Source organism: Bradyrhizobium sp. LTSPM299, from assembly GCF_000938235.1.
Classification (GTDB): Bacteria; Pseudomonadota; Alphaproteobacteria; order Rhizobiales; family Xanthobacteraceae; genus Bradyrhizobium.
Window position 1 is genome coordinate 57672 of sequence record NZ_JYMU01000057.1, and the last position, 57671, is coordinate 115342.

General features: G+C 64.1%; 46 protein-coding genes and 1 pseudogene (2 of these 47 cut by a window edge). 27 read left to right on the plus strand and 20 right to left on the minus strand.

Going from position 1 to position 57671, the window contains the following annotated elements; translation table 11 throughout:
• Positions 1-488, minus strand: partial view of an MFS transporter gene (locus tag UP10_RS28805; protein WP_156180316.1) — the 5' portion only. Its footprint begins 1003 nt before the window's first position; the window shows 488 of its 1491 coding nt (coding positions 1-488); the start codon lies at positions 486-488; the stop codon falls past the left edge of the window.
• Positions 489-770: 282 nt separating this feature from the next.
• Positions 771-2804 (minus strand): methyl-accepting chemotaxis protein, encoded by a 2034-nt coding sequence (locus tag UP10_RS28810; protein ID WP_044590593.1) that lies wholly within the window; start codon positions 2802-2804, stop codon positions 771-773.
• A 370-nt stretch (positions 2805-3174) separates the two neighbouring features.
• On the opposite strand from UP10_RS28810, the pseudogene exaC reads away from it, so the two are divergent.
• From exaC to UP10_RS28830, 4 genes and pseudogenes are all read left to right on the plus strand, one after another.
• Positions 3175-4694, plus strand: a pseudogene (gene exaC, locus UP10_RS28815) (acetaldehyde dehydrogenase ExaC).
• Positions 4695-4794: 100 nt separating this feature from the next.
• On the plus strand, positions 4795-5166 hold the full coding sequence (locus UP10_RS28820; RefSeq protein WP_044590594.1) for a DUF779 domain-containing protein: 372 nt from the start codon (positions 4795-4797) through the stop codon (positions 5164-5166).
• A 254-nt stretch (positions 5167-5420) separates the two neighbouring features.
• The gene (locus UP10_RS28825) at positions 5421-6593 is read left to right on the plus strand and encodes an FIST N-terminal domain-containing protein (RefSeq protein ID WP_044590595.1); all 1173 of its coding nucleotides are present in this window, start codon (positions 5421-5423) and stop codon (positions 6591-6593) included.
• On the plus strand, positions 6590-7963 hold the full coding sequence (locus UP10_RS28830) for an ATP-binding response regulator (protein WP_044590596.1): 1374 nt from the start codon (positions 6590-6592) through the stop codon (positions 7961-7963). The genes UP10_RS28825 and UP10_RS28830 overlap by 4 nt, the downstream gene beginning before the upstream one ends.
• Here UP10_RS28830 and UP10_RS28835 read toward each other — a convergent pair.
• The 4 genes from UP10_RS28835 to UP10_RS28850 form a co-directional block, all read right to left on the minus strand.
• On the minus strand, positions 7958-8653 hold the full coding sequence (locus tag UP10_RS28835; protein WP_245321925.1) for a LuxR C-terminal-related transcriptional regulator: 696 nt from the start codon (positions 8651-8653) through the stop codon (positions 7958-7960). The two genes, UP10_RS28830 and UP10_RS28835, sit on opposite strands and share 6 nt — an antisense overlap.
• Positions 8654-8807: 154 nt before the next feature.
• Positions 8808-9488, minus strand: coding sequence for a response regulator (locus tag UP10_RS28840; RefSeq protein ID WP_044590597.1), 681 nt, complete (start codon positions 9486-9488; stop codon positions 8808-8810).
• Between the two features lie 36 nt (positions 9489-9524).
• On the minus strand, positions 9525-10709 hold the full coding sequence (locus tag UP10_RS28845; protein ID WP_050043840.1) for a c-type cytochrome: 1185 nt from the start codon (positions 10707-10709) through the stop codon (positions 9525-9527).
• Between the two features lie 23 nt (positions 10710-10732).
• Positions 10733-12394: a PQQ-dependent dehydrogenase, methanol/ethanol family gene (locus tag UP10_RS28850; protein WP_044590598.1), complete on the minus strand. Its 1662-nt coding sequence runs from the start codon at positions 12392-12394 to the stop codon at positions 10733-10735.
• A gap of 458 nt (positions 12395-12852) precedes the next feature.
• Here UP10_RS28850 and UP10_RS28855 point away from each other — a divergent pair, with 458 nt between their 5' ends.
• The 6 genes from UP10_RS28855 to UP10_RS28880 all read left to right on the plus strand — a co-directional run bounded on the left by UP10_RS28855 (position 12853) and on the right by UP10_RS28880 (position 20610).
• Positions 12853-13338 carry a (2Fe-2S)-binding protein gene (locus UP10_RS28855; RefSeq protein WP_044540810.1) on the plus strand — a complete coding sequence of 162 codons (486 nt, stop codon included), beginning with the start codon at positions 12853-12855 and terminating at the stop codon, positions 13336-13338.
• Positions 13339-13430: 92 nt separating this feature from the next.
• Complete coding sequence (locus tag UP10_RS28860; RefSeq protein ID WP_044590599.1) at positions 13431-15770, plus strand: xanthine dehydrogenase family protein molybdopterin-binding subunit; 2340 nt, start codon at positions 13431-13433, stop codon at positions 15768-15770.
• A 10-nt stretch (positions 15771-15780) separates the two neighbouring features.
• Positions 15781-16581: an FAD binding domain-containing protein gene (locus UP10_RS28865; RefSeq protein ID WP_044590642.1), complete on the plus strand. Its 801-nt coding sequence runs from the start codon at positions 15781-15783 to the stop codon at positions 16579-16581.
• A 224-nt stretch (positions 16582-16805) separates the two neighbouring features.
• A complete protein-coding gene (locus tag UP10_RS28870) occupies positions 16806-17915 on the plus strand; it encodes a CaiB/BaiF CoA transferase family protein (RefSeq protein WP_044590600.1) in 1110 nt (369 codons plus the stop codon).
• 155 nt (positions 17916-18070) lie between these two features.
• Positions 18071-19387: an MFS transporter gene (locus UP10_RS28875; protein WP_044590601.1), complete on the plus strand. Its 1317-nt coding sequence runs from the start codon at positions 18071-18073 to the stop codon at positions 19385-19387.
• A 23-nt stretch (positions 19388-19410) separates the two neighbouring features.
• Complete coding sequence (locus UP10_RS28880; RefSeq protein WP_044590602.1) at positions 19411-20610, plus strand: M20 aminoacylase family protein; 1200 nt, start codon at positions 19411-19413, stop codon at positions 20608-20610.
• A gap of 60 nt (positions 20611-20670) precedes the next feature.
• Here the strand turns inward: UP10_RS28880 and hppD are convergent, their stop codons facing one another.
• On the minus strand, positions 20671-21789 hold the full coding sequence (gene hppD / locus UP10_RS28885) for a 4-hydroxyphenylpyruvate dioxygenase (RefSeq protein WP_044590603.1): 1119 nt from the start codon (positions 21787-21789) through the stop codon (positions 20671-20673).
• Between the two features lie 123 nt (positions 21790-21912).
• Here hppD and UP10_RS28890 point away from each other — a divergent pair, with 123 nt between their 5' ends.
• Both UP10_RS28890 and UP10_RS28895 read left to right on the plus strand, forming a co-directional pair.
• The gene (locus UP10_RS28890) at positions 21913-22389 is read left to right on the plus strand and encodes an Lrp/AsnC family transcriptional regulator (protein ID WP_044590604.1); all 477 of its coding nucleotides are present in this window, start codon (positions 21913-21915) and stop codon (positions 22387-22389) included.
• Between the two features lie 86 nt (positions 22390-22475).
• Positions 22476-22787, plus strand: a complete 312-nt coding sequence (locus UP10_RS28895) for a DUF1272 domain-containing protein (protein ID WP_044590605.1) — start codon at positions 22476-22478, stop codon at positions 22785-22787.
• A 140-nt stretch (positions 22788-22927) separates the two neighbouring features.
• Here the strand turns inward: UP10_RS28895 and fahA are convergent, their stop codons facing one another.
• The 5 genes from fahA to UP10_RS28920 form a co-directional block, all read right to left on the minus strand.
• Entirely contained in the window at positions 22928-24199 is a 1272-nt protein-coding gene (fahA, locus tag UP10_RS28900) for a fumarylacetoacetase (RefSeq protein WP_044590606.1), read from the minus strand.
• Positions 24200-24407: 208 nt separating this feature from the next.
• Complete coding sequence (gene hmgA, locus UP10_RS28905) at positions 24408-25754, minus strand: homogentisate 1,2-dioxygenase (RefSeq protein WP_044590607.1); 1347 nt, start codon at positions 25752-25754, stop codon at positions 24408-24410.
• A 2-nt stretch (positions 25755-25756) separates the two neighbouring features.
• Entirely contained in the window at positions 25757-26713 is a 957-nt protein-coding gene (locus UP10_RS28910; RefSeq protein ID WP_044590608.1) for an MBL fold metallo-hydrolase, read from the minus strand.
• 17 nt (positions 26714-26730) lie between these two features.
• The gene (locus tag UP10_RS28915) at positions 26731-26961 is read right to left on the minus strand and encodes a DUF2783 domain-containing protein (protein WP_044590643.1); all 231 of its coding nucleotides are present in this window, start codon (positions 26959-26961) and stop codon (positions 26731-26733) included.
• A gap of 10 nt (positions 26962-26971) precedes the next feature.
• Entirely contained in the window at positions 26972-28600 is a 1629-nt protein-coding gene (locus tag UP10_RS28920) for an FAD-dependent oxidoreductase (protein ID WP_044590609.1), read from the minus strand.
• 156 nt (positions 28601-28756) lie between these two features.
• On the opposite strand from UP10_RS28920, the gene UP10_RS28925 reads away from it, so the two are divergent.
• A complete protein-coding gene (locus tag UP10_RS28925) occupies positions 28757-29317 on the plus strand; it encodes a MarR family winged helix-turn-helix transcriptional regulator (RefSeq protein WP_082077299.1) in 561 nt (186 codons plus the stop codon).
• A gap of 215 nt (positions 29318-29532) precedes the next feature.
• On the opposite strand, the gene UP10_RS28930 is transcribed toward UP10_RS28925, so the two are convergent.
• A complete protein-coding gene (locus UP10_RS28930) occupies positions 29533-30339 on the minus strand; it encodes an N-acyl homoserine lactonase family protein (RefSeq protein WP_044590610.1) in 807 nt (268 codons plus the stop codon).
• A 389-nt stretch (positions 30340-30728) separates the two neighbouring features.
• Between UP10_RS28930 and UP10_RS28935 the strand changes: the two genes are divergently transcribed.
• The 4 genes from UP10_RS28935 to UP10_RS28950 all read left to right on the plus strand — a co-directional run bounded on the left by UP10_RS28935 (position 30729) and on the right by UP10_RS28950 (position 37382).
• On the plus strand, positions 30729-32216 hold the full coding sequence (locus UP10_RS28935) for a caspase family protein (RefSeq protein WP_044590611.1): 1488 nt from the start codon (positions 30729-30731) through the stop codon (positions 32214-32216).
• Positions 32217-32362: 146 nt separating this feature from the next.
• A complete protein-coding gene (locus UP10_RS28940) occupies positions 32363-33016 on the plus strand; it encodes an OmpA family protein (protein WP_044590612.1) in 654 nt (217 codons plus the stop codon).
• A 276-nt stretch (positions 33017-33292) separates the two neighbouring features.
• On the plus strand, positions 33293-34210 hold the full coding sequence (locus UP10_RS28945; RefSeq protein ID WP_044590613.1) for an efflux RND transporter periplasmic adaptor subunit: 918 nt from the start codon (positions 33293-33295) through the stop codon (positions 34208-34210).
• Between the two features lie 13 nt (positions 34211-34223).
• Positions 34224-37382 carry an efflux RND transporter permease subunit gene (locus UP10_RS28950; protein ID WP_044590614.1) on the plus strand — a complete coding sequence of 1053 codons (3159 nt, stop codon included), beginning with the start codon at positions 34224-34226 and terminating at the stop codon, positions 37380-37382.
• A 314-nt stretch (positions 37383-37696) separates the two neighbouring features.
• Here the strand turns inward: UP10_RS28950 and UP10_RS28955 are convergent, their stop codons facing one another.
• From UP10_RS28955 to UP10_RS28975, 5 genes are read right to left on the minus strand one after another with little or no spacing between them, the layout of a single operon-like run.
• Positions 37697-38332 (minus strand): pyridoxamine 5'-phosphate oxidase family protein, encoded by a 636-nt coding sequence (locus tag UP10_RS28955; protein WP_044590615.1) that lies wholly within the window; start codon positions 38330-38332, stop codon positions 37697-37699.
• 53 nt (positions 38333-38385) lie between these two features.
• Positions 38386-40074: a dipeptide ABC transporter ATP-binding protein gene (locus UP10_RS28960; RefSeq protein ID WP_044590616.1), complete on the minus strand. Its 1689-nt coding sequence runs from the start codon at positions 40072-40074 to the stop codon at positions 38386-38388.
• Positions 40071-40904, minus strand: coding sequence for an ABC transporter permease (locus UP10_RS28965; protein WP_044540791.1), 834 nt, complete (start codon positions 40902-40904; stop codon positions 40071-40073). Before UP10_RS28965 ends, UP10_RS28960 begins: the two co-directional genes overlap by 4 nt.
• Positions 40904-41905: an ABC transporter permease gene (locus UP10_RS28970; RefSeq protein ID WP_044590617.1), complete on the minus strand. Its 1002-nt coding sequence runs from the start codon at positions 41903-41905 to the stop codon at positions 40904-40906. Before UP10_RS28970 ends, UP10_RS28965 begins: the two co-directional genes overlap by 1 nt.
• A complete protein-coding gene (locus UP10_RS28975; protein ID WP_044590618.1) occupies positions 41902-43479 on the minus strand; it encodes an ABC transporter substrate-binding protein in 1578 nt (525 codons plus the stop codon). Before UP10_RS28975 ends, UP10_RS28970 begins: the two co-directional genes overlap by 4 nt.
• Positions 43480-43678: 199 nt before the next feature.
• Between UP10_RS28975 and UP10_RS28980 the strand changes: the two genes are divergently transcribed.
• Positions 43679-44539: an AraC family transcriptional regulator gene (locus UP10_RS28980; RefSeq protein WP_044590619.1), complete on the plus strand. Its 861-nt coding sequence runs from the start codon at positions 43679-43681 to the stop codon at positions 44537-44539.
• Positions 44540-44796: 257 nt separating this feature from the next.
• Here UP10_RS28980 and UP10_RS28985 read toward each other — a convergent pair whose 3' ends face one another.
• Positions 44797-45471: a Crp/Fnr family transcriptional regulator gene (locus UP10_RS28985; protein ID WP_044540788.1), complete on the minus strand. Its 675-nt coding sequence runs from the start codon at positions 45469-45471 to the stop codon at positions 44797-44799.
• Between the two features lie 228 nt (positions 45472-45699).
• On the opposite strand from UP10_RS28985, the gene UP10_RS28990 reads away from it, so the two are divergent.
• From UP10_RS28990 to UP10_RS29015, 6 genes are all read left to right on the plus strand, one after another.
• On the plus strand, positions 45700-47769 hold the full coding sequence (locus tag UP10_RS28990; RefSeq protein WP_044590620.1) for an AsmA family protein: 2070 nt from the start codon (positions 45700-45702) through the stop codon (positions 47767-47769).
• 134 nt (positions 47770-47903) lie between these two features.
• Positions 47904-50336 (plus strand): adenylate/guanylate cyclase domain-containing protein, encoded by a 2433-nt coding sequence (locus UP10_RS28995; RefSeq protein WP_044590621.1) that lies wholly within the window; start codon positions 47904-47906, stop codon positions 50334-50336.
• 82 nt (positions 50337-50418) lie between these two features.
• Positions 50419-50781, plus strand: a complete 363-nt coding sequence (locus UP10_RS29000) for a hypothetical protein (protein WP_044590622.1) — start codon at positions 50419-50421, stop codon at positions 50779-50781.
• A 297-nt stretch (positions 50782-51078) separates the two neighbouring features.
• Positions 51079-51288 (plus strand): cold-shock protein, encoded by a 210-nt coding sequence (locus UP10_RS29005; RefSeq protein ID WP_044540783.1) that lies wholly within the window; start codon positions 51079-51081, stop codon positions 51286-51288.
• A gap of 174 nt (positions 51289-51462) precedes the next feature.
• A complete protein-coding gene (locus UP10_RS29010) occupies positions 51463-51717 on the plus strand; it encodes a hypothetical protein (protein WP_044590645.1) in 255 nt (84 codons plus the stop codon).
• Between the two features lie 510 nt (positions 51718-52227).
• Positions 52228-53097 (plus strand): efflux RND transporter periplasmic adaptor subunit, encoded by an 870-nt coding sequence (locus tag UP10_RS29015; protein WP_044590646.1) that lies wholly within the window; start codon positions 52228-52230, stop codon positions 53095-53097.
• Positions 53098-53261: 164 nt separating this feature from the next.
• On the opposite strand, the gene UP10_RS29020 is transcribed toward UP10_RS29015, so the two are convergent.
• Positions 53262-54101: a caspase family protein gene (locus UP10_RS29020; protein WP_044590623.1), complete on the minus strand. Its 840-nt coding sequence runs from the start codon at positions 54099-54101 to the stop codon at positions 53262-53264.
• Between the two features lie 378 nt (positions 54102-54479).
• Here UP10_RS29020 and UP10_RS29025 point away from each other — a divergent pair, with 378 nt between their 5' ends.
• The 3 genes from UP10_RS29025 to UP10_RS29035 form a co-directional block, all read left to right on the plus strand.
• On the plus strand, positions 54480-56207 hold the full coding sequence (locus UP10_RS29025; RefSeq protein WP_044590624.1) for a hypothetical protein: 1728 nt from the start codon (positions 54480-54482) through the stop codon (positions 56205-56207).
• 218 nt (positions 56208-56425) lie between these two features.
• The gene (locus UP10_RS29030; protein ID WP_044590625.1) at positions 56426-57151 is read left to right on the plus strand and encodes a thermonuclease family protein; all 726 of its coding nucleotides are present in this window, start codon (positions 56426-56428) and stop codon (positions 57149-57151) included.
• Positions 57152-57178: 27 nt separating this feature from the next.
• Positions 57179-57671, plus strand: the 5' portion of a protein-coding gene (locus UP10_RS29035) for an LssY C-terminal domain-containing protein (protein ID WP_044590626.1). 341 nt of this gene lie beyond the right edge of the window; only the first 493 of its 834 coding nucleotides appear in the window; the start codon lies at positions 57179-57181; the stop codon falls past the right edge of the window.

The following is a 57671-nucleotide window of genomic DNA, read 5'->3' on the forward strand; positions in this document are numbered from 1 at the left end:
TGGATGGTCGAATTGATCGCAGTGTACTCGCCGCCGATGCCGGCGCCGGTGAGGAAGCGAAACAACGCATAGCTTGCGACGCTCCACGACAGCGCCGTCGCGGCAGTGGCCGAGAGATACAGCGCCAGCGTGATGAAGAACAGTTTCTTGCGACCGATCCGGTCGGTGAGCCAGCCGAAGCCGAGCGCCCCGAGCACCGCACCGGCGAGGTAGGCGCTGCTGGCAAGACCGACATCGGCGTTGGAGAACTTCATCGCCGGACTGTCTTTCAGCGCGCCCGACAATGCGCCGGCGAGCGTCACCTCAAGCCCGTCGAGGATCCAGGTAATGCCGAGCGCCAGCACGACGCGGGTGTGAAAGCCGCTCCAGTGCAGATTGTCGAGCCGGAGCGGAATCGAGGTCTCGATGATGCGGCCGTCATCCCGCGCGGCCGGCACTCTCGCCTCGTCCGTCGTCAATGAGCTCGGCTGTGTCCGCTGCAGGTTCATCAGAATTGGCCAATGGGAAAAACCCCGGAACGGAGCGTTCCAAGGTTCTCACTCCCAAGATTGCGGCAAACAGGATGCCCGCCACGGCGAGTTAACGCCGGCGATGTGCGAGGGTTCCGCCGCAACACCAACCTCGTCGTCCTGGCGAAAAAGCCAGGACCCATACGCCGCGGCCATGGCAAAAGGCACGCGGCCAGCTGTGCCGTCAACAATCACGAGCGGTGGTTATGGATCCTGGCTTTCGCCAGGATGACGATGGTGAGATTACGCTGCGCGGTGAAACTACGCCGCGCGGATGTTCGCCATGAAGCGATCGAGTTCTTCGCGCAGCCGCGTGCTCTCGACCGACAGCGAACGGGCCGAATTCAGCACCTCTTCCGATGCCGCGCCGGTCTCGGTCGCACCGCGGTTGACCTCGGTGACGCTGGTGGCGGTTTCCTGCGTGCCCTGTGCGACGTTCTGCACGCTGCGGGCGATCTCCTGCGTCGCCGAGCTCTGCTGCTCGACCGAGCTCGCAATCGTCGTCGCAATGCTGGAAATCTGCCCGATGGTGCCGCCGATCGCCTTGATCGCAGCGACCGATTCCTGCGTCGCAGATTGCATGCCCGAGATATGGTTGGATATCTCGTCGGTGGCCTTCGCGGTCTGGCTCGCCAGCGACTTCACCTCGGCGGCGACCACTGCGAAGCCGCGACCGGCGTCGCCGGCGCGCGCCGCCTCGATGGTGGCGTTCAGCGCCAGGAGATTGGTCTGCTCGGCAATAGCCGTGATCAGCTTGACCACGTCGCCGATCTCCTGCGCGGCGCGCGACAGCTTGCCGATCCGCGCATCGGTCTGCTCGGCCTGGCGCACGGCAGAATCGGCGATCTGACTCGATTCCTTGGCGCGGCGGCCGATCTCGGCGACGGAAGCGGACAGCTCTTCGGTGGCGGAGGCGACCGACTGCATGTTGCTGGAGGCTTCCTCGGAAGCGCCAGCGACCTGGCTGGAGAGATTCTGCGTGGTCTCGGCGGTCCGGGTCAGCGTGCCCGCCGCCGATTCGAGCTGCACGGCGGAGGCCGAGACGTTGGAGACGATCGCGCCGACGGCAGATTCGAACTCGTCGGCGAAACGGATCAACTCACCGCGCCGCGCCGTGGCGCTGGCCTTGTTCTGTGCCTCCTGGGTCGCGGCATCGCGCTCGGCCTTGGCGACCGCCTGGACCTTGAACTCCTCCACTGCAGCCGCCATCTCGCCGAGTTCGTCGCGACGGCCGAGACCGGGCAGCACGACGTCGAAATTGCCCGCCGCGAGCTCGCGCATCGCGGCGCACATCGCCGCGATCGGCCGGGAGATGCCCTTGCCGAGCAGGAACGCCCAGACAAGTCCCAGCACGAGACCGCCGATGGCCAGCATCAGGATCAGCCGCTCGGTCTCGCCGATCGTGGCATGCGATTCGTTCTCGAGCCGCTTCTGGTCGGCGAGCAGGCCGGCCTTCATCGCAGCCGAGCCCTCGCTGATGGCAGCAACGGACGCCGTCATCTCGACGGTCAGGCGGTCGATCGACTTCGAATTCTCGATCAGCTTGGCGAGCGCTTCCCGGTACTCCTCCAGCAGCGCCGTGATATCCTTCACCCCCTGGGTGACGCGCTCGTCCTTCGAGGTGATCGCCTTCACCAGATTATCCGCAAATTTCAGCCGGGCGAGCGCACTGGCGGCGACGGTCTTGTCGCCGTTGACAATGAAAGTGCTGACGGCCGAGGTGATCGACTGGATCTGGTCGGTGACCTTCTTGGCGCCGAACTGGATCGTTTGCAGCTCCGAATCATCGGCATTGCTCGGGAGATCGTCGAGCTTGTAGCGCATCGCGGTCGCACTGCGGGTCAGCTTGTTTTGCGCGACCAGCGCGCTCTCGTCCTTGGCCCTGACGATGTCGGCGAAGATCTTGGTGAAGGTGCGGAACTCGCGCTCCAGCTTGGTGACCTGCTCGAGCCGCGCCGGGCTGGTGGTGCCCTTCGTCGAGGCCAGGATGGCGTCCTTGAGGCTGGCCTCGGCCGCGAGCGCTGCCTTGGCATCGTCCTCCTTGCCGGTCATCACATAATAGCGCGCCAGCGCACCGTAAGAGATCAGCTCGCGGTCGATGTTGCGGGCAAGGTCAGCCTCAGCGACACTCTGGCGATAGGACTCGACCCCGCCGGAGACCCGCTCGAAACCCCAGTAAGCGAAGCCCATGCTCGCCGCCGAAATGGCGAGCGTCACGGCAAAGCCCAGCATGATCTTGGCGCGGAACCGAAGGGTTGGGAGTTTGATCGAACGCGATCGCTTAAGCTCCGGCATGCAACCCCTCGTCTTCATTCTGAAAACCACGCGGTATCCGGCAGCGACGCCGCCCCGGACCCGGAACGGGACACTAAGGTAGAATCGATAAAGCTACGTAAATACACGGAACAACGGGGATATCAGTCGCCGGTGGCATCTCCGCGCGTCAACAGAAGACGTCCCGACGGCGGACACCGGGGAACCGGGCCAGGGCCGACCTCAATTCCGTGCCCTTCGGAAAAACGGCTCAGACCACGCCGACGCCGACCGACGATCCGCCTACTACCTTGGTCCCCGTTGTATTCGAGAGTATATATCGCAGTGTCCGGCACCGCCCGGACCAACGCCCGAACGTACAGATTCAGGCACCGGCATAACGGAGGAAGCGATGTATGAGGAAGCACTTGCGAAAGTGACAGGCACCAAGTTGATCCGCGACAAGTTCGACAACTTCATCGGCGGCAAGTGGGTTGCCCCGGTCAAGGGTCAGTATTTCGAGAATCCGAGCCCAGTGACGGGCAAGCGGCTGTGCCACGTGGCACGATCGACGGCGGAAGACATCGAGCTCGCGCTCGACGCCGCGCACAAGGCCAAGGACGCCTGGGGCAAGACTTCGGTCGCCGAACGGTCGAAGATCCTCAACAAGGTCGCCGACGTCATCGAGACCAATCTCGACCTGCTGGCGATGGTCGAGACCCTCGACAATGGCAAGCGATCCGTGAGACGACCCACGCCGACATGCCGCTCGCGGTCGATCATTTCCGCTATTTCGCCGGCGTCATCCGCGCGCAGGAAGGCTCGCTGTCGGAAATCGACCATGACACCGTCGCCTACCACTTCCACGAGCCGCTCGGCGTGGTTGGCCAGATCATTCCCTGGAACTTCCCGCTGCTGATGGCGGTCTGGAAGCTTGCGCCTGCGCTCGCCGCCGGCAATTGCGTCGTCATCAAGCCCGCCGAGCAGACCCCGGTCAGCATCCTGGTGCTGATGGAGTTGCTGGCGGACGTCCTCCCACCCGGCACTGTCAACGTCGTCAACGGCTTCGGCGTCGAGGCCGGCAAGCCGCTCGCGTCAAGCAAGCGCATCGCCAAGATCGCGTTCACCGGCGAGACCACGACGGGTCGGCTGATCATGCAGTACGCCTCCGAGAACATCATCCCGGTGACGCTCGAGCTCGGCGGCAAGTCGCCCAACATCTTCTTCGCCGACGTGATGGACGAGGACGACGCCTACTTCGACAAGTGCATGGAAGGTTTCGCGATGTTCGCGCTCAACCAGGGCGAGGTCTGCACCTGCCCGAGCCGCGCGCTGGTCGACGCCAAGATCTATGACCGCTTCATGGAGCGTGCGCTGAAGCGCGTCGAGAAGATCAAGCAGGGCCACCCGCTCGATCCCTCGACCATGCTCGGTGCCCAGGCTTCCAACGACCAGGTCGAGAAGATCCTGTCCTATTTCGACATCGGCCGGAAGGAAGGCGCCAAGGTCCTCGCCGGGGGCAAGCGGGCCAATCTCGGGGGCGAGCTCGCCGAGGGCTACTACATCGAACCGACGGTGTTCGAAGGTCACAACAATATGCGGATCTTCCAGGAGGAGATCTTCGGCCCGGTGGTGTCGGTGACCAAGTTCAACGGTGAACAGGAAGCGCTGGCGCTCGCCAACGACTCGCTCTACGGGCTCGGCGCCGGCCTATGGACCCGCAACGGCACCCGTGCCTATCGCTTTGGCCGCGCCATCCAGGCCGGCCGGGTCTGGACCAATTGCTACCACCTCTATCCCGCGCATGCGGCATTCGGTGGTTACAAGCAGTCCGGCATCGGTCGCGAGAACCATCTGAAGATGCTGTCGCACTATCAGCAGACCAAGAACATGCTGGTCAGCTATTCGCCGAACGCCCTCGGATTCTTCTAGGGGCGAAGACTATTCGGGCTCGCCCACGCCATCGGCCGTTGCGGGATTCAGCCTCCCGCAACGGCTTCGCCACGTGATCAACAGGAACGGGAGCAGAACCATGGTTGCCCGGGTCGAAGTCACTCCGAAAGCCGAAGAGATGATCGCGCAGCTGAAGTCGCTGCACGGTCCGCTGATGTTCCATCAATCCGGCGGCTGCTGCGACGGCAGCGCGCCGATGTGCTACCCGGCCAACGAATTCCGGACCGGCGCCCAGGACGTTCACCTAGGCCAGATCGCCGGCTGCGACTTCTATATCGGCGCCGCCCAGTTCGAATACTGGCGCCATACCCAGCTCCTGATCGACGTCGTGCCGGGCCGGGGAGCCGGTTTCTCGCTGGAAGCCCCGGAAGGCGTCCGATTCCTGACCCGCAGCCGGGTGTTCAGTGACGACGAGGTCGCGGAACTCGATGCGGCCGAGCGCGCGGCCTGATTTACCCGCATTCGCGATTGACGGGAAAGCCGGCCCCGATAACCTAGACCTGTTACAAGAAGTCCCGGCCGCTGCCCGCGGCCGGACAACACATCGGGAGGCGTCCCATGTCATTGCGTCGGATGGCGCTATCGGCGCTCGCGTCGAACACACCTGCCGGCAAATTGGCCGGCCAATGATGTCTCCCTGCACGACACTGTTATCAAGAGGCCAAAAGATGCCTCGAGAAGAACAATAGATCGGGGAGAACGACTTTGGCGGAGCAGCACAGCAGCGCCGGCGACAGCATCGTCGTGGCGAAGGCAAAGACCGACGGACCGCGAGAGGCCGCGGACGAAATTGCGCGCCAATTGGCACACGCCAGGCTCGCCATGGCCGTGGTGTTCGTCTCGCCGTTTTACGATCCCGAAATTTTTATCGCCGAACTGTCCCGCCGCATGCCCGATATCCCGATCTTCGGCTGCACGACGGCCGGCGAACTCTCGCCGGGCGGTTGGGACGAGGACAGCGTGGTCGCGATGGGGTTCAATGCGGCCGACTTCGTGATCGCGGCCCGCCCGCTGCTCGACCTCGCGACATTCCGGGTCGACCGCGGCCGCTCGATCTGCACCGAACTGCAGCAGGAATTCGCGCAACGGACCGAGCATTGCGAACCTGGCCAGGAGTCCTTCGGTTTGCTGCTCATCGACGGGATGTGCCAGCGTGAAGAAACCATCATGTCGGCGATCTACGCGTCGCTGGAGGATATCCCGATCGTCGGCGGCTCGGCCGGCGACGGCATGCGCTTCGAGAAATCGTGGGTCTTCCATGGCGGCAAGGCGCTCACCGACGCCGCCGTCCTGATCCTGATCAAGACCCGGCTGCCGTTTCGCCTGTTCAAATGCGATCATTTCGAGCCGACCTCGACCAAGATGGTGGTGACCGAGGCCGATATCGAGCATCGGATCGTCAAGGAGATCAACGCCGAGCCCGCGGCGCTGGAATATTCACGCGCCGTCGGCATCAGCGACAGCAAGCTCGACGCGTTTTCGTTTGCCGCGCATCCCGTGCTGGTGCGGGTCGGCGGTGCCTATTATGCGCGCTCGATCCAGCGCATGGATCCAGACGGCTCGCTCCGCTTCTTCTGCGCGGTCGACGAAGGCATGGTGCTAACGGTGGCGCGGGAGCGCGATCCGGTCGATGCCACCAGCGACTTGCTCAAGGAGATCACCGACGACCTCGGCGAGGTCTCGATCTTCATCGGCTTCGAATGCGTGCTGCGCCGGCTTGACGTCGAACAGCACCAATTGTCGCGGGAAATGTCGGAACTCTATCGCCGCAACAATGTGATTGGCTTTCAGACCTATGGCGAGCAGTATCGTTCGATGCACGTCAATCAGACGCTGACCGGCGTCGCCATCGGCAAACGGGCCGTCGTTCCACAATGACGGATACACGAACCAGCCGTATCGCGGCGCTCGAGCGCGAGGCCGAGAAGCTGCGCAAGATCAACGCGGCGCTGATGTCGCGCGTCGAGCGTTCGACCGACCAGCAGCTCAACGCATTCTCGCTGTTCGAGACGGCGATCGCGCTCGACCAGCAGGTTCGCGACCGTACCCAGCAACTCAAACAGGTGCTGCAATCGCTGGAAAAGACCAACGGGCGCCTGCTGCAGGCCAAGCAGCAGGCCGAGGCGGCAAGCTCGCTGAAATCGTCGGTGCTGGTCTCGGTGACGCACGATCTGCTGCAGCCGCTGAACGCGGCTCGGCTGACGCTGTCGGCGTTGGCGGAGATGGCGGCCGAGCCCAAGGCTATCGCCCTGACCGAGCAGATCGACCGCTCGCTGGCAACCCTCGAGGACATGCTGCGGACATTGCTCGATATCTCCAAGCTCGATGCGGGCGTGCTCAGGCCCGATTTCGGCCCGGTCGCAATCGCTTCGCTGTTCGAGCCGATGGAGCAGGAATTCAGCCCGACCGCGGCGAAGCGCAATCTCACGCTTCGCATCATGCCGTCGTCCGGCGTGGTCCGGTCTGATACGCTGATGCTGCGCCGGATCCTGCAGAACCTGCTCGCCAACGCGCTGCGCTACACGCAGCGCGGCAGCGTGCTGATGGGATGCCGCATCTGCGGCGACAATATCTGCATCGAGGTGCACGACACCGGTCCTGGAATTCCGGAAACCCAGCGCGAGGCGATCTTCGTTGAGTTCCAGCGCGGCGAGAGCAGCGCCGGCGACAAGGTCGGTATCGGGCTTGGCCTTTCGATCGTACGCAGGTTTGCCGGCGTTCTCGGCCACGACATCCGGCTGACCTCGCGTCCGGGCAAGGGCTCGGTCTTCTCGGTCACCGTTCCCCGCAGTGCCGAGCCCGTCGCGATGCAGGTTCGCGAGCAGGCCAGCGTCGACTATCGCTATGGCGGGATGGAGGGTGCCAAGATCCTCCTGATCGAGAATGACCTCTCGAGCGCCGAGGGCCTTGCCAGCCTGCTGGAAAAATGGGGCTGCGACGTCGCCGTGACGATCTCGAAGGCTGAAGCGCTCGAACGCATCCGCGCGCTGGACGGCATTCCCGACGCCATCATCGCCGACCTTCACCTCGACAATGGCGAGACCGGGATCGAGGCCGTCGACCTGATCTGCAACGAGATCAAGACCGATGTTCCGGCGATCATCGTCACCGCCGACTACTCGGCCAAGGCCGCCTCCGACGTTTCGGCGTTCGGCCACGAGTTGCTGAAGAAGCCGATCAAGCCCGCCGAGATGCGCTCGCTGCTGTCGTTCCTGCTGGCCGCGGAGCAGCCGGCCGCACGGCTATGAATGGCCGCCGCGCGATGGCGGAGCGTGGTCGTGCTTGCCGAAATCCAGCTTCGACAGCGTGATGATGGCTTCGGTCCGGCTTCGCACGTCGAGCTTGCGCAGGATTTCCGAGACGTGCACCTTCACGGTCGTGACCGAGATATTGAGCTGATAGGCGATATGCTTGTTCTGCAGGCCGTGACAGATCATGTCGAGCACCCGCAATTGCTGCGAGGTAAGTTGGCCGAGACGTTGGATCAGTTCCCGGATCTCGGCCTGGCCTTTCCGGGCGGCGGCAGTGTCGCGAAAACGCGTGGGCAGGCAAACGTCGCCTTCGAGGATCCCGCGCAACAGCCGCGCCAGCTCGGCTTTCGGCGTGGATTTCGGGATATAGCCGGAAATCCCGAGCGAGATCGCGCCGCCGATGATCCGGGAATCGTCATGCGCAGATACAATCACGAGAGCGCTGCGCGGTGCGGCGGCGCGAACCCGATATGCACCCAACAACCCCGTCGTTCCCGGCATCGACAGATCGAGCAGGATCAGATCGAGGCCGTCGCGTGCGGCAATGGCCTCCAGCGCATCGTCGATTGACGTCGCCTGCAACACCTCGGCATCGGGAAACTCGGCGCCGATCACGCCAATCAGGGCTGCGCGGAATAACGGGTGATCCTCGACGATCAGCAGCCGAGGTGCGCTCGCCTTGCTCACCGGCGGCTCGTCCGCCAAGGGCCCTGTCGTGGTCACCGCTGCGCGGTCCTCTCCCAAATCATTTGAGGCAGCCATCGTGGTTACGACGTTATCTCAAAGCCGAGGTGCAGCCTATAGGTGGGCATTCGATGCAGCCGCCTTGCAATGCAACAAACTAGGACGTCTTCTCCGACTTCACGCCGGGATAGGCGTCCGGCACCGAAAGCGGAATCTTGCCGAGCTCAATGATCGCCTTGTTGCGGCTGAACAGCTTCAGCTTGCGCAGGATCTCCGTGACATGCGCCTTGACGGTGGACTCGGCGAGTTTCAGTTCCGTCGCGATCTCGCGGTTCTGCAGCCCACGCGTGATCAAATGAAGGACACGCATCTGTTGCGGCGTGAGTTTCTGGATCCGCTCGCGCAGCGTCCGCACAGTCTCGGATTGCTCCAATGCGCCGGCGGCGACGAAATCCCGCGGCGCCGAGACCGAGCCGCTCAGCACGCGCGCAATCGCCTGCGAGAGCTCGCCGATCGAGGTCGATTTCGGCAGATAGCCGACCGCGCCCATTTCCAGCGCCTCACGGATCGTGTGCTTATCCTCTTCACTCGAGACGATCGCGATCGGCAGCCTTGGATAGCGATCCCTGATCTTCTGGAACCCCGAGAAGCCGACGACATCGGGCAGCAGCAGATCGAGCAGCGCCAGGTCGATGTTCGGCTCGCTGGCGAGGATGCCGAGTGCTCCCTTGATCGAGGTCGCCTCGTGGATGCGGGCATCGGGATGCGAGATTCGGATGGCGTTGCCGAGCGCCTCGCCGAACAAGGGGTGATCGTCGATGATCAGGAACCCCATCATGAGGACTCTCGCATGGATGTTGCACTCGCCCCGCCTCTAATTTGCGGTGTCCTGCACAGTCTGCAGATAGTCATATACGTTTTTGAGTTCATCGTCGCTGAAAACGTCCTTCCACGCCGGCATGCCCTTGGATGGCCGTCCGTCATGGACAGTTTTCCAGAAGGTCGATTCCATGTCGTCGGCATAGCGCTTTTTCAGGAGCCTGAGGTCGATCTTCCGCTCCGCCTGCACCGCATCCGGACCATGGCAATGCGCGCAGGTGCCGTTGAAGGTTTCCTGCCCGACCTTGATGTCTCCGGTCACGGCCGCGGTCTGAACCGGCTTGTCGGTCGCGACAGCCTGCCCCACTGTGACTGGCCCGCGCGCCTCGGCGAACGGCTTGGCGCGATCAACCTGTCCGAACTTCACCGGTGCACCGTTCGGCACGCCATATTTGGCAAACAGCGCGGCGATCTCCGGCTGCAGTGACGGCAGCACGGAGTCGACCTCATCGCGCAGCGCGCTTGATCCCTTGGCAAAGCCGATCGCGGTCTCCCAGAGCAGGCCGTCGCCTTCGGTCGACACCACCTGATATTTGTCGGCATAGACGCTCCTGTTGAGCCAGCCCGCCACCGGCGCCCAGATGAAGGCGGCGTCAACCTTGCCCTGCTCCAGCGCCGCCATGCCCTCGTCCGGGCTGAGCACGGTGACCTTCTGGATCTCGTCACGCATCGCGAGCAGATTTTGCGGCGTCGACTGATACTGCACCGCGACCCGCAATCCCTTGAGATCGTCGAGGCCGGCGAGCTTGCGGTCCTTGGCGCCGACCAGCGCGTAACCCTCATGGGCGATCGGCTTGGAGAAGATCACGGCAGGGCCCATGAAATCGTCGACCAGGGGCAGCCCGACCATGGCATCGCATTGCCGGCTGAGCAGCGTTTCCCGGACGGTCCGCTTGCCGAAATAGGATTTGTACCAGTTATAGCTCACGGTGCGACCGAGCCTCTGCGCTACCGCCTGGCCGATCTCCAGATAAAGGCCGGGTTTGGCAGGATCGTCGCTCGAGAACGGCAGATTGGTCGGATCGGCGCAGAGCCGCAGCGGTTTGGCCTCTTCGGCGCCGGCCGACAGGGCCGGCGCCATCAGGAACGTGGAGAGCAGCGCAATCCGGATTGCCCTTCCCAGCCGCGCGTGACGCGAACAGCCGCACAGTTTATTCCGGGTCATGCAAAGCACGGACATTGCTGTCTCCATCGTCTCGGTCATTATTGCAGGGCGAACACGAACAGCGAGCCGCCCTCGGGCGCCGCGGCGACCATCTTCTTGCCGATGTCACCGAGGAACGCCGGCAGCGCCGCCGTGCGTCCCACTACGATCGCGACATACTGCTTGCCGTCGACCGAGTAGGTCACCGGACCCGCACCGATGCCGCTGCCGAGGTTCTTGCTCCACAGCACCTTGCCGTCCTTGGCATCGATGGCACGGAAGTCACCGTGCAAATTGCCTGAAAACACCAGGTTGCCGCCCGTTGTCAGCGTGCCGCCGTTAAAGGGCAGGTCTTCCTTGATGCTCCACACCTTCTTGTTGGCAATGGGATCCCAGGCCACCAGTTCGCCGAGGAATCCGCCCGGCCCTTCCTTGGTCGGGAACTCGGCGCCGAGATAGAACACGCCGCGCTTGTAGTTCACGTCACTGACCGCCCAGTCCATGCAGACATTGTTGGTCGGGATGTAGACGAGACCGGTCTGCGGATTGAACGACATCGGCTGCCAGTTCTTGCCGCCGATCAGGTTCGGGCAGATATCCTTGGCGGGATGGCCCGGACCCGGACGCTTGTCGGCATCCTCTTCGGCCCGCATCGTGTCGATGTCCCACTTCTTGGCCCAGTTCGCGAAGACATACTTCTCGGCCGAGATCACGTTGCCGGTTTCGCGGTTGGCGACGAAGAAGAAGCCGTTGCGGTCCGCCTTCATCAGCACCGGCGTTTCCGTGCCCTTGATCTTGAGATCGGCGAGCAGCAATTCGTTGACACCGTCATAGTCCCAGGCATCGGCCGGCGTACCCTGGATGTGCCACTTGATCTTGCCGGTGTTGGGATCGATCGCGAGCGTCGAAGCGGTGTAGAGGTTGGTCAGCTTGCCGAAATTGCCGTCGCCGGTGGAGCGCACGCCAGTGTTCCAGGGGCCCGGATTGCTGGTGCCCCAATAGACCGTGTCGGACTTCGCGTCATAAGAGCCGACCAGCCAGGCGGCGCCGCCGCCATGCAGGCCGGTGTCGCCCTTCCAGGTCTCGCTGCCGGGGTCGCCGGGCGCCGGTACCGTGAAGCTCTGCCAGAGCAGCTTGCCGTTGCTGAGATCGAACGCCTGCAGCGAGCCGCGGACGCCGTACTCGCCGCCACCGAAGCCGGTGATGACCTTGTCGCGGACGATGAGCGGCGGCGAGGTGATGACCGAGCCCTGCTTGTAGTCGACCACCGTCGAGGTCCAGAGTTCCTTGCCGGTCTCGGCATCGAGCGCCGTCAGCTTGCCGTCGAGCCGGCCGACGAAGATCTTGCCGTCGGCATAGGACACGCCGCGGCTGTTGACGTCGCAGCAGGCATATTGAAGCACGTCATCGGGGATGTCGGGCTGATAGGTCCATTTCGGCGCGCCGGTGGCGGCATCGATCGCGTAGACGTATTTCGGACCCCACGAGGTCGAGACGTAGAGCGTCTTGCCGATCACGAGCGGCGAGGACTCGTTGGATCGCAACGAGGCCAGCGACTTCGAATAGACCAGCTGCAGCTTGCCGGCATTTTCGGAATTGATTTGCTTCAGGGGGCTGAAGCGCGTATTGCCATAGTCGTGGCCCGCGATCGCCCATCCATTGGGATCCGATGCGGCCTTGACGACCGAGTCATTGGCGTTCGACGCGCCAACGCCCGCCATCAATATGGTAGCCAGCGACACGCCGGCAAAGAAAGTCCCGCTTCTTAGCTTCATCTGCTTCCTCCAATAAGGTTTCGTTGCCGCGATGGATGCATCGCGGGCGTGGTTCGCTACCCAATTTTATGAACGCGCGATCTTTCGTCGCTGCAGCGGCGGCGAAGATGACAGCAACGTCTGTCGCTCGTTATAGGCGGAAGGTAGTAGCGGCCGCGGCGACGGATTGCGTTGCATCGCGGTCGCCGATTTGACGATCGCTGATGTCGCGAACGCACTCCCATCATGTCTGATTTGGGCGATCCGTTTGCGCTTGCAAATTGCCGATCCGGCAACTGCCTGCTAGGATCGGAACATAGGCCCGGCGCCTTCATGACAAGGCCGCAACTACGACTTTGATCGCGGTTACGTCCCAAATGAAGCGTGCTCTACTGGGCCGATAATGAGACCTTTGGGAGGAACGCGTGTCTACAGTCAAACTGACGGTAAACGGCAGGGCGGTCTCGGTCGACGTTGAGGACCGGACCCTCCTCGTGCATCTCTTGCGCGAAAACCTGAACCTGACCGGCACCCATGTCGGCTGTGATACCAGCCAGTGCGGCGCTTGCGTCGTCCATGTCGATGGACGGGCGGTCAAATCCTGCACCATGCTGGCCGGCCAGGCCGCAGGCTCCAACGTCACCACGATCGAAGGCCTCGCCAAGGGCGACGAACTGCACCCGATGCAGGCGGCGTTCCGCGACAATCACGGCCTGCAGTGCGGCTATTGCACCCCCGGCATGATCATGTCCGCGGTCGACATCGTGCATCGCCATGGTGGCAACCTCGACGAGGAAACCGTCCGCCACGAACTCGAAGGCAACATCTGCCGCTGCACCGGCTACCACAACATCGTCAAGTCGGTGCTGGATGCGGCCGGTCGCATGAAGGTTGCGCAAGCCGCCGAATAGCGGACGCGTACAAGCGAGACATCATCAGATTCATCACCGCCGGTTTCGATGGAAACGGCGGCACATCGAAATCTCCGTTGGGAGGAATAGACATGGGCGTTGAAGGCATTGGCGCAAGCGTCGTGCGCAAGGAAGACCGCCGCTTCATTACGGGTAAAGGTCGTTACGTTGACGACGTCAAAATGGTGGGCATGACCTATGCTCATTTCATCCGCAGTCCGCATGCGCATGCCAAGGTCAAGGGCATCGATTCGTCAGAGGCGATGAAGATGCCCGGCGTGATCGCGGTGCTGACCGGGCAGCAGATCGTCGATGACAAGGTCGGAAATCTGATCTGCGGCTGGGCCATCAGCTCGAAGGATGGTTCGCCGATGAAAATGGGCGCATGGCCGGCGATGGCGCCGGAGACCGTGCGCTTCGTCGGACAGGCGGTCGCAGTCGTGATTGCCGAGACCAAGAATTTGGCCAAGGACGCGGCCGAGGCCGTCGTCGTCACTTACGAAGAACTCCCCGCGGTGCCGGACATCAAGGCCGCGATCAAGCCCGGCGCCGCGCAGCTGCATCCCGAAGCCCCCGGCAACGTCGTGTATGACTGGCATATCGGCGACGAAGCCTCGGTCAAGGATGCGTTCAGCAAAGCCGCCAATGTGGTGACGCTCGAGCTCACCAATAACCGCCTGGTGCCGAATGCGATGGAGCCGCGCGCGGCGATCGCACATTACGAGGCGGCCGAAGAGCACTACACGCTCTACACCACGTCGCAGAACCCGCACGTCGCCCGCCTGGTGCTGTCGGCGTTCTACAACATCGCGCCGGAGAACAAGCTTCGGGTGATCGCGCCCGACGTCGGCGGCGGCTTCGGCTCCAAGATCTACGTCTACCCGGAAGAGATGGTGGCGCTGTGGGCGTCGAAGAAGGTCGATCGCCCGGTGAAATGGACCGGCGACCGCTCCGAGGCATTCCTCACCGACGCGCATGGCCGCGACCACGTCTCGAAGGCGGAGATGGCATTCGACAAGGACAACAAGATCCTTGGCCTGCGGGTGAAGACCCACGCCAATTTCGGCGCCTATATGTCGCTATTTTCTTCGGCGGTGCCGACCTATCTCTACGCGACGCTGCTGTCGGGCCAGTACATCATCCCGGCGATCTACGCCGAGGTGATGGGCGTCTACACCAACACCACGCCGGTCGATGCCTATCGCGGCGCCGGCCGTCCCGAGGCGAGCTATCTGATCGAACGCATGATGGAGACCGCGGCGCGGCAGTTGAAGGTCGATCCGGCCGAGCTGCGCAGGAAAAACTTCATCACCCAGTTCCCGTATCAGACGCCCGTGATCATGGCGTATGACGTCGGCGACTTTAACGCCTCGATCGATTCAGCGATGAAGGCGATCGACTATGCCGGCTTCCCCGCTCGCAAGGCCAAGGCGAAGGCCGACGGCAAGCTGCGCGGCATCGGTCTCTCCTGCTACATCGAGGCCTGCGGCATCGCGCCGTCGAAGGCGGTCGGCAGCTTAGGGGCCGGCGTCGGTTTGTGGGAGTCAGCGGAGATCCGCGTCAATCCGGTCGGCACCATCGAGGTACTCACCGGCTCGCACAGCCACGGCCAGGGCCACGAGACGACGTTCTGCCAGATCATCGCCGAACGTCTCGGCGTGCCGATCAGCCAGGTCTCGATCGTCCATGGTGACACCGACAAGGTGCAGTTCGGCATGGGCACCTATGGCTCGCGCTCGCTCGCGGTCGGCGGTACGGCGATTGTGAAGGCGATGGAGAAGGTCGAAGCCAAGGCCAAGAAGATCGCGGCGCATGCGCTCGAAGCCTCCGAGAGCGACATCGTGATCGAGAATGGCGAGTTCAAGGTCACCGGCACCGACAAGTCGATCGCGCTGCCGATGGTCGCGCTCGCGGCCTACACCGCGCACAATCTGCCCGACGGCATGGAGCCCGGCCTGAAGGAGACCGCGTTCTACGACCCGACCAACTTCACCTTCCCGGCCGGCGCCTATATCTGCGAGCTTGAGGTCGATCCCGGCACCGGCAAGACCACCTTCGTCAACTTCGTGGCGGCCGACGACTTTGGCCGGCTGATCAACCCGATGATCGTCGAAGGTCAGGTCCATGGCGGCTTGGCGCAAGGTATCGGCCAGGCGCTGCTGGAGGGCGCGGTCTATGACGAAAACGCTCAGCTCGTGACCGCGTCGTTCATGGATTACACCATGCCGCGGGCCGACGACCTGCCGTCGTTCAAGCTCTCCCACACCACGACGCTGTGCCCGGGCAACCCGCTCGGCGTCAAGGGTTGCGGCGAAGCTGGTGCGATCGGCGCTTCTGCTGCCGTGATCAACGCGATCACGGACGCCATCGGCAACAACAAGCTGGAAATGCCCGCGACGCCCGATCGCGTCTGGCATGCCATTCACGGTTGAGGAGGATACGATGTACGAGACAAACTATCACCGCGCATCCTCGGTCGACGATGCCGTGGCCCAGTTCGGCAAGGGCAAGGAAGCCAAGTTCCTGGCCGGCGGACAGACGCTGCTTCCTGTGATGAAGCAGCGCCTGGCCGCGCCTTCCGACGTGATCGACGTGGCCAAGATCAAGGACTTGGTCGGCATTGACGTGTCCGGCGATACCGTGACGATCAAGGGCGCGACCACGCATTACGACGTCGCGCAAAGCGACGCCGTGCAGAAGGCGATCCCCGCGCTCGCTCACCTGGCATCGATGATCGGCGATCCCGCCGTGCGTTATCGCGGCACGATCGGCGGCTCGCTCGCCAACAACGATCCGGCGGCGGACTATCCGGCGGCGGTGCTGGCGCTCGGCGCAACCATCAAGACCAACAAGCGCTCGCTCGCCGCGGAAGACTTCTTCAAGGGCCTGTTCACGACGGCGCTTGAGGATGGCGAGATCATCACCGCGGTTACGTTCCCGATTCCGGTCAAGGCCAGCTATGCCAAGATGCGGCATCCGGCCTCGCGCTTCGCGCTGACCGGCGTGTTCGTCGTCAAAACCAAGGCGGGCGACATTCGCGTCGCCGCAACCGGTGCATCGCAGAGCGGCGTCATACGGGTGCCTGCAATCGAGCAGGCGTTGAAGGCGAACTGGTCGGCCTCGGCACTCGACGGTGTCACGATCTCGGCGAGCGGCCTGCTCGCCGACATCCACGGCTCGTCGGACTACCGCGCGAACCTGGTCAAGGTGATGGGACAGCGGGCGGTAACCGCCGCCGGCTGACAGCGCCTAAACACAAGTTCAGAACGGCGCGCAGCGATGCGCGCCGTTCATTTTTGCGGACGCATTTGGACAAAAAGCCGCTTGCCACAACGCGCTTTCGGCGAGACAATTTAGCTAATCAGCTAATTAAAAATACCGTCAGGCGGACGGTCCGGGAGAACGCATGGATCGCCCCAGCCGCAAGACGTCAGCAGCTCTACTCCCACCAGGAATGGACCAACAACGTGCTCGATAAACCAGCCTCGCAAACCGCCGTCCGCGCCTCCGGCCCGCTCGTCGGCTTCCGCATCGTGGAATTCGCCGGCATCGGACCCGGCCCGTTCGCCTGCATGCTGCTCGCCGACATGGGCGCGGAAGTCGTGACTCTCGACCGCGTCGGCGCCGGCAAGAATTTGAAGGCGGTGGCGACGCGTGGCCGCAAGGTCATCGAGCTCGACCTGAAGAACAAGGCCGCGATCGCGGAGGTGCTCGACCTGCTGGCCAATGCCGACGCACTGATCGAAGGCTTTCGTCCCGGCGTCATGGAACGCCTCGGGCTCGGCCCGGATGTCGTTTCCGCGCGTAATCCAAAACTGGTTTATGGCCGGATGACCGGCTGGGGCCAGGACGGACCACTGGCGAACGCCGCCGGCCACGACATCAACTACATCTCGATCACCGGCGCACTGGCTGCGATCGGCACCAAGGAGAAGCCGGTGCCACCGCTCAATCTGGTCGGCGATTTCGGTGGCGGCGCGCTCTATCTCGTGGTTGGCGTGCTCGCCGCACTGCTGGAAGCGCAAAAGTCCGGCAAGGGCCAGGTGGTCGACACCGCGATGTGCGACGGCGCGGCGTCGCTGATGTCGATGTTCTTCGACATGAGCGCGCAGGGTCGCTGGAGCGAAGGCCGCGACCAGAATTTCCTCGACGGCGGCGCGCATTTCTACGGCGTCTATGAATGCTCGTGTGGCCACTTCATCTCGATCGGCTCGATCGAGCCGCAATTCTACGCGCTGCTGCGCAAGCACGCTGATCTCACCGATGCCGATTTCGACGCGCAGATGGATCGCAAGGCGTGGCCGGCGCTGAAGGAGAAGCTCACCAAGGTGTTCAAGAACAAGACCCGCGAGGACTGGTGCAAGATCATGGAAGGCAGCGACATCTGCTTCGCGCCGATCCTGACCATGGCGGAGGCGCCGAAGCATCCGCACATGGCCGCGCGCAAGGTGTTCGTCGAGCGCCACGGCGTGACCCAGCCCGCGCCCGCGCCGCGGTTCTCGCGCACGCCATCGGCAATCCGCGAACCCGAGTTGGCTGATATTGGCGACGTAACGAGCGCGTGGGAAACACGGTGAGCTCCACAGCGCCTGGCGGCTAGATCAGCAGGCGCCCGGCGACACCGGTCATCCCAAGCCGGCGCGAAGGCCATTGCATTGCGGCGCGTCTCTTGCTTGTTGTCGCCGATCAAATGACGCGGGGACGCCTTGTGAATAGTATACCAATAAACCGTATGCCAAACGATCGGCCGCCTCCTTCGCAGACCATGCGCGTCGGCGCGGCGATCCTGGGCAATGCGCTCGAGTTCTACGACTTCACGGTCTACGCGGCCTTTGCCACCTGGCTCGCCAAGGCGTTCTTTCCTGCTGCCAATCCGAGCACCAGTCTGCTGCTTGCGGTGGCAACCTTCGGCGTCGGATTCGTCGTCCGGCCGCTCGGCGGCATTCTGATCGGCGCCTATGCCGACCGTTTCGGCCGGCGGCCCGCAATGACCCTGACCATCTGGCTGATGGCGCTTGGCAGCGGCATGATTGGATTGTTGCCGACCTATGAGCAGATCGGCGTGCTCGCGCCCATTCTGCTGGTGTTCGCGCGACTGCTGCAGGGCTTCTCGGCCGGCGGCGAGATGGGGCCGGCGACCACCTATCTGCTGGAAAGCGCGCCGCCGCATCGCAAAGCCTTCTTCGGCAGCTGGCAGCTGGCCAGTCAGAACATGGGAAGCGTGATCTCGGCTTTGGTCGGGCTGTTGCTGGCGCTGCTGATCACGCCCGGCGCCACCGACAGCTGGGGCTGGCGGGTGCCGTTCCTGCTCGGCATCCTGATCGCGCCAGTCGGCTACTACATCCGCCGCAACCTCGACGAGACAATGGACGCCGAGGAAGCCCATGGCAGCATGGGCGGCGTGCTGTCCGACGTGCTGGCGAACCATTGGCAGAAGATCCTGCTCTGCATCCTGCTGATATCAGGCGCGACCATCACGCAGTACTTCTTCCTCTATACGGCCACCTACGCCATCAACACCCTGCACTACGACCAGAGCTGGTCGATGGCTGCGAGCCTCGCCATCGCGGTCAGCGGAATGATCTTCTCGCTGGTCGGCGGCGCGCTCGCGGACAAATATGGTGTGAAAGTGATCGCCGTGATCCCGCGCCTGATCGTCACGCTGCTGCTTTACCCGGCATTGCATCTCGTGATTTCATCCGGCTCGCCGCTGGTTCTCCTGATTGTGGCTGCCTCGTTGATGGCGATCCATGCCATGTCGTCCGGGGCCGGCATCATCCTCATTCCGATGATCTTCCCATCCGCGGTGCGGACCAGCGGGCTTTCGATCGCTTACGCGCTGGGCGTCACGATTTTCGGTGGCACCGCACAAATCGTGTTCACCTGGATCATCGCGGCCACCGGCGATAAGCTGTCATGGGTGTGGTACGTGATCATCATGAGCGTCCTCAGCGCGCTGGCGACGCTGGCGATCCGCGTGCCGGAGATGCGAAGCAGCGAACCTCAGGAAGCCAAGCCGGCGGCAGCGCTGGCCGGCGCGTCCAGCTAACGGCCGCAGCAGGAGACCCCGCAATGACCGAGCATTCCCTGGTAACCGCGCTTCGGGCGCATGAGGCGGAGATGATCGACATCCGCCATCAGATCCATCGCAACCCTGAAGTCGGGTTCGAGGAAACCCGGACCGCCGCCCTGGTCGCCGAAAAGCTGCGAGCATTCGGCATCGATGTGACCGAGGGGATCGCCAAGACCGGCGTGGTCGGGACCTTGAAGGGCCGGCTGCCCGGTCAGCGCGCCGTTGGCCTGCGCGCCGACCTCGACGCCCTGCATATCCAGGAGGTGCCGGGGCGCGACTATGGCTCGACCGTGCCGGGCAAGATGCACGCCTGCGGCCATGACGGCCATACCGCCATGCTGCTCGGCGCCGCGCGCTATCTGTCTGAGAATCCCGATTTTGGCGGCACGGTGAACTTCATCTTCCAGCCGGCGGAGGAAGGTCTCGGCGGCGGCAAGAAGATGGTCGAGGAAGGGCTGTTCGAGAAATTCCCGGTCGATGCCGTCTACGGCATGCACAATTTCCCCGGCGTGCCGGTCGGTCATTTCGGCACCCGCACCGGGCCATTCCTTGCAGCGAGCGACAGCTGGGAAGTGAGCTTCCTCGGCACCGGCGGCCATGGCGGCGCCGGCGCGCATCTGGCAACCGACGCTACGCTGCCGACCGCGCAGTTCATCATGGCCGTCCAGACCATCGTCAGCCGCAACGTGCCGGCGATCGAGACCGCCGTCGTCAGCGTCGGCTCGATCATGGGCGGCGATCCCGGCTCACCCAACATTATTCCCTCGAAGGTCACGATCACCGGCACTGCGCGTTCCTACAAGCCACGCATCCGGGACCTCATGGAAACGCGCCTGACGGCGCTGGCGCATGCCCAGGCCGCGGCGTTCGGCTGCACCGCCGAGGTGATCTACAATCGCCGCTATCCGCCCCTCATCACCCATGCCGAGCAGACCGACATCTCAGTCGCCGCCGCGTCCGAGCTGGTCGGCGCCGCGCAGGTGGACGGCAATGTTCCGGCCGTGACCGGCTCGGAGGATTTCTCCTTCATGCTGGAAGCAAAGCCGGGCGGCTTCATCATCATCGGCAACGGCGTCGCTTCCGACGGCTCATTCCACAACGTCCATACGCCCGGCTATGATTTCAACGACGACATCCTCGCGCTCGGCGCGGCCTATTGGGTGAAGCTGGTGCACACCGAACTGGCGGTGGGGGCGTAACCCCACCCGCTCTATTTTTTTATTTGAGCAAAACCGCTACACACTTTTCCGGATCATGCTCTACGCCGCATCATCGACCTTCAGCACGCCGCGGCGGATCTGGTCTTCCTCGATCGATTCGAACAGCGCCTTGAAATTGCCTTCGCCGAATCCGTCGTCGCCCTTGCGCTGGATGAACTCGAAGAAGATCGGCCCGATCGCATTCGCCGAAAATATCTGCAGCAGCACCTTGGTCTGGCCGCCCTCGACCACACCCTCGCCGTCGATCAAAATGCCGTCCCGCTGCAGCCGCGCTACGTCCTCGCCGTGCTTGGGCAACCGCGCATCGATCTTCTCGAAATAGGTGATGGGCGGCGACGGCATGAAAGGTAGTCCGGCCGCGCGTAGCGTCTCGACCGTCGCATAGACGTCGCGGGCGCCGCAGGCGATATGCTGGATGCCCTCGCCGCGATAGATGTTGAGATATTCCTCGATCTGCCCGGCATCGCCGGCGTCCTCGTTGATCGGAATCCGGATCTTGCCGTCCGGGCTGGTCAGCGCGCGCGAGAACAGGCCGGACGCGCGGCCCTCGATGTCGAAGAAGCGGATCTGACGGAAGTTGAACAGCTTTGAATAGAAGCCGGTCCAGACATCCATGCGGCCGCGATGGACGTTGTGGGTGAGGTGGTCGACGTAATAGAGCCCCGAGCCCGCGGGCCGCGGGTTCGCCGCACCGAGCCATTCGTACTCGGCGTCATAGGCCGAGCCCTTGGCGCCGTAGCGATCGACGAAATACAGCAGGCTGCCACCGATGCCCTTGATCGCGGGGACATCGAGCGACTTTTGCGCAGGCGAAACATCCGCTCGCTCGGCACCGAGCGAGATCGCGCGCTCGTACGCTTGTTTGGCATCGACCACGCGGAACGCCATCGACGGCGCGCACGGGCCATGCGCGGCAACGAAGTCGAAGCCGTGGGTGCCGGGCGCCTCGTTGACGAGATAATTAATGTCGCCTTGGCGGTAGACCGTAATCGCCTTTGTCTTGTGGCGGGCGACCGGGACAAAGCCCATCAGCTTGAACAGGGCGTGCAGCTCGGCCGGGTTGGGGTGGGCATATTCGACGAACTCGAACCCGTCGGTGCCCATCGGGTTGTCGGTCGTGATCTCTGCCGGCGGCGCATCGTGCGGAAACGGACCCATGACGGACTCTCCCTGATTTGGCTGGAGAGGAGTTTCCGGCATTTGCTGCGCAACGTGCGTGCAAAATGGCTCGACATTCGCTACAATGGCGCACGATTTGTGCATAGAACGGGCATTTAACGCATGATCGACGTCGACACCTTCGACCTCAAGATGCTGGCCGCGCTGCAGGACGACGGCCGGCTGACCAACCAGCAGCTGGCCGACCTCGTTGGGCTGTCAGCCTCGCAATGCTCGCGCCGCCGGATGCGGCTCGAGGAGGACAATGTCATCGCCGGCTACCACGCCGATCTCGCCGGCGAAGCGCTGGGCTTCGGCCTGATCGCCTTCATCCACATCACGCTGGCGACCCATTCGCCCGACAATGCGAAGCGGTTTCGCGAGCTGGTCAACCGCGTCGATGACATCCAGGAGGCCTACGCGCTGACCGGCGATGCCGATTACCTCCTCAAGGTGATGCTACGCGACCTGAAGAGCCTGTCCGACATCATCAACAACGTCCTGATGCCGCATCAGAGCGTCGCCCACGTGCGCTCGTCGATCGTGCTCGACCGGCTGAAGGAAAGTTCGAAGCTGCCGCTGAAGGTGCTGCAGGGTTAGGGTGGCGCAAATCGAGGGAAATACGCCATTCGCGTCCGCAAGGTGATTTGCGATCATCCCTTCAACATCCGGCAAGAGCGACGACCATGGCATTGCAGCTGCGACCGAACTGCGAATATTGCGACAAGGATCTGCCGCCAAGCGCTGTGGAGGCGCGGATCTGCTCGTATGAGTGCACGTTCTGCGCTGACTGCGCCGAGACCAAGCTCGGCAATGTCTGCCCGAACTGCGGCGGCGGTTTTGCGCCACGGCCGATCCGGCCCGCCAAGGAGTGGCGGCCCGGTGTGTGCGCGGTGAAGCAGCCGCCATCGGACAAGCGGGTGCATCTGAAATACAGCCTCGAGGACTGCGCAGCGCATTCGGCGCGGCTGCGGGATGTGCGGCCGGAAGAGCGGTGAGGCCGACCTGTCATTCCGGGATGGTCCGAAGGACCAGACCTCAGATGCGCAATTGCTCATCGGGGAATCTCGAGATTCTCAGGTGCGCAAGTGCGCACCATAGTTCGATGCTGCGCATCGCCCCGGAATGACGGCGTGTCTTACTCCGCCGCGACAATCGTCCCCTCGACATCGCCAAACCCGACCCTGTAGCCGTCGCCCTGGCACCAGCCTCGCATCACGAGGGAATCGCCGTCTTCGAGGAAGGTGCGCTTGACGCCGCTTGAGAGATCGACCGGCTCGATGCCGTTCCAGCTGATTTCCAACAGGCTACCGCGCTGGTGCTTTTCCGGACCGGAGATCGTGCCGCTGCCCAGGAGGTCGCCGACATTCATCGCGCACCCACTCGACGCATGATGCACGAGCTGCTGCACGGACGACCAGTACATGTATTTGAAATTGGTGCTGCTGATCGTCTTCGCCTCGTTCATCGCGCCGCCACGCAAGGCAACATCGAGCGCGAGATCATAGTTGTTCGGCCGCGCCTGCTTCAGATAGGCCAACGGCTCCGGCTCTTGCGCCGGGCCGTGCATCCGGAACGGCTCCAGCGCCTCGCGCGTCACCACCCACGGACTGATCGAGGTTCCGAACGCCTTGGCCTGGAACGGCCCGAGCGGCACATATTCCCATTGCTGGATATCGCGCGCGCTCCAGTCGTTGAGGATGACGAAGCCGAAGATCATCGCCTCGGCCTGCGCTTCGGTCAGCATCTCGCCCATCGCTGATGGCTGGCCAACCACGACACCCATCTCCAACTCGAAATCGAGTCGCTTGCACGGGCCGAAGCTCGGCACTTCAGCGGTTGGCGGCTTCAACTGTCCGCGCGGCCGCCGCACCTTCGTGCCACTTACCACGACAGTCGAAGCACGGCCGTTATAGCCGATCGGCATGTGCAGCCAGTTCGGCTGCAGCGCATTGTCCTTGCCGCGGAACATGACGCCGACATTGGTGGCGTGTTCTTTCGACGAATAGAAATCCGTGTAGCCGGCGACCGCGAACGGCATATGCAGCGTCGCATCCGCCATCGGCACCAACGCCCGCGCCCGCAATTCCCTGTTGTCGCGCAGCTCCGGATGATCGGAGCGCAGCAGCTCGCTGATCCGCGCCCGCGTCGACGACCATACCTTCGGCCCAAGCGCCATGAACGGATTGAGCGACGGCTGCGAGAACACGCCGAGCGGCTCGACATCGAGCCGCGAGTCCTGCTCGAGCTCCCAAAGGTCGAGCACATAGTCGCCGATCGCGACCCCGACGCGCGGAGGCAGACCATCCTTGGACGAGAACACGCCGTAGGGGAGGTTCTGGATCGGGAAGTCGGAGGTCGGCGCGACGTCGATGAAGGAGCGGAGTTTGGGGTCGTTGGGGTGGGGCATAGGATTTCCCGGTCTGCAATCAGGTGCAACGGCTGATGTTTTTCACCCTCCCCTGGAGGGGGAGGGTCGACGCGAATGAAATGAGCGGCGGGGTGGGGTGAAAGTCTCTCCGTTGAGACAGTGCCCGAGTGGAGAGATCACCCCACCCCGCTTCACATTCGCTTCGCTCACTGTGAAGCGACCCTCCCCCTCCAGGGGAGGGTAAGTGCTACGGCCGGTTCGGATCGAACTTCTTCTCCAGACCCTTCCAGCAGTCGGAATAATCATCCTGCAGCGTCGATGATGTCGCGGCATGCTCGGTCACCCGCTGCGGGTAGCGGGTCTCGAACATGAAGGCCATGGTGCCGGTCAGCTTCACCGGCTTCAGTTCGCTATTGCTGGCGTGCTCAAAGGCTTCGCGGTCGGGGCCATGCGGCAGCATGCAATTGTGCAGACTGATGCCGCCCGGCACAAAACCCTGCGGCTTGGCGTCGTAGACGCCGTAGATCAGGCCCATGAACTCCGACATGATGTTCATGTGGTACCACGGCGGGCGGAAGGTGTTGTCGGCGACCAACCAGCGCTCCGGGAAGATCACGAAGTCGATGTTGGCGGTGCCCGCGGTCTCCGACGGCGAGGTCAGCACCGTGAAGATCGACGGATCGGGATGGTCGAAGGCAATCGCGCCAACCGGCGAGAAGGTGCGCAGATCGTATTTGTACGGCGCGTAATTGCCGTGCCAGGCCACCACGTCGATCGGCGAGTGCGGCAGCGTGGTCTTGAACAGCGAGCCGCCCCATTTGACGTAGAGCTCAGTCGGCGTGTCCTTGTCCTCGTAACTCGCCACCGGCGTCAGGAAGTCGCGCGAATTGGCCAGGCAATTGGCGCCGATCGGGCCGCGCTCCGGCAGCGTGAAGGCGCCGCCATAGTTTTCGCAGAGATAGCCGCGTGCCGGTCCGGCCGGAATCTCGACGCGGAATTTGACGCCGCGCGGGATCACCACGATCTCGCCGGGTTCGGCATCGATCCGGCCGAACTCGGTGACGAAGCGGACGTTGCCCTGCTGCAGCACGAACATCATCTCGCCGTCGGCATTGTAGAAATGCTGATCCACCATCGACTTGGTGATGAGATAGATGTGCGCGGCCATGCCGGCTTGCGTGTTGGCATCTCCCGCCGTGGTCATGGTCTGCACGCCCTGCAGGAAAGTCATGTCCTCCTTCGGGATCGGCGCCGGGTCCCAGCGCAATTGCGCGATCGGCATGTCGTATTCGTGGCACGGCGCGGTGCGCCACAGCCCGGCATCGGCCTTGGCGAAGCGGCCGGAATGCCGCACCGACGGACGGATGCGGTACAGCCAGGAGCGCTCATTGGTGCCGCGCGGCGCGGTGAACGGCGAGCCGGACAATTGTTCGGCATAGAGCCCGTAGGCACAGCGCTGCGGCGAGTTGCGGCCCATCGGCAGCGCGCCCGATAACGCCTCGGTCTCAAAGCTGTTGCCGAAGCCGGACATGTAGCCCGGCGTCAGCTGCCCGGTGCTGCGAACGAGTTGATCAGGCGAGGTGTTGATATTCATGACTATCCTCCTCCTTGCAGGGCGGCCCACATCTCCTGGTCGCGCTTGTCGGTCCAGATCACGGGGTCATCAATCCCGGACGCCTCGTCATAGGCGCGCGAGACGTTGAACGGCAGGCAGTGCTCGTAGATCGCGAAATCAGAGAATTTCGGATCCATCACCTCGCGCGTCGCGGCCATCGATTCCTTCAGCGTGCGGCCCTTGGCGACCGACGTCTCGGCTGCGCCATAGAGCGAGGTAACGAAATCTCGCGTCATCGCGATCGCATCGCGCGTGGTGGCAAGGCCGGTCAGCGCATCGCCGCGGCCCGGCGCGATCGCCTTCGGATTGAAGGCGCGGATCTCGTTCAGCGTCATCGGCCATTCGCGCAAATGCGCGTCGCCGCAATAGCAGGCCGAGTGGTATTCGATGAGATCGCCGGAGAACATCACTTCGGCATCCGGCACCCAGGCGACGATATCGCCCGAGGTGTGGCCGGCACCGAGCTGCATCAGCCGCACCTCGCGCTTGCCGAGATAGATCGACATCTCGCCTTCGAAGGCGAGCGTCGGCCAGGTCAGGCCGGGAATGCTTTGGGCGTCCTGGAACAGGCGCGGGAAGCGGCCATATTCGGAATCCCAATCCTGCTGGCCGCGCTCCTCGATCAAGCGATAGGTTTCCTGCGAGGCGACGATGCCCTGCGCGTGATAGGCGGAGGCGCCGAGCACGCGCACTGCGTGATAGTGCGACAGCACGACATATTTGATCGGCTTGTCGGTGACCTTGCGCACCCGCTCGATCACCTTGTTGGCCATCGCAGGCGTCGCCTGCGCGTCGAACACCAGGCACCCGTCGTCGCCGACGATCACGGCGGTGTTGGGATCGCCCTCGGCGGTGAAGGCGTAGAGATCGGTTCCTATCTCAGAGAAGGTGATCTTTTTCTCCGCCATATCGGTGGTCGAAGCAAAACCTTTGGCCATCAGTTCAATCCTGTTCGTTATTGTTGCTGTTGTTGTTGCTGCTGCTGGCTCGCATCGAGCATGCGTCGCTTTGCCAGCACGATCGCCTCGTGCAGCACATCGATGTCGCCGATATGATTGGCGAGCACCAGGACCAACGCGGCGTCGAGATCGGCGCTTTGCGCCTCAGTCAAGCCGTGATGCGCCTCGACGATGGCGCGGAAGGCGTCATCGGGCTTTGCGAAATTCGAGCTGGTCGATAGCGCCATCGGCAACACCTCAATTCAGCCCGGATGCGCGCGACAGCGCCGCATCCAGCGCCGGCCGTTGCGCCTTGCGGAAGCGCGCCGCGACGTAGCCGTCGGGCCGCAGCAGATAGGCGGTGCCAGGTTCGGCGTCGTAGCGCTTGCCGGCAAGGCCCTGCGCATCGACCAGACCATCCTCGCCGCCGATACGGATCGCCCCCACGCCCTCGGGCACGTCGGCCGCGGCGCCATTGCCAAACTCCAGCAGCGTGAAGCGCGCTCCCTGCTTGATGAAGGCCTCGGTCAGATAAATGGAACTGCCATCCCGCTCCGCCACCGGCGCATCCAGCATCGAGGCACCCGGCCGCGGGCCGCCGCGCCAAATGTCGCGATCGTCCGTCGACAGCGGCGTGTCATAGACCGAAGGCACCGACAGCCGGCCGCCATTGACCATGCGCTTGCCGAACTCGGTATCCTTGGCGAGCGACAGCACCGCCTGGCGCAGCCGCGCCTCCTGAGGCGTCACCGGCGCCATGAAGTCGGTCGAACGCGTCGATTCGCGGATGTTCTCGTCCGCCGCTGCGCTGCGCTCGACATGATAGCTTTCCAGCAAGCCCGCCGGAGAGAGCCCGCGCAGGATGCGGTCGAGCTTCCAAGCCAGGTTCTCGGCATCCTCGAGCCCCGAATTGGCGCCGCGCGCGCCGAATGGCGACACCTGATGCGCGGAATCGCCGGCGAATATCACTCTTCCGTGGATAAACTTGGCCATCCGCCGGCATTGGAACTTGTAGAGCGAGATCCACTCGAACTCGAACTTGTCATGCCCGAGCATGCGTTCGATCCGCGGCCGCACATTCTCGGGCTGCTTCTCCACCGAGGGATCGGCATCCGGATCGAGCTGCAAATCGATCCGCCAGATGTCGTCCGGCTGCCGGTGCAGCAGCGCCGATCGGCCGGCGTGGAACGGCGGATCGAACCAGAACCAGCGCTCGGTCGGGAACGCCGCGGTCATCTTGACGTCGGCGATCAGGAATTGGTCCTCGAACACCTGGCCGGCAAAATCCGCACCGACCATCTGCCGCAGCGATGAGCGGGCGCCGTCGCAGGCGACGACGAAGCTCGCATGCACCTGGTAGGCGCCGTCAGGCGTTGCGATCGTCAGTGCCACGGAATCGTTGCGGCTCTCCGCCGCGATCACCTTGTTGCGCCAGCGCAGGTCGATCTCAGGCAGTCGCTCGACGCGATCGACCAGATAGGCCTCGGCGTAGAACTGCTGAAGGTTGATGAAGGCCGGCCGCTTGTGGCCTTCCTCGGGCAGCAAATTGAACTGATAGAGCTGCTGGTCGCCGTGGAAAATCCTGCCGACGCTCCACACCACGCCCTTGTCGACCATGCGGTCGCCGACGCCGAGACGATCCCAGAATTCCAGCGAGCGCTTCGAGAAGCAGATCGCGCGCGAGCCTTCGCCGATCCGGTCGGCATCGTCGAGCAGCACCACGCGCTGGCCGCGCTGGGCCAGGTCGATCGCCAGTGACAGGCCCACCGGCCCGGCGCCGACCACGACGACCGGATGCTCCGCCAGATTGGCGCCCGTCCGATCCTGATCGGGATGGCGGCGATAGCCGAACTGGGTTTTGGCCTGTGGCGATTTGGCTTGTGCCATTGCGCGACCCTGGATGTTCCCTTTTAGCCGCCGGCATTAGGCTTTGATCTTGTATGACAAGCTTGCGACCGGAGCGCGATCTTGCTAAATTAGTCTCACTTGCAACTATCTTAAACTCCCAGCCGGGCTCGCCGTCAACTCAAATTGGAGGAATTATTGGCCAGGACCTCTGCAAGCCAACCTCCGCCCCGGTCGCGCCCTGCCGACGAGGCCGATCTGCGCGACGAGGTCGGGCCGAGAAAAAAGCGGCTCGATCTCTTTCACTTCGTGCCGTTCCGTCTGAACCGGCTCGCCGCCGAGGTCTCTTCGGCGCTGTCGAGCGAATATGAAGCGCGCTACGGCCTCGACATTCCGGAGTGGCGCGTGCTCGCGACGCTGGGCTTCCGCAACGGCGCCTGCAGCGCGCAATATATCGCGCACTGCACGCGCACGCATAAATCGACCATCAGCCGCGCGGTCTCCGCGCTGATGGAGCGCGAAGTGGTCGAGCGCGTCGAGAACGAGGACGACCGCCGCGAATTCCGCTTGCAACTGACGAAGAAGGGCGAGATGCTCTATGAGGAGTTGATCCCGCGCCTGTTGCGCAAGGAGCAGGAGATCCTCACCTGCCTGTCCGCCCAGGAGCGCCGCGATCTCGGCCGCCTGCTCGGCAAGGTGGAGAAGAGCCTCGAGCTGGTGCAGACCAGCGAAGAGGCCGACGCGAAGGACGCGTATTAGGCCCCAGTCATTGCGGGCGTTGCGATTGAGGGGATGGGCCGCGGCGTACTGGGTCGCCCGGTCAAGCCGGGCGATGACAGCGTAATGTGGGGCGCAATTTTGCATTCTCGCGACATGACCTGTCCGAGTCTTGCTTCTCGTTCCGCCCTCTTGAGTAGAGGGCTCCCGCAAGGGGGGAGAGGGAGCCCGCGCCGCGCGCTCACCTCACCGCGACGTTACTTCGCAAACGACCGCGATGGCGCGAGATGCAGGGCGAACGCGTCGACCTTGTCGCTGGCGCGGGGGTAGATCTCGCTCACCATTGGATCGTGGCCGGGGATGAAGCGGTCCGGATGGCCGGCGAGCCGCTCGACGGTTTCCCAACCGCTCGCCATGTCGCCGACATTGTAGACGATCGGGAACGGGCTGCGTCTGTGCAGGTTCGCATAGTAATGCGCGGCGTCGGATGCCAGCACGACGGGGCCGCGCGCGGTCTCGGCCCGCACCACCTGCAGGCCGTCGGAATGGCCGCCGACGCGATGCACGGTGACGCCGGGTGCGATCTCGCCGTCACCGGAGTGGAAGGTGACGCGCTCGCCATAGACGTGACGCACCATCTGCGTGACGTGCTCGACCGAGAACGGATGGCGCAGCATGCCGTTGCACATGCAGCGGCCGGTCGCGTAACTCATCTCGCGTTCCTGCAGATGGAATCGGGCGTTCGGGAAGCGGTCGAGATTGCCGGCGTGGTCATAGTGCAGATGGGTGACGATGACGTCGCGGATCGCATCGGCGCTGACGCCGAAGGCGGCCAGCGCGTCGACCGGATTGAGCGTCAGCTTGCGGCCGCGCGCCTTGGCCTCCTCGGCGTTGAAGCCGGTGTCGACCAGGATGTCGCGGCCGTGGCCACGGATCAGCCAGACGAAATAATCGAGATCCTGCGCGGCGGTGTCGTGCGGATCGGGCACCAGGAAGTTCAAATGAGGCGTGCGCGATGACATCGTCGCATAGCGCAGGGCATAGATTTCGTAGGCGTTTCCCATCGGTTTCGCTCTTGTTTGCATCGCCTGTTGTGGATGGCGTGGCCCGCCCCGCCCACCAAGCCATCGCCGCGCGCAAAGGTCAAACCACGCGCGACAATGACGGGCGCATGACGGCGCGGCCGCAGCCTCTGTGAGTGGGGTCACATTAACGGCTTGCCGGAACTTGCACCATGCCCGGATGGCGATCCAGTCATGGCCGCGCATGTCCCCCCAAAGCTTCCCCCCCAAAGGCTCATGATCGATGGCTACAACTCACGCCGGTGCCGCAAGCGATTGACGAGGTGTGGCCGTGGTTTGATAATGGATTTTCGCTAGAGTAAGGTCGCCGAGGCGCAGGCTGGAATCGGCGCCATTTCCCTTGGAATGCCGCGATCTGGATTGCCGCGATCATGAAAATTCGCCTTGCGTTGCTTGCTACCCTGATTTTTTCGATCGCGTCGTCCGCTCCGTCGCTTGCAGCCGGTGAGCGTTTCGCGCTGGTCATCGGCAACGCCAAATATCCCGACGCCGACGCGCCGCTGAAGGAGCCGATCAACGATGCGCGCGACGTCGCCGACGAACTCAAGCGCGACGGCTTCATCGTCGATGTCGGCGAGAACCTGACCGGTGACGGCATGCGCCGCGCCTTCGACAAGCTCTATGGCAAGATCAAGCCGGGCTCGGTCGCGCTGATCTTCTTCTCGGGTTATGGCATCCAGTCGAACCGCCAGAGCTACATGATCCCGGTCGACGCGCAGATCTGGGCCGAGCCCGACGTGCGCCGTGACGGCTTCAGCCTCGAGACCGTGCTCGGCGACATCAACAGCCGCGGCGCCGGGGTGAAGATCGCGCTGGTCGACGCCTCCAGGCGCAATCCGTTCGAGCGCCGGTTCCGCAGCTTCTCGGCGGGCCTGGCGCCTGTGATCGCGCCGAACGGCACGCTGGTGATGTACTCGGCCGCGCTGTCGTCGGTGATCTCGGACAATGGCAGCGACCACAGCCTGTTCGTGCGGGAGCTCCTGAAGGAGATCCGCACCCCCGATTTGATGGCCGAGGAGATCCTGAACCGCACCCGGGTCGGCGTCACCCGCGCCTCACGCCAGGAGCAGGTGCCGTGGATTTCGTCGTCACTGGCCGAGGATTTCTCCTTCAGCCCCGGCGGCGCACCGCGGCCGTCGAACGCGCTGCCTGCACCGCCCCCGGCCGAAGTGGCCGTGACGCCACCCGCACCACCACCGCCACCGCCGGCACCACCCGTCAAGACCGCAACCGCCCCAACGCCACCACCGCCTGCTCCACCCAAGCCGGCCGAAATCACGCTGCCGCCACCGCCGCCTCCGGCACCGACCATCGTCCAGCCCGCACCGACGACCCCGCCCAGCCCGTCCGCGCTCGCGCTCGCCGACGATCCGACCATCAAGGGCCTGAACGACAAGCTCGACAAAGACCCGGACGATGCAGCAGCATTGTACCGTCGCGGCCAGGTCTTTGCCAGCAAGGGCGCCTATGACCTCGCGATCAAGGACTTCACCAATTCGCTGCGGGTGAATCCCAAGGACGTCGAGGCCTACAACAACCGCTGCTGGGTCCGCACCGTGGTCGGCGATCTGCAGGCGGCGCTCAGGGATTGCAACGAGGCGCTGCGGCTGCGCCCGAATTTCGTCGACGCGCTCGACAGCCGCGGGCTGATGAACCTGAAGAGCGGGCAGAACAAGAACGCCATCGCCGATTTTGACGCCGCGCTGAAGATCAACCCGCGATTGACCTCCTCGCTGTACGGACGGGGCCTCGCCAAGAAGCGTAACGGCTCGATCGCGGAAGGCGATCTCGACATCGCCAATGCCAAGGCGATGGACCCGAATATCGTGAAGGAATTCAGCGAATACGGGGTACAATGACGTGTATTTGACGCCTGCCCGCGGCATTCCTCGAACCGCGGACGGAATTTCGAGACCAAACTAGAGGGTGCGTGCCGGTGCCCGGCGCCGGCTGCGATTTGAGTAGTCATTTGGAACCGCGCGGGACGTGCGCAGGAGGGACCGATATGTTCAAGCCGTCCAGAAATCTGACCGCGATCCTTGTCGTCACCGCCATCGGCGCCGCGCTGTCGTTCGGCATTGTGGCCGCCCGCGCCGGCGACGACATCACCGAGGACCAGATCGTCAAGGCGCTGACGCCCGACAAGAAGCCGCTGACCCGAGGCCTGTCGGCCGGCCCACAGACCTCGCCCGCGCTGAACGCCGACCAGGCCAAGTTCGTGCAGACCGTCCGCGGCCGCGCCACGCGCTCGCTGTCATCGGCCGAACGCGAGGAGATCGCGACCATCGTCCAGGACAAGCCGAAGATCGATCTCGAGATCAACTTCGATTACAACTCTGCCGACGTCAGCGCGAAATCGCTGCCCTCGGTGCAGGCGCTCGGCCGCGCCTTGACCAATCCCAACCTGAAGGGCTCGACCTTCGTGGTCGCCGGCCATACCGACGCCGCCGGCGGCGAGGAATACAATCAGGGCCTCTCCGAGCGCCGCGCCGATGCGATCAAGCGCTACCTCGTCGACAAATTCGGCATCGCCGGTTCCGACCTCGTCACCGTCGGCTATGGCAAGAGCAAGCTGAAGGACCCGAACCAGCCGATGGCGGACGTGAACCGCCGCGTGCAGGTCGTGAACATGGAAAACAAGGCCACCGCGTCCAAGTAATACCAGGGTGATACCCGAGTGATATCCAGGTGATGGGCGTAGCGTGCCGTGTTTTTAAGGTTAGAATGCGTCCCGCACCCTGGCGGGACGCATTTGCTTTTGGGATGACCCCCAAAGGAATCCCAAGGCAGCCCTTGCGTGACCTGCTTCACATGATGTCAGAGCATGATCCCCGACAATGGACAGCCGATGTCCGCATGCTCAAGCACAATGCGGCGAGCAAAATGATGTTTCGAGGAGCGCGCATGGCGCGCCAAGTTCTGGATTGATCCGGCGATGAATGTCTTCCAGTACCTCAAACCTGCGCTCGGAACGGTCGTCTTTGTCGGGCTCGGCATAGCCTATTACGCGTTCGAGCATCGCTCGCATCCGGAGGAGAAGGAGACGCCGGGCCAGGCGCTGGTCGTGGTGACGAAATCGACCAATGCCTGCTTCTCCGACATGGTCCGCGTCACCGGCTTCATCGTGCCGCGCCGCGAGGCCCAGGTGAACGTCGACCAGGAAGGCTCCAAGGTCACCGACGTCCTCGTCCGCGAAGGCGACACCGTCACCGAGAACCAGGAACTGGCGCGGTTGACCGCGCCGCCGCAGCAGGCCGCTCAAGCCAATGCCCGGCCGATCTCGCTGCGCGCCCCGGCCCCCGGCCTCGTCACCGAGGTGCGCACCGCGGCCGGCGCGCCGGCCTCGCCGCAGGCCGGCCCGATGTTCCGCATCTCCATCAACAACGAGATCGAGCTCGACGCCGAAGTGCCGGGCTTCCAGCTCCTGAAGCTCAATCCGGGCGCCAATGTTCGGATCAGCCGCGACGACGCGCCCGACATGGTCGGCAAGGTACGCCAGATCACCCCGCAGATCGATCGCACCACCCAGCTCGGGCACGTCCGCATCTCCCTCAACAACAACCCGACCTTGAAGGTCGGCATGTTCGCGCGCGCCAATATCGACGCCAAGCGCTCCTGTGGCGTCGCGGTGCCGCGCACCGCGATCGACCGCCTCACGCTGCAGGTGGTGAAGGGCAACACGGTCGAGACGCGCAGGGTTCGCGTCGGCCTGACGTCCGACACCTCGACCGAAATCCTTGAAGGCCTCGACGTCGGCGAAACCGTCGTGGCCGATGCTGGCACCTCGCTGCATGACGGCGACCAGATCAAGACCGTGTTCGCCGACGAACTCGATCGCACTCGGTCACGGTAACTCGGGCACGCTAATGGCTTTGAATATTTCGGCATGGTCGATCCGGAACCCGCTTCCCTCGATCGTCTTCTCGATCATCCTGCTGGTGTTGGGCTGGGTCTCCTTCACCAAGCTCGCGGTGACGCGGCTGCCGAGCGCCGACATTCCGGTGATCTCGGTCGCGGTCTCGCAATTCGGCGCAGCACCGTCGGAACTTGAATCGCAGGTCACCAAGACCATCGAAGACGGCGTCTCCGGCGTCGAGGGCGTCCGCCACATCTCCTCCTCAATCACAGACGGCCTGTCGGTCACCACGATCCAGTTCGCGCTGGAGACCAACACCGACCGCGCGCTGAACGACGTCAAGGACGCGGTGACGCGGGTGCGCGCCAACCTGCCGCAGAACGTCACCGAACCATTGATCCAGCGCGTCGACGTGATCGGCCTGCCGATCGTGACCTATGCGGCGATCTCGCCCGGCAAGACGCCGGAACAGCTGTCTTATTTTGTCGACGATGTGGTCAAGCGCGCGTTGCAGGGCGTGCGCGGCGTCGCGCAAGTTGAGCGCATTGGCGGTGTCGAGCGCGAGATTCTGGTCTCGCTCGATCCCGACAAGTTGCAGGCGGTGGGGCTCACCGCGGTCAATGTCAGCCAGATCCTGCGCGGCAGCAATGTCGACCTCGCCGGCGGCCGCGCCGAGATCGGCAAGAACGACCAGGCGATCCGGACGCTCGCCGGCGCCAAGACGCTGAACGAGCTTGCCGGCACCATGATTCCATTGTTCGGCGGCGGCGAGGTGCGGCTCGACGATCTCGGTACCGTCACCGACACCATCGCCGACCGCCGCACCTTCGCCCGCTTCAACGGCGAGCCGGTGGTGGCGCTCGGCATCAAGCGCTCCAAGGGCGCCAGCGACGTGGTGGTCGCGGCCGCCGTGCAGAAGCGCATCGAGGCGCTGAAGGCTACCTATCCCGACGTCGATCTCAAGCTGATCGACACCTCGGTCGAATTCACCAAGGGCAATTACGAGGCCGCGATCTCGACCCTGTTCGAGGGCGCGATCCTCGCCGTCATCATCGTGCTGCTGTTCCTGCGCGACATCAGAGCCACGCTGATCGCCGCGGTCTCGCTGCCGCTGTCGATCTTCCCGGCGTTCTGGGCGATGGACCTGCTCGGCTTCTCGCTCAATCTGGTCTCCTTCCTCGCCATCACGCTGTCGACCGGCATCCTGGTCGACGACGCCATCGTCGAGATCGAGAACATCGTCCGCCACATGCGGATGGGCAAGACGCCGTATCGCGCGGCACTCGAGGCCGCCGACGAGATCGGCCTTGCCGTGATCGCGATCTCGCTGACGATCATCGCGATCTTCGCGCCGGCGAGCTTCATGTCCGGGATCGCCGGGCAGTTCTTCAAGCAGTTCGGCATCACCGTCTCGGTGCAGGTGTTCTTCTCGCTGCTCGCAGCACGCTTCGTCACGCCGATGCTGGCCGCCTATTTCCTCAAGCACCATGAGCATGACGACCCGGCGCCCGGCCGCATCCTGCGCACCTATCACAGCCTCGTCACCTGGTCGGTGAAGCACCATTTCATCACGGTGCTGGTCGGATTCGGCGTGTTCGCCGCGTCGATCTGGAGCATCACGCTGCTGCCGCAGGGCTTCCTGCCGGCGCAGGACACCGCGCGCTCGCTGCTGGCGATGGAGCTGCCGCCGGGCTCGCAGCTCGCCTATACCGAGAAGGTCACCGAGGAGATCGTGGCGCGCTTGCGCAAGCGGCCCGAGGTGCGCAGCATATTCGTCGACGGCGGACGCGTGCCGCCGGGCACGCTGGAGGTGCGCCGCGCCGCGCTGATCATCAACTACACGCCGAAGACCGACCGCAAGATCACCCAGCGCCAGCTCGAGCTTGCGATCGGCAACGAACTCGAAAACGTGCCTGATATCAGGTTCTGGTTCCTCGACGAGAACGGCTTGCGCGCCATCTCGCTTGTTGTCACCGGCATCGACAGCAACATCGTCAACAACGTCGCCAGCGAGCTGGCGACGCAGATGAAGCGGATCCCGATCATTGCCAACGTGATCTCGGAGACCTCGCTCGACCGGCCCGAGCTGCGCATCCGCCCGCGCGCCGAGCTTGCAGCAAGGCTCGGCGTCTCGACCGAAAGCCTGTCGCAGACCATCCGCGTCGCCACCATCGGCGACGTCGGCCCGGCGCTGGCCAAATTCGACGCCGGCGACCGCCAGGTGCCGATCCGCGTTCAGCTCGAGGACAATGCGCGCAGCGACCTGCAGATGCTGCAGCAGTTGCGCGTGCCGCTCGGCCAGCGCGGCGAGCGCGGCGGCGTGCCGCTGTCTGTGGTCGCCGACATCCAGCTCGACCAGGGCCCGACCAGCATCAACCGCTACGACCGCGAACGGCAGGCCACCGTCGCCGCCGACCTCGTCGGCAATGCCGCGCTCGGCGACGCCACCAAGCTGATCTACGACCTGCCTGTGATGAAGAGCCTGCCCAAGGGCGTCAAAGTCAGTCCGTCCGGCGACGCCGAAAGCCTCGCCGAACTGTCCGACGGCTTTGCCACCGCGATCACAGCCGGCCTGATGATGGTCTATGCGGTGCTGGTGCTGCTGTTCGGCACCTTCCTGCAGCCGATCACCATCCTGTTCTCGCTGCCGCTGTCGATCGGCGGCGCTATCGCCGCGCTGCTGCTGACCGGCAAGCAGCTCACCACGCCGGTGTGGATCGGCATCCTGATGCTGATGGGCATCGTCACCAAGAACGCCATCATGCTGGTGGAGTTCGCGGTGGAGGCGATCCGCGACGGCAAGCCGCGCGAGGAGGCGATGATCGACGCCGGCATGAAGCGTGCCCGCCCGATCGTGATGACCACGATCGCGATGGCCGCCGGCATGATGCCGTCGGCGCTCGCCTTCGGCGCCGGTGGCGAATTCCGCTCGCCGATGGCGCTGGCCGTCATCGGCGGCCTGATCTTCTCGACCGTGCTGTCGCTGGTGTTCGTACCGGCGATGTTCATGGTGATGGACGACCTCGGCGCCCTGATCTGGCGCTTCGGCAAGCGGCTCGTGGTGTCTCACGCCGACGACGAGCTGCCCCCGAACGAGCATCACGCCGAACCACCGGCCAAGGGACCACCCGGCCCCCCGCCGACCATGATATCGCCCGCGGCGGAGTGAACGCGCGGCGCGCCCAAAAGCGCGATAGGTGCGCGCTGCCTAAATATCGAAAACAACCCCATGCAAAGTAGCCGGCGGCTGCCGGCGTTCGACACGACAACTTGACATGTCGGGCAACTCAGCGGTATTATTCCATTATTCCGAAATCGCGAGCGCGCCTCGCCCCGGACTATCGCATATGGCGTTTGTGGACTTCTGCAGCTGACGTTTCCAGAGCGGCGCTCCCGTCGATCATCTCGCCCGGGGCCAACCCTCCCGCGCAAGGGGGAGGGAGCCTGACGAGCGTGCTCTCCTCACGTAACTGGCTAGCATCGCTAGTAGAGCCTCGTCCGGTAGGCCTCTTCTATCGTCTTCTCGGCGACCTCGACCTCAACGGCTGCGGTTTGCTCGGCGATGATCCGGCCAAGCGTCGGAAAACTGTGACGCTCGACCTGGGTGGCGGGATTCCACAGCTTCGAGCGCATCAGCGCCTTGCCGCAATGGAAATAGGTTTCATCGACATGCACCTTGAGGCCGATGACCGGCGTGACGTTCTGCGCCGTCAGCGGGGTCAGCAGGTCCGGCTCCTGCGAGATCTCCGCGCGGCCATTGATGCGGAGCGTTTCGTTGATGCCGGGCACCAGGAAGATCAGGCCTATTCCGGGCGAGGCCAGGATGTTGCTGAAGGTGTCGACGCGGTTGTTGCCGCGCCGGTCCGGGATCAGCAGCGTCTTGTCGTCAATCACGGCGACGAATCCCGGTGCGTCGCCGCGCGGACTGGCGTCAGCGTGGCCCTTGCCGTCGCTGGTGGCGATGACCAGGAACGGCGACAGCGCGATGAAGTCGCGGCAGAACTTGTCGATATGATTGAGCACCTTCTTCTCCGCAAGCGGGCTCACTTGCCCGAAATGCGCGCGAAGATCCTCCGATGACTTGACCGGCGGCTTGTCGCCGGCGACATGACTGTTCATCACGAAGCTTCCTTTCTGTCAGTCTATACCTGGGACGTTGAAACGCGCATCCCTCATGAGATTTGCCCTGCAGTGGCCTGGGGCCCCGGTATAACAGCGAAACCCGGCTGATCGAAGAAGCTGCGGCCCGGGATCGCGTCGAGCAGATCGCGGGTATAGGCTTGGCGCGGCGCGGTGAAGACGTCGGCCGTCAAGCCTTCCTCGACGATGCGCCCCTTCTGCAGCACGATAACACGGTCCGCGATCTCGGCGGCAATGCGCAGATCGTGGGTGATGAAGATCATGGCGAGCCGCATCTCCTGACGCAGTTCAGCGAGCAACGCCAATACCTGGGCTTGCACCGAGACGTCGAGCGCCGACACCGCCTCGTCGGCGATCAGCACCCGCGGCTTGAGCGCAAGTGCCCGCGCGATGCAGATGCGCTGGCGCTGGCCGCCGGAGAATTCGTGTGGATAGCGATCGGCGGCGGCATCGGACAATCCGACCCGCACCAGCAGCTTCTTCGCCAGCTCCATCGCATCACTGCGCGAGGTGCCGTAGGCCATCGGGCCGCGCGCGACGGCGTCGCCGACCTTCTGGCGGGGGTCAAGGCTTGCAAAGGGATCCTGGAACACGATCTGGAGCTGCCGCCGCGCCTGGCGCAGCGCCTCGCCGCGTAACTGCCTGAGATCCTGATCGCCGAAGCGGATAGCGCCGCCATCAGGCTCGGTCAGCCGCATGATCATGCGCCCGAGCGTCGACTTGCCGGAGCCGGATTCGCCGACCACGGCCAGCGTCTCGCCCTCGTACAAGGTCAGCGAGATGCCGTCAGCAGCGAGGACCTCGCGTGGTGGCTGCAACCAGCCGCGCTTCACACGGAACGTCTTCTGCAGACCGACCACCTCCAGCAGCGGTTCCGGACGCACGACCCTGCCATGGATATCCGCAAAGCGCGCCTTCGGCACCGCGTCGATCAGCTCGCGCGTATAGGCCGCCTTCGGATTGCGCAGCACCTCGTCGACCGTCCCCTGCTCGACCACCTTGCCGTGGCGAAGCACCACGACGCGATCGGCAACATCGGCGACGACGCCAAAATCATGCGTGATCAGCAGCACGCCCATGCCGCGCTCGCGTCGAAGATCATCGATCAGGCGGAGGATCTGGCGCTGGGTCGTGACATCGAGTGCGGTCGTCGGCTCGTCGGCGATCAGGAGTGCAGGCCGGTTGGCCATTGCCATCGCGATCATGACCCGCTGGCGCTGCCCGCCGGAGAGTTCGAACGGATAGCTCTTCTCGAGCAGATGCGGGTTGGGCAGACCGACTTGCGTCAGCAGCGTCTGCACCCGCTGCTTCACTTCAGCCCGTGACGGCACAGGCCGCTGGTGGGCTGCGATCATCTCCTCGATCTGCTTGCCGACGCGCTTGAGTGGATTGAGCGAGGACAACGGCTCCTGGAAGATCATCGCGGCCTCGCCGCCGCGCAGGCTGCGCAACGCACGGCGGTCGAGCTTCGATGGATCCTGTCCCGCGACCGTCACCACGCCGGATGCGATGTCGACGCCGCGCGGCAGCAGTGACAGCACCGCATGGGCAATCATCGACTTGCCCGAGCCGGATTCGCCGACCAGGCAGACCACCTCGTTGGGCCTGATCTCGAACGAGACGTTCTCCACCGCCAACGCGCGGTCGCCGCCCTCGGGCAACGCGATCGACAGCGCCTCAACTGAAAGCACCGGCGCGTTGGTTTGCACAGCTTCGCTCATGTCCGGCGCCTCGAGACCCGCGGATTGAGCACGTCGGACAATCCTTCTCCGAACAGGTTGATCGCCAGCACGGTTATGAGGATGGCCAGTCCCGGAAACACGCTCATCCACCAGGCGTTCCGGATCACGGTGCGTCCGGCGCCGATCATGAAGCCCCATGACATCAGATTGGGATCGCCGAGCCCCATAAAGGACAGCGCGCTTTCCAGCAGGATCGCGGTGGCGACCGTCAGCGACGTCACGACCAGGATCGGCGAGATCGCATTCGGCAGGATATGGCCGATCACGATGCGCCAGGTGCGCTCGCCCTGGCACAGCGCGGCCTCGACGAATTCGCGATGCCGCAGCCGCAGGAACTCTGCGCGCGTCAGACGCGCCAATGGCGGCCAGCTCACCGCGCCGATCGTCAGGATGATGGTGAGCAGCGACGGATTGAAGGTCGCGACCAGCAGGATCGCCAGAATGAAGGCGGGAATGGTCTGGAACAATTCCGTCATCCGCATCAGCACGAGATCGATCTTGCCGCCGAAATAGCCCGAGATCGCGCCGACGACGACGCCGATCGCCATCGCCGCAAGCGCCGACGCAATGCCGATCAGGAGCGAGACCCGCGCCCCATAGGCCACGCCGGCGGCGACATCGCGGCCGAGCGTATCGCCGCCGAGCCACATTCCGTCCTCGCCGGGCGGCGTGAAGGGAGCACCGACCATCTCCCACGGAGAGACCGGAAACATGGTCGGCGCGAGAATTGCCACGATGAGGACGATCAGCAGCAGGACAAGCCCGATCATGCCGCTCGGATGGCGCAGGAAGGCGCGGATCGTATCCATTACGCCGCACCCGTGGTCATGCGTGGATCGATCAGCCGGTAGACCAGGTCGGTAAGCAGGTTGAGCACGATCACGACGATCGACAGGACCAGGAAGATGCCGAGCAGGACCGGATAGTCGCGCTGCAGCAGGGCTTCGAAAGTAAGGCGGCCGAGGCCGGGCCACGCAAACACCGTCTCGATCACCACGGCGCCGCCGACCAGCGCGCCGGCCTGCATGCCGGCAACAGTCACGACCGGCACCAGCGCATTGCGCAGCATGTGACCGACCACAATGCGCGACCCGGACAAACCCTTGGCGCGCGCCGTCTTGATGAAATCCTGCTGGGCGACCTCGATGATCGAGGAGCGCATCAGCCGCGCATAGATCGCCAGATAGATCGCCGCCAGCGAGGTGACCGGCATGATCATGTGCATCATGATGTCGAGCACATGCTGCAGCGGCGAGAGCTGGACGTTGATGGTCTCATAGCCGAACGGCGGCAGCCAGCCGAGCGTCACCGAGAAGACGAGGACAAGCATGAGGCCGAGCCAGAATACCGGCGTGGCATAGAGCACCAGCGAGAGCACAGTGAACACCGTATCCAGCACGCTGCCGGCCGCGAGGCCCGCCAACGCGCCAAGCACGGTGCCAATCAAGAGCGCAAGACAGAACGCCGTCACCGTCAGCAGCAGCGTCGCCGGAAGCCGCTCAAGGATGAGGTCGACCACAGGGCGACGCTGGCGATAGGAATAGCCGAGATCCAGCCGGAGGACGCGGCCGAGCTGGCTCGCAAGCTGCACGACATACGGCTTGTCGAGCCCATACTCCTTGCGCAGATCGTCCAGCAGCTTCGGATCGGATGCGCCCGACTGTCCGGCCATCACCTGGGCCGGGTCGCCGGGTGCGGCCCGCACCAACACGAAGTTGAAGGTCGCGATGACGAGGATGACGGCGACCAGCTGGGCGATGCGGCTGATCGCGAGCAGCCCGAACGCTGCGACGCCCCCGAGCCGGGTCACGATTTGTAGACCGACCCGAAGGTTTCGTGCGAGCCGATCCCTGTCGTCACGATATTCTTGAACGCCTTGTCGTAGATGACGGGGTATTCGATCTCGAGCGTCCAGGCCACCGGGACATCCTCGACCAGGATCTGCTGCACCTTGGTGTAAAGCTCCTGGCGCTTGGCTTCATCGAGAGCCACAGCGGCCTCGTCGAACAGTTTGTCGACCTCCGGATTCGAATAGCCTTGTGTGTTCGAGAACAGGATACCCTTCTTGATGTTCGACGAAATATAGGTGCGCGCGACACCAAGCGCGGGGTCGCCGAGCTGGTACAGCAGGTTCTGGGTCATCTCGTAGTCCCAGTTGCCGACCTTGTCCGCCCAGCCGGCCATATCGGTGCCGACAAGGACGAGGTCGATGCCGACGCGCGCAAAACTCTGGCGGAAAAACTCGCCGGAGCGCTGATAGGACTCGCCGTAGGGCGGCACGACGTATTTGATCTCGGCGCGCTTGCCATTGGCATCGGGTTTGAGCCCCATCTCGTCGAGCAGTGCCTTGGCCTTCTCCACGGAGAATTCGTAACGCTTCACGTTGCCATCATAGAAGCGCGTCTTCGACGAAATCGGCCCTGTCGCAACCTTGGCGTTGCCGAAATAGACGCGCTTGTTGTACGCGTCGCGATCGATCAGATGCATCACCGCCTGCCGGAACCGCTTGTCGTTCATCGGCGCAATGCGGTTGTTCATCTCGATCCACTGATGCGGCGCGAAGTACTCGTAGCCCTTGGTGGTCACCTCGAGATTCTTCTGCGTCTTGAACCGCTGCACATCGTAAAATTCGACGTCGGCCCATTGCGCGAGCTGGACCGTACCGTTTTCGAGCGCCAGCGCCCGGGAGGCGGCGTCCGGAATCACGCGGTAGACGATTTCATCCAGATAAGGCTGATCCTTCAGATAGTAGCCGTCGTGCCTGACAAGGTGGACATGCGAGCCGCGCACCCACTCCTTGAGCTTGAAGGGACCGGTGCCGATCGCCTGATCGTTCAACGGGTTCTTGCGGTAATCACTGCCTTCATAGATGTGCTTGGCCACGATCGGGGCAGATGTGCAGTCGAAGCAGCCGATAAACGGCGCGAACGGCTGCTTCAGCTTGAACACGACGGTAAGGGGATCGGGAGCTTCGGCCGACGCCACGCGGGAAAAGTTCTGCCGCGCGCGCGGATGGGTTTCCTTCAACAGCGTCATGCAGCTGAACACCACGTCTTCCGACGTCATCGGCTTGCCGTCGTGGAAGGTGATGCCTGGAAACAGCTTGAACGTATAGGTCAGGCCATCTGGCGAGACTTCCCAGGATTGCGCCATGCCGGGCATCGGCTTGAGGTCGGCGCCATATTTCAGGAGGCTCTCGTAGATCTTGCCGCCGAGCGTCAGCGTCGGCTGCTGCTGGTTCAGCGCAGTCACCAAAACCGGCGGCTCGGGCTGGATGATGGTGTTGAGCGTCCCGCCGCGGGTCTGGCCCGCTGCCCGCGTGATGCCGAACGGGATGGCTGCACCCGAGGCCAGCATGGCCATAGTGAATTCGCGTCTGTTCATCGGACCTCTCCGTCGCCGCGCGTCTTGCATTCGATTGCGGCGAATGTCGCGGGTGTGCATTGTTGCTAAACGTCATGGCCCGCGCTACCTGAAAGGGGTCAATAACCATCGCGATCGGGCCATTTGGCCCGGAAGATGCATAGCTCCCTGCGAAAACAAGCACCCTGCGAAAAGGCGATCGATCAGGAGTTCACGACATTTGAAAGTCGCAGCGCGACCAAATGACACCGTCGACTTGCGCGTCAGCCGCAAGCAATCCGGTCCCGTGGCCGCGGCGCATTATGCCGGACAACTGCAACAGGTCGAGCGGCCAGTCGCGGCGATGGCGGCAAGCTATCCGAACGAGAGCATGAGTGCGCGACACGCGCATCGACGCGACCAGTTCATCCTGCAGACGGCAGGCGTCACCTCGATGAAGACCGAACGTGGCCATTTCGTCGTGCCACCCGGCCACGGCCTGTGGATTCCGGCCGGAATCGTCCACCAATCGCGGGCATGGGGTGAGGCCGAAATCCAGACTATCTACGTCACGCGAGATCAGGTGAAGAATGCTCCGGCAACATGCCGCTTGATCCGTGTGTCTTCGCTGGTTGAAGCGCTGATGCAGGAAGCGGTGCAGATGCCGACGCGTTACGACCCTGATGGGCGCGACGGCCGGCTTGTCGCATTCCTGCTCGACGAAATCGGCAGAATGCCGGAGGTTTCCCTGCACGTGCGGGTCCCACCCGATCCACGGCTCGCCGCGATCTGCGAAGCGGTGCTGCTCGATCCAAGCTCGGCTCTCACGCTCGACGAATGGGCGGATCGCTGTCACCTCAGCCGGCGCACATTGACGCGTCTGTTCCGGCGCGAGACCGGACAAAGCTTTTCGGCCTGGCGTCAGCGCGTGCGCCTGCTGGAAGCGCTGGCGCGGCTCGGCGCCGGCGAGGCCGTCACCTGCGTTGCGCTCGATGTCGGCTATGACAGCCCGAGCGCCTTCGCCGCGATGTTCAAGCGCGAACTCGGGACCGCGCCGCGACAATATCTGCGCTGGTCCGATCCGGAGATCGTGCTGAGATAGACGTGTACGCCTAGCTGCACTCCACGAGCACCCGCCAGAAAGCAAAAACCCCTGCGGTCAACGGGAGGACCGCAGGGGTTTGCAGGTGGATGGCGTGAGGCCAGCAAGGCTGGGTGTCACCCCAAGGACCCACGCCAATGAAAGCGATCGCGACCGGTTCCCGCAAGCAAGTCTTTTAAGCAATCGGACGCGCGTGCATACGCGCGCGAACTGCGCGAGACGATTCAATCTTCCCGCGCACGTTGCACGCAACGTTTCTAGTCGTTGCGCGCGACCGTCGTCAGCTTGGTGATGTTGTGCAGCAGAATACGCCCGCGCTGCAGGTCGAGGATGCCGTCCTTGCGCCAGGTCTGGAGCTGGCGGTTGACGCTCTCGCGCGCGGCGCCGACGAAGACGCCGAGCTGTTCCTGCGAGATGTGCACCTCGGAGCCGTAATCCTCGGCCAGCGCGCACAGCCGCCGCGCCAGCCGCACCGGCAGCGGCTGCAGCACGGATTCTTCCATGCGCTCGCTTTGCCAGCGGATGCGCTGGCACAACAATTCGATCAACCTCACCGCGACCTTCGGCTCTTGCTCGAGGAAGGTGAGGAAATCCTGACGCCGCAGCACGAACAATTCGCTGGCCTCGCCCGCGGTCGCGTCCGCGGTGCGGTCCTGGCCGTCGAGCACCGCGACCTCGCCGAACAGATCGCCGGGCCCCATGAAGTTCAGCGTGAGCCGGCTGCCGTCGGAGGCGCCGGTCTCGATGCGGACCTGGCCGCGGCGGACCCCGAACAGGGCGTCACCGGCATCGCCCTTCTGGAACAGCACCTCGCCGTTGGCGAGCTGCTGGGTATGGCAGAGGCCTGACAGCCGCTGCAGTTCGTCGGCGCCGAGATCCGCGAACATCGGGTTCATCTTCAAAATAACCGCAAATTCGACCTGTTTGCTCATTTTATTGCCTTCCAATCGTGTCCGGCGGTCCCGCCAACGCCGGTTAGCAAAGTTCACCCTCATGGAAGTGTGTCACACGTCACATAAGTTCATCGAAGCCGCGGATATTTTTTCATTCCTTGGAGCCAAGCGTTGGAGCGAGGTCCCGTTTTGCGGGATAATCTCGCGCGATCGGCCGGCCCATCACTGAGCCAATCTGACGCCGCTTGCCCGGTCTGGAATGACGACATGAGAGCATTGAAATTTGCCGGGGCCGCCATCGCCGTCGTGCTCGTGATCGTCGCGCTGCTCGCGGCGATCGGGATCCCGTCCGGTTTCCTGATCTCGGCGATCACAGAGCAGGTCGAGCGCGAGACCGGCTACAAGCTCGCGATCAATGGCGGCGCCAGAATCGGGCTTTGGCCGACCGTCACCCTCACACTGCGCGACGTCGCGCTGCACGATCCCCGGGAGCAGGAGATCAATAACCGCTTCACCGCGAGCAGCATCCAGGCCGACATGACGCTCTCGAGCCTGTGGTCGGGCAAGCCTGATATCAGCGACCTCGTCATCGTCCGACCCGTGGTCAATTTGCCGCTGCAGCGCGAGCGCATCCGCGACAACAATCCGCCGGCGAAATCCTCAGCTTCCAGAGACGCAAGCGCCATCACGATCCGGCATGTCAGCGTCACCGGCGGCACCATCGTGTTCTCCAATGTCCGCGATCGGGTCGAGAACCGGACCGAGACGCTCAATGCCGACGTGACGGTCGGCGCCGACCGCAAGATCATCGTCGCGGGCAATGCGCGCGCCAATGACAGACCGCTGAAATTCGAGATCCGGGCCACCGCGCCTGCGCCGCCGCTGGAGCGGCAGAACGTGCCAACCGAAATCAACATCGATGCGCCGGGCCTGCTGCCTGGCGCAATCAAGGCCAATGCCGAGGTGCGGCTGAACGGCACCGTCGTGATGTTCAACGGCGTCTCCGGCACGCTCGGTGACGGCGGCTTCACCGGCTGGGCCTCGGTCGACTTCGCCAGCAGCAAGCCGCTCGTGAAGCTCGATCTCGACTTCCAACGGATCACCCTTGCCACGACGCCGAGCCAGCCCGATGCGTCGGCGCAGCCTTCGTGGAGCAACGCCTCGATCGACCTCAACGGGCTGAACTATGTCGACGCGCAGGCGCGCATCTCGGTGGCGGAATTCATGATCGATGACGGCCGCTTCGCGCCGGCGGCGATCGATGCAACGGTCAACAGCGGTGTGCTGAAAGGCCGGCTCTCCAATCTCGGCGCCTACGAGGGCAACGCCAATGGCGACCTCACGATCGATGCCTCGACCACCAATCCGGCCTATACGCTGCAGCTCGATCTCAACGGCGTGCGCGCGCTGCCGGTGCTCAAGAGCATCGCCGAGTTCGACAGGCTCGATGGCCGGATGCAGGCACGGATCAGCCTGCGTTCGCAGGGCAACAGCGAGCGCGCCATCGTCGCCAATCTCGGCGGCACCGCGTTTGCGGTGTTCCAGGACGGTAAGATTCTTGGGCTCAACGTCGCGCAGATGATCCGCAACCTCACCGCCGGCACTCTGTCAGGCTGGCAGGAGAGCGAGGCGCAGTCGACCGATCTCAGCCAGCTCTCGGCCTCCTTCAAGATCGACAAGGGCCAGGCCGTCACCACCGATCTCAATCTGGTCGGTCCGCTAGTGAAGATGACCGGGGTCGGCACCATCGATCTCAACACCAGGCAGATCGGGTTCCGCGTCGAGCCGCAGCTCGTGATGACGACCGAGGGCCAGGGCCGCGCCGGCAACCCGGTCGGCTTCGGCATTCCCGTGATGATCGAGGGGCCGTGGGTCGGTCCGCGGATTTATCCTGAAATACAAGGCATCCTCGACAATCCCGACGCTGCCTATGCCAAGCTCAAGGAGATGGGCAAGGGCCTGTTCGGGCCGAATGGCCAGGGGCTTGGCCAAAGCCTCGGCGGCCTGACCAATCTCCTCAATGGCGCGCAGGGCGGCGGGACGCCCGCGCAGCCCGGCAGCAGCGCTGCCGGCCAGCCCAACCTGCCCAACGGACAGCTCGGCGACACCATCGGCGGCCTGCTGCAGCAGGGTCTCTCCACCTTGAACCAAGGCAACGCGGCCCGTGGGAGCCAAGGTTCCAGCCAAGGACGTAGCCTCACCCAACCCGCGCCATCCGCCCCCACCGCCGACCAGGCCGCGCCACCGGCCCCCGCCAACCCGGCTCCAGCGGATACCGCCGAGCAGCACGACAATCCGGCGATGAACGAAGTGCTGCGGCAGCTGTTCAACCGCTGATATTCCCGGCTTCCCCCGCCAAAATTCGGGGCTAACCATGTGAGCCAGGCCACCGCCCCGGCCCCCCGATCCGTGCTAAACAAGCCTCCATACTGCGGCGCACCCGGTTGATTTGAAGGGGCGGACGAGGCTGGATGAACGAGGTCAAGGACAAGGTCTGGTTCCTGCGCGGGGGCTTGTTCGCCAAATATGTGCTCGCGCTCGTCGGCCTTGTCGTGTTCGTGCTGGCCGTCAACGGCGCGCTCGAGACCTGGATCAGCTACCGCGGCATCAAGAGCACGCTGACGGACGCGATGGGCGAGAAGGCGGACGCCACCGCCAAGCGCATCGAGCAATCGGTCTCCGATCTCGATCGCCAGATATCCTGGGCGACGCGGGCCTATTCGAACACGCTGGCGCTGCGCCGTGCCGATTACGCCCAGTTGCTCGCCCAGGTGCCGGCCGTCAGCCAGCTCACCTATATCAACGGCCAGGGCCGCGAGGAGCTGCGGCTGTCGCGCCAGACCGTCACGGTGAACTCCAACGCCGACTTCTCCCGTGACCTGCGCTTCACCGATACGCTCAGCCTCGGCACCGCCTACGCGCCGGCCTATTTCCGCGACGAGCGGCCGTATATGTCGATCGGCGAGCAGCATTCCGGCTTCAATGCCGGCGTCACAATGGCCGAGATCGACCTGCGCTTCCTGAATGATTTCCTCGGCGATTCCCAGGTCGGCCGCTTCGCCTTTGCCTATGTCGTCGATCCCAAGGGCCACGTGCTGGCGAGTTCGTCGAAGGGGCCGGACACGGGTAAGGATCTCTCCGCCCTGCCGCAGGTCGCCGCCATGCTCACGTCCGAAAGCGCGACTGTCGCCTCCGGCACCGACAGCGACGGCAACGCCGTGCTGACCACTGCGCGCGCGATGCCCAAGCTCGGCTGGTTCGTGTTCTTCGAGCAGCCGACCGCGCAGGCGCTGGCGCCGATCCGCGACCAGCTGGTGCGCATCGTGCTTTTGATGGCGCTCGGCCTCGTGGTCGCGATCATCGCCGGCACGATCCTGGCGCGGCGCATGCTGGTGCCGATCACGGCGCTGCGTACCGGCGCGCGACGATTGGGGGCGGGCGATTTCGGTCACCGCATCGAGGTGAAGACGGCGGATGAGCTGGAAGAGCTCGCCGGCCAGTTCAACAGCATGGCCGGGCAGCTTGCCGAGACCTATTCCGACCTCGAGTGGAAGGTGAAGGAGCGAACGCGCGATCTGGCGCAATCGATCAACGAGCTGAAGGTGCTGGAGGAGGTCGGCCGCGCGGTGTCGTCCTCGCTCGATCTCAACGCCGTACTGCCGACGGTGGCCGCCCGCGCGCTCGAGATCACCCATGCCGACGCCGTGCTGATCTATGGCTACGATGCCGCAAGCCGCAGCTTCAACCTGACGGAATCGATCGGCATCGACAAGCAGGCCGAAGGCAGCCACCGCGCGATCGCGGAAGTCGGCAGCCCGCTGGCCGAGGCCGCCGCCAAGGGCGAGCCGCTGACATTCCCCGATCTCACTGAGATCCCCGACAATCCGCTGCGCGACATCGTGGTCGGCGCCGGCTTCCACTCGGTGCTGGTGGTGCCGCTGGTCGACCAGCAGGGCGTGCTCGGCTCGCTGGTGGTGCTGCGCAAGGCGGCCGGCGACTTCCCGGCCAATCTGATCGGCCTGATGAAGACGTTTGCGCACCAATCGGTGCTGGCGATGCGCAATGCGCGGCTCTTCACCGAAGTAGATCACAAGAGCCACGCGCTCGAACAAGCCCATGGCACGGTGCGCGAGCAGGCCGACAAGCTCCAGCAGCAGACTGAAGAGCTGAAGGACTGGAACAAGTCGCTGGAAGCGCGGGTCGAGACGCAACTTGGCGAAATCGAGCGCATCCGCAGGCTCGAGCGCTTCCTGGCGCCGCAGGTGGCGCAGCTGATCGCCTCATCCGACAGCCCCGAGGGCCTGCTCGCCAGCCACCGCCGCGAAGTGACTGTCGTGTTCTGCGACCTGCGCGGCTTCACCGCGTTCACCGAGGCGACCGAGCCGGAAGAGGCAATGAATGTGCTGCGCGAATATCATGCGGCGCTCGGCAAGCTGATCTTCAAATATGAGGGCACGCTCGACAAATATGCCGGCGACGGCGTGATGATCCTGTTCAACGCGCCGCTCCAGCTCGACGACCACACCGCGCGCGCGGTGAAGATGGCGGTCGAGATGCGCGACACCATCGGCCCCTTGACCGAGCGCTGGCGCAACCGCGGCCACATTCTCGGCTTCGGCATCGGCATCGCGGTCGGCTATGCCACGCTCGGCCAGGTCGGCTTCGAGCAGCGGCTGGAATATGCCGCGATCGGCAGCGTCACCAACCTCGCCTCCCGGCTGTGCGGCGAGGCCAAGGCCAACCAGATCGTGGTCAGCCGCCGCGTCTTCGGCATGGTCGAGCCTTATGTCGAGGGCTGCGCGATCGACGATCTGGTGCTGAAGGGATTCAATCATCCGATCCTTGCCGCCGAGATCCTGCGCTGGAAGGGCGAGCCGGCGGCGGAAGCGACCGCGGCGGAGTGAGCATCACGTCCGATTGTGAACCGTTTAACAGAACAACCCGGGCGTGCCTGATAGGTTCTGCGCACCTTCAACGGAGGCGACCATGGCTATTGTGCGCAACGGCATCACCTTCCTGACCAAAGAGGAAGCCCGCGACCCCAGCAATCCCGCCGTCAAGGCCGTGAGCGCGGTCAATCTCGGCGACGTGCGGTTTCCCTTCGGCTTCTTCATCCGCGACGATAAAGGCAAGAAATTCGTCGTGCCCGCGACCTGGCCGGACAAGCTCCGGATCCTGCGCATCGCCTTCCCGGACTTCCCCGACGATCAGTCGTTCCGCCAGTGCGAGGGCAACGACGACGGCATGGAGTGCATCGGCGGCTGCAACGAGGGTCCGAACTTTCGATGCTTCAAATTGGCCTCGATCGATGACGGTTTCTTCGGTTGCAGCTGCATGGAAGCTGAGTGACGCGACCGTGATCGACGGTTCCAGGGCGCATGCACTGCACTGTCCCCCGCGCCGCCAGCGGGAACCCGGCCCAGTCCCTTGCCAGTCCCTTGCCAGTCCCTTGCCAGTCCCTTGCCCGTCCGTGCCCCGTCCCTTGCCTTGTATTCTCGGGGAAAGTGTGTATATTCCCGGCATTCGATTAGCCGTTGCGCCTTGTTGAATGGTCCAAGCGGCCCTTTTCCAAAGAACATCGTCAGTTGAATTGGTGATGCGCAGATTTGCGCGATGATGCGCGTATGCGCTTTTGGAGAAGAGAAGATGCCTACAGGTACTGTGAAGTGGTTCAACGGCCAGAAGGGCTTTGGTTTCATCCAGCCCAACGACGGCGGTAGCGATGTGTTCGTTCATATCAGCGCTGTCGAGCGTGCCGGTCTTTCCGGTCTGGCCGAAGGCCAGAAGGTCTCGTTCGAGCTGAAGACCGACAAGATGCGTGGCAAGACCAGCGCCGAGAATCTCTCGCTGGCCTAAGTCCTTGCCTGAGCATGCCCGGCGCGCTTGTCGCGGCGGCAACATGCTCGAGCCCGAGTCATTCCACGGATGTACTGGAATGACCACGCGGCCCGCTCGATCGAAGGATTGGGCGGGCTTTGGCGCGTCGGTTTGTAGCCTTGACACGGCAGACTGCCCAACAACAGGATGACCATGGCCACCAGGAAGCAAGCCGACCCCTCGCCCGAGAGCCTCGCCCGATCGCACCGCCAGCGGCTTGCGGCCGAGGAAGGCGTGCGCGCGATCGCCGACGTCGAGCGCCAGGCCAGCGCCGTGCGCAAGAACATGGACCGGCTGCGCGCGCTCCGCCAGGCCAAAGAGGCCGACGACGCCCGCGAACTCGCGGAAAACCCGCCCCCGCCCCCCAAGCCGAAAGCCGCAAAGCGCGTGAAGAAGGTCGCGGAGTAGCGCGGCATTCGCTTCGTCGTCCCGGCACAATCATTTTCCCCGTCATCCCCGCGCAACGGCTTTGCCGTTGTCGCTGGAGGCGCGAGCCCTTGCGAGCCTCGAGGGATGCAGGGCCCGGCTTGTGGCCGTCGACCCTTCGAGACGCCCGCGTTGCGGCCTCCTCAGGGTGACGGTGAAGCGCTGAGAAAAAGCTGAAGCGCCAGTCGCTCCGATTCAATTGTCAAACAGCCGATAAGGAGATGCGTGTCCGCAATCTCGCGACGCGAAGCGTCCGAGCTGTGCGAACCGATCCACCTTTGAAAATACTCAGAGGGCGCATTCTTGTCCCTTTGTGACCCAACGCACGGTTGCACGGCCGGCGTTCATCCTTGATGGCGCAGAGGCTTGCCGCCTAGCTCCGAAGCCGGACATCTGGTATTCAGTAAGCAAGTTTATTTGACGCGCTTCTTCGCGCGAACCGGCATTCACTTCGCTCGAAAGCGCTACGTTTTTAGGAATGAAACGCCGATGATGTCACGTCTTGCGTGCGCGTCCGCCCTGGTCGCTTCGACGATGATTTCGTTCGCCGCGCTGGCCGCCGGAGAGACCGACGCCACCCCAAAAGGCGCTGCCGTCACCGTGCTGAAAGCCTCGAAATTCTGCTTCAGCAATATCGTCGAGGTCTCCGGGCTGGTGCTGCCACGCGACGAGCAGCAGGTTCGGCCGGAGAAGTTCGGGCTGAAGGTCTCAGAAGTGTTGGCCGATGCCGGCGACAGCGTCACCGCGGGGCAGATGCTGGCGCGGCTGAACGACGGCAACAATTCGATGAATGTGACGGCGCCGGTGGCGGGCACGATCTCGGCCTCGACGGCGATCGTGGGCAGCCCGGCCTCGGCCAAGGGCGAGGCGCTGTTCTCGATCATCACCAAGAGCGAATACGATCTGGTCGGCATGGTGCCGATGCGCGACATCGGCAAGCTGCAGGCCAACCAGACCGCGCAGATCAAGATCTCGGGCGCCGGCGATGTCGACGGACGGGTGCGGCGGATCGCGCCGACGGTGGAGCCGAACAGCCAGCTCGGCCAGGTGTTCCTGGCGATCGCGAGCAACCGGCGCCTGCTGGTGAATTCGTCCGGCCGCGCGCTGATCAAGACCGGGCAGAGCTGCGGCGTCGCGGTGCCGCTGACCGCGATCCTCTATTCCACCGCCGGCACCGTGGTGCAGGTGGTGCGCCGCGACCGCGTCGAGACGCGGCGGGTCGAGACCGGGCTGATGGCGGCCGGCCAGGTCGAGATCCGCGAGGGCATCCAGGAGGGCGAGATCGTGGTCGCCCGCGCCGGCGCGCTGCTGCGCGAAGGCGATCCGGTGCGGCCGGTGGGGGGAAGTGCGGAAGGGAAGTAGGCTCCCGTCGTCCCGGCCTAATGCGCAATTGCGCACGGGGGGCCGGGACCCATACACCGCGGCCCGCGGAAGGGGCACAAGCGGCATCGGCTTTCTTCAACTATTCAATTCGGTGGTTATGGGTCCCGGCCTGCGCCGGGACGACGTATGGATAGAGCCGAGCCTCAGCCGCCGAGCTTGACGTCTTCCAGCAGCGACGATGACACTGCGGGCACCTGCTCGCCTTCGCTGGCGCGGGAGATCGCGACGCGGGTCTTGTTGAAGGCGGTTTCGGCACCGGCCTGGGCGTTGAGGTTGGTCAAGAGCTCCGAGACCAGCACGCTGTTCTGCGATGCCGAATCGTCGGCGACCTTGCCAGGGGTGGCCGAGGTCAGCACCAGGGTGTTTTCCGGCGGGCTGATCGGGGCGAGGCCATGTGAGAACGAGCGGAAGCGGCGTTCATAGGGGTTGCGCCTGCTCGCATCGAGCACGACGAGCTTGGCTTTCGCGCCCTGGTCCTTCATCACATCGAGCACGGACTCGACGCTGACGCCGGAGCGCTTGACGTCGGCTTCCTTCCAGATCGCGGCATCGACCGGGATCATGTAGCTCTCACGGCCGACCTGCACGCCGTAGCCGCCGAAGAACAGCATCACGACCGTATCAGGGCGGATCTTGGCCTTCATCCGCTCGACCGCGCGGACCATGTCGTCCCGCGTCGCGTCCTCGACGACGTCGACGTCAAAGCCGTTGTGGCGCAGCGTGGCCGACAGATTGCGCGCATCGTTGATCGGCTGCGCCAGCGGAGCCGAGGCGTCCGGGTAATGGCCGTTGCCGATGATCAGCGCGAGGCGGGGCGCGCCCGCACCAATCGAGCCGGTCTGCTCGGTGGCGACAGCCTTGGCGGCATCGAGCGAACGCTTGTTGAGCGCGGCATGGGCGCCGATCGCCAGCGACACCGTGCCGGTCAATGCGACCGCTACGGCAATCGTGCGGCGGGATATACGAAGCTGCCTAAGGTCCATAATTATCCTGGTCCCAATCATTAGCCCCGGGGCGGCAAAGTCGAACCGCGCCAGTTAGTCGCGTCAGAGACGGTCGGGGTTTATGGGGTTGAGTTGATGTGTGCCGGTGAATTGATCTCAATTTGCGGCGCTGCAACAAAGAACCATTAACCCGGCCGGACGGCTGGGGCAACCCGGTTTGGCGCATGCTGCCGCCCGGCAGAGACACTTGACTGGGTTAACATCCTGTTATGTGACTTCGATCACATTTGTGTTTTCTACCGATTTATGTAGCTTTCCAAAGGCTTGCGGGATTTGGGGCGGGCGCCGGGAAACACCGTCGGCGCGGCGGCGTTAACCGGTTCCGTGAGAAAGAGATTCTCCTTCAGGAAGGGATTTATGGGCTTTCACGAGATCGCCGGCGCGCTGTGCCGGTCGCTGACCGCCAAAAAGGACGGCCCGTCGCTGTACGACGTCTGCGATCCCGTGCTGCTGAACTATCGCGGCGGCGACGCCCATCTCGGAAAATTCTACCGGACCGCGCTCCGCAATCCGGCGCTGCGGCCGCTGCTGCGCCGCACCGGCCTTCCCGCCCTGAAGGATCCCGCGCGGCTCGCGGCCCTGCGCGCCGCGCTGGTCGCCGCTCGCGACAAGGCAACGCCGGACTGGGCCGCGATCGGCGCCCCGATCGCCGCGCTGATGGACGATCTCGATATCCACCACCCGGCCCCGCCGGCCGCCGCGGTACCGGCGCGCCCACCCGCAATGACCGAGATCGACAAGGTGATCCGCACCACCGGCGCGCATCTGCTGCGCTCGTTCGGCAAAAACGGCTTCATCCCAACCTATGCCGCCTTCAATCTGCTCGGCGATGCCGACATGGGCGGTCGCGAGATGCTGATGGCCCTGACCGGCCTGAACGCGCGGGGTTACAAGAACTCGACGCTCTTGTTCAGCCTGGCCCGCGTCTTCATCGCGCATTCGCCGGCGCGCGCGCTGATCAACCCGCCGTGGCGCGGGATCGCCGAGCCGATGTGGGAGCCGGTGCAGATCCGCCACCGCTCGGCCTATTACGACGCGTTCTTCACCGAGGCCCTGCTCAGCCTCGTCGAGACCGGGCTTGCGTCCTCCGATCAGGCAGCCGTGGCGCGGCGGGCGATCTCAGAGATGGTGGCGTTCTGCCTCAAGACCAGCGCCGAAGAGGTACCGTCGCATGACGGCTCTACGGTGAAAGTGATCACCGCGCTGGCGCCGGGGCGCCATCCGCGCTTCTCGCGGTTCTTTGCCCAGATCAAGCAGGATCTCGGCTTCGGCATCTATGTGCCCGACTGCGACACCACGGCGTGCGCGTTCTCGGCCGCCACGCAGGCCGGCTCCGACGATCCGATCCTCGAGCAGCCGTTGCTGGATTTCTACCGTGGCTACCAGGTGCGATCGGGCGCCAACGAGCCAGTTGTCACCGTGCCGCTCAACGATCACATCGACTATGAGGGCGGCGTCGTCACCTGGATCGACAATCTCAACGGCGACCGGCCCTATGGCAACGACCTCGATCCGACGCTGAACCTCGACATCCTCGAGGTCTCGTTCCGCAACCTCGCCCGCTGGAAGGTGATCGAGACGCCGCAGCGGCTGGAGACCGTGCATCGCATCATCGCCTTCCAGAAGAATCTGGTCGAAAGCGGCGCGTTCAAGAATCCGCGCTCGCATATCTATTACCTGCCCGAGCTCTATTCGGCCTATTTCGGCCGCTGCTACGCGGCGTTCGTCGCGTTGCCGCTGGCGGCGCAGCGCGTCATCGATCCCGAGAACATCTTCGCGCTGATCAGGGCGCGCGTGCTCGGCTATGTCACGACCGAGCTGATCGCCCATGAGATGAACGCCTTCGACGCCGCGCTGGCGCTGATGGCGCTGGCGCATCTGAACGCCGAGGTCTCGACCTTCACGCCGGCGCTGCACTGCATCGTCCAGAGCCTCAGTGAGGGCGGTCGCCACGGACCCTACAAGGCCTATGAGTGGAACAAGATGAAGACCCCGACGCGCATCCTGGTCGGCGGGCCGGAGGTGACGTCGGCGTTCGTGCTGATGGGTTTGGCATTGGCCAGAAAGCGAATGGCGACTTCGTAGCCCGGATGGAGCGAAGCGAAATCCGGGGTCTTCGCCCCGCCGATGGACTGCCCCGGATTACGCTTCGCTCCATCCGGGCTACGAGACTTGTGAATGACGTGAAGTTGAGGCCATCTTCCACCAGCCACCACTGGAACCGCTGCCCAATTCCCCGCACAATCCGTGGGCATTGACTGGGCACTGATATCTGACCGCTTCAACCCGCGCCGGGATTGCCGATGCTCAAGACGCTGCTCACCGCTGGTCTCCTGTTGTCGCTGCCCGCGCTGGCGCTGGCCGCCGACATCACCGGCGTGCCGAAGATCCGCGACGGCGATCAAGTCGTGATCGGCTCGACCCGCATCCGGCTCGGCGGCATCGACGCGCCGTCGACCGACCAGCTTTGCCTCAACACCAAGGGCGAGCGCTGGACCTGCGGCGTCGTCGCGCGCGACGAGCTGGTCAAGCACGCCGGCAACAAGAGCTGGACCTGCCACACCCGCTCGGTCGATCGCCGCGGCCGCACCATTGCGCGCTGCGAGGTCGACGGCGAGGACATCCAAAAATGGATGGTGACCAACGGCTGGGCGCTGGCTTATACCCGCGTCTCGCACGACTATGACGCGGACGAACAAACCGCGCGCGAGGCCAAAGCCGGGATGTGGCAGGGCGCGTTCATCGCGCCGTGGGACTGGCGCGTGCGCAACAAGAAGACGACGGTGCTGGGCGCGGTGCAGCCGGGCGAGAACGCCCACGCGATCCTGCAGGCCTCGGCATCCGGCCCGGTCGCGCCGTCACCCGACTGCACCATCAAGGGCAACGTCAACCGCTCCGGCGAATGCATCTATCACCAGCCGACCAGCCGCTGGTACGCCAAGATCGAGATGAAGATCTCCAAGGGCACGCGCTGGTTCTGCTCGGTCGAGGAGGCCGAAGCCGCCGGCTGCCGCGAGACGCGGCGTTAAGCGCGCGCTGGTCCGAAAGTAAATGCCGTGACCGACATCGAGGTCAATCCGCGTGTGGCGCGCCGGCGCGACCGCATCAGGCGCGCCGAATTGTTGTTGCTGCTGGTGCTGATGACCTACCTGCTCGCCGCCTATCTGGTGCTGCCGGCGGTCTGGAAGCATTACGAACACCAGAAGGGCCTCGCTGAGCTACCGATGGTGACGCGCACCGCAGCAGGCATTCCCGGCGATCCCATGAATATCGGCCTGATCGGCGACGCCAAGGATGTGATCTGCGCGATGCACGAGGCCGGCTGGTATCCGGCCGATCCGATCACGCTGAGATCCTCGATCGCGATCGTCGGCAGCGTGCTGCTGGACCGTCCCTACAAGGACGCGCCGGTCAGCAACCTGTTCTATCTCGGCCGCCATGAGGATCTCGCCTTCGAGAAGCCGGTCGGATCGAGCGCCGACCGCCGCAATCATGTGCGCTATTGGAAGGTGCTCGATTCCGGCGAGGAGAAGCGGCCGGTGTGGCTCG

Coding starts and splice junctions, on each gene's coding strand:
- UP10_RS28810 (WP_044590593.1), bottom strand. CDS start 2,804: ATGCCGGAGCTTAAGCGATCGCGTTCGATCAAACTCCCAACCCTTCGG.
- UP10_RS28820 (WP_044590594.1), top strand. CDS start 4,795: ATGGTTGCCCGGGTCGAAGTCACTCCGAAAGCCGAAGAGATGATCGCG.
- UP10_RS28830 (WP_044590596.1), top strand. CDS start 6,590: ATGACGGATACACGAACCAGCCGTATCGCGGCGCTCGAGCGCGAGGCC.
- UP10_RS28840 (WP_044590597.1), bottom strand. CDS start 9,488: ATGATGGGGTTCCTGATCATCGACGATCACCCCTTGTTCGGCGAGGCG.
- UP10_RS28845 (WP_050043840.1), bottom strand. CDS start 10,709: ATGTCCGTGCTTTGCATGACCCGGAATAAACTGTGCGGCTGTTCGCGT.
- UP10_RS28850 (WP_044590598.1), bottom strand. CDS start 12,394: ATGGCGGGCGTTGGCGCGTCGAACGCCAATGACTCGGTCGTCAAGGCC.
- UP10_RS28860 (WP_044590599.1), top strand. CDS start 13,431: ATGGGCGTTGAAGGCATTGGCGCAAGCGTCGTGCGCAAGGAAGACCGC.
- UP10_RS28865 (WP_044590642.1), top strand. CDS start 15,781: ATGTACGAGACAAACTATCACCGCGCATCCTCGGTCGACGATGCCGTG.
- UP10_RS28875 (WP_044590601.1), top strand. CDS start 18,071: ATGCCAAACGATCGGCCGCCTCCTTCGCAGACCATGCGCGTCGGCGCG.
- UP10_RS28880 (WP_044590602.1), top strand. CDS start 19,411: ATGACCGAGCATTCCCTGGTAACCGCGCTTCGGGCGCATGAGGCGGAG.
- hppD (WP_044590603.1), bottom strand. CDS start 21,789: ATGGGTCCGTTTCCGCACGATGCGCCGCCGGCAGAGATCACGACCGAC.
- UP10_RS28890 (WP_044590604.1), top strand. CDS start 21,913: ATGATCGACGTCGACACCTTCGACCTCAAGATGCTGGCCGCGCTGCAG.
- UP10_RS28895 (WP_044590605.1), top strand. CDS start 22,476: ATGGCATTGCAGCTGCGACCGAACTGCGAATATTGCGACAAGGATCTG.
- fahA (WP_044590606.1), bottom strand. CDS start 24,199: ATGCCCCACCCCAACGACCCCAAACTCCGCTCCTTCATCGACGTCGCG.
- hmgA (WP_044590607.1), bottom strand. CDS start 25,754: ATGAATATCAACACCTCGCCTGATCAACTCGTTCGCAGCACCGGGCAG.
- UP10_RS28910 (WP_044590608.1), bottom strand. CDS start 26,713: ATGGCCAAAGGTTTTGCTTCGACCACCGATATGGCGGAGAAAAAGATC.
- UP10_RS28915 (WP_044590643.1), bottom strand. CDS start 26,961: ATGGCGCTATCGACCAGCTCGAATTTCGCAAAGCCCGATGACGCCTTC.
- UP10_RS28920 (WP_044590609.1), bottom strand. CDS start 28,600: ATGGCACAAGCCAAATCGCCACAGGCCAAAACCCAGTTCGGCTATCGC.
- UP10_RS28930 (WP_044590610.1), bottom strand. CDS start 30,339: ATGGGAAACGCCTACGAAATCTATGCCCTGCGCTATGCGACGATGTCA.
- UP10_RS28935 (WP_044590611.1), top strand. CDS start 30,729: ATGAAAATTCGCCTTGCGTTGCTTGCTACCCTGATTTTTTCGATCGCG.
- UP10_RS28940 (WP_044590612.1), top strand. CDS start 32,363: ATGTTCAAGCCGTCCAGAAATCTGACCGCGATCCTTGTCGTCACCGCC.
- UP10_RS28945 (WP_044590613.1), top strand. CDS start 33,293: ATGAATGTCTTCCAGTACCTCAAACCTGCGCTCGGAACGGTCGTCTTT.
- UP10_RS28950 (WP_044590614.1), top strand. CDS start 34,224: ATGGCTTTGAATATTTCGGCATGGTCGATCCGGAACCCGCTTCCCTCG.
- UP10_RS28955 (WP_044590615.1), bottom strand. CDS start 38,332: ATGAACAGTCATGTCGCCGGCGACAAGCCGCCGGTCAAGTCATCGGAG.
- UP10_RS28960 (WP_044590616.1), bottom strand. CDS start 40,074: ATGAGCGAAGCTGTGCAAACCAACGCGCCGGTGCTTTCAGTTGAGGCG.
- UP10_RS28965 (WP_044540791.1), bottom strand. CDS start 40,904: ATGGATACGATCCGCGCCTTCCTGCGCCATCCGAGCGGCATGATCGGG.
- UP10_RS28975 (WP_044590618.1), bottom strand. CDS start 43,479: ATGAACAGACGCGAATTCACTATGGCCATGCTGGCCTCGGGTGCAGCC.
- UP10_RS28985 (WP_044540788.1), bottom strand. CDS start 45,471: ATGAGCAAACAGGTCGAATTTGCGGTTATTTTGAAGATGAACCCGATG.
- UP10_RS28990 (WP_044590620.1), top strand. CDS start 45,700: ATGAGAGCATTGAAATTTGCCGGGGCCGCCATCGCCGTCGTGCTCGTG.
- UP10_RS28995 (WP_044590621.1), top strand. CDS start 47,904: ATGAACGAGGTCAAGGACAAGGTCTGGTTCCTGCGCGGGGGCTTGTTC.
- UP10_RS29000 (WP_044590622.1), top strand. CDS start 50,419: ATGGCTATTGTGCGCAACGGCATCACCTTCCTGACCAAAGAGGAAGCC.
- UP10_RS29005 (WP_044540783.1), top strand. CDS start 51,079: ATGCCTACAGGTACTGTGAAGTGGTTCAACGGCCAGAAGGGCTTTGGT.
- UP10_RS29010 (WP_044590645.1), top strand. CDS start 51,463: ATGGCCACCAGGAAGCAAGCCGACCCCTCGCCCGAGAGCCTCGCCCGA.
- UP10_RS29015 (WP_044590646.1), top strand. CDS start 52,228: ATGTCACGTCTTGCGTGCGCGTCCGCCCTGGTCGCTTCGACGATGATT.
- UP10_RS29020 (WP_044590623.1), bottom strand. CDS start 54,101: ATGGACCTTAGGCAGCTTCGTATATCCCGCCGCACGATTGCCGTAGCG.
- UP10_RS29025 (WP_044590624.1), top strand. CDS start 54,480: ATGGGCTTTCACGAGATCGCCGGCGCGCTGTGCCGGTCGCTGACCGCC.
- UP10_RS29030 (WP_044590625.1), top strand. CDS start 56,426: ATGCTCAAGACGCTGCTCACCGCTGGTCTCCTGTTGTCGCTGCCCGCG.